39 protein-coding genes and 1 pseudogene (1 of these 40 only partly in view) are annotated in these 45,773 nt (G+C 71.0%); 20 read left to right on the plus strand and 20 right to left on the minus strand.

The window, feature by feature from the left end:
• The 4 genes from ACFQ4H_RS17090 to ACFQ4H_RS17105 form a co-directional block, all read left to right on the plus strand.
• A protein-coding gene (locus tag ACFQ4H_RS17090; RefSeq protein WP_377571957.1) for a cytochrome P450 crosses the window boundary here: on the plus strand, nucleotides 1-1,103 show its 3' portion. 64 nt of this gene lie to the left of the window's left edge; the window shows 1,103 of its 1,167 coding nt (coding positions 65-1,167); its start codon lies beyond the left edge, outside the window; the stop codon is at nucleotides 1,101-1,103.
• A gap of 112 nt (nucleotides 1,104-1,215) precedes the next feature.
• On the plus strand, nucleotides 1,216-2,157 hold the full coding sequence (locus ACFQ4H_RS17095) for an ATP-binding cassette domain-containing protein (protein WP_377571958.1): 942 nt from the start codon (nucleotides 1,216-1,218) through the stop codon (nucleotides 2,155-2,157).
• Nucleotides 2,158-2,173: 16 nt separating this feature from the next.
• On the plus strand, nucleotides 2,174-3,361 hold the full coding sequence (locus tag ACFQ4H_RS17100) for an alpha/beta hydrolase family protein (RefSeq protein ID WP_377571959.1): 1,188 nt from the start codon (nucleotides 2,174-2,176) through the stop codon (nucleotides 3,359-3,361).
• A complete protein-coding gene (locus ACFQ4H_RS17105) occupies nucleotides 3,358-4,164 on the plus strand; it encodes an ABC transporter permease (protein WP_377571960.1) in 807 nt (268 codons plus the stop codon). Before ACFQ4H_RS17100 ends, ACFQ4H_RS17105 begins: the two co-directional genes overlap by 4 nt.
• Before the next feature lie 135 nt (nucleotides 4,165-4,299).
• Here ACFQ4H_RS17105 and ACFQ4H_RS17110 read toward each other — a convergent pair whose 3' ends face one another.
• From ACFQ4H_RS17110 to ACFQ4H_RS17120, 3 genes are all read right to left on the minus strand, one after another.
• Nucleotides 4,300-4,923, minus strand: coding sequence for a response regulator (locus ACFQ4H_RS17110; RefSeq protein ID WP_449289024.1), 624 nt, complete (start codon nucleotides 4,921-4,923; stop codon nucleotides 4,300-4,302).
• Between the two features lie 122 nt (nucleotides 4,924-5,045).
• Nucleotides 5,046-6,626 carry a histidine kinase gene (locus tag ACFQ4H_RS17115; protein ID WP_377571962.1) on the minus strand — a complete coding sequence of 527 codons (1,581 nt, stop codon included), beginning with the start codon at nucleotides 6,624-6,626 and terminating at the stop codon, nucleotides 5,046-5,048.
• 46 nt (nucleotides 6,627-6,672) lie between these two features.
• Nucleotides 6,673-7,521: a DUF6597 domain-containing transcriptional factor gene (locus ACFQ4H_RS17120; protein WP_377571963.1), complete on the minus strand. Its 849-nt coding sequence runs from the start codon at nucleotides 7,519-7,521 to the stop codon at nucleotides 6,673-6,675.
• Between the two features lie 113 nt (nucleotides 7,522-7,634).
• Between ACFQ4H_RS17120 and ACFQ4H_RS17125 the strand changes: the two genes are divergently transcribed.
• Nucleotides 7,635-8,243, plus strand: a complete 609-nt coding sequence (locus ACFQ4H_RS17125; RefSeq protein WP_377571964.1) for a TIGR03086 family metal-binding protein — start codon at nucleotides 7,635-7,637, stop codon at nucleotides 8,241-8,243.
• Nucleotides 8,244-8,343: 100 nt separating this feature from the next.
• Here the strand turns inward: ACFQ4H_RS17125 and bioD are convergent, their stop codons facing one another.
• On the minus strand, nucleotides 8,344-9,072 hold the full coding sequence (gene bioD / locus ACFQ4H_RS17130) for a dethiobiotin synthase (protein WP_377571965.1): 729 nt from the start codon (nucleotides 9,070-9,072) through the stop codon (nucleotides 8,344-8,346).
• Complete coding sequence (locus ACFQ4H_RS17135; protein WP_377572000.1) at nucleotides 9,069-10,238, minus strand: 8-amino-7-oxononanoate synthase; 1,170 nt, start codon at nucleotides 10,236-10,238, stop codon at nucleotides 9,069-9,071. Before ACFQ4H_RS17135 ends, bioD begins: the two co-directional genes overlap by 4 nt.
• Before the next feature lie 198 nt (nucleotides 10,239-10,436).
• On the opposite strand from ACFQ4H_RS17135, the gene bioB reads away from it, so the two are divergent.
• Nucleotides 10,437-11,432 carry a biotin synthase BioB gene (gene bioB, locus ACFQ4H_RS17140; protein ID WP_377571966.1) on the plus strand — a complete coding sequence of 332 codons (996 nt, stop codon included), beginning with the start codon at nucleotides 10,437-10,439 and terminating at the stop codon, nucleotides 11,430-11,432.
• Nucleotides 11,429-11,620: a biotin synthase auxiliary protein BsaP gene (gene bsaP, locus ACFQ4H_RS17145; RefSeq protein WP_377571967.1), complete on the plus strand. Its 192-nt coding sequence runs from the start codon at nucleotides 11,429-11,431 to the stop codon at nucleotides 11,618-11,620. The genes bioB and bsaP overlap by 4 nt, the downstream gene beginning before the upstream one ends.
• A 68-nt stretch (nucleotides 11,621-11,688) precedes the next feature.
• On the opposite strand, the gene ACFQ4H_RS17150 is transcribed toward bsaP, so the two are convergent.
• Nucleotides 11,689-13,350: a DUF4132 domain-containing protein gene (locus ACFQ4H_RS17150; protein WP_377571968.1), complete on the minus strand. Its 1,662-nt coding sequence runs from the start codon at nucleotides 13,348-13,350 to the stop codon at nucleotides 11,689-11,691.
• A 344-nt stretch (nucleotides 13,351-13,694) separates the two neighbouring features.
• On the opposite strand from ACFQ4H_RS17150, the pseudogene ACFQ4H_RS17155 reads away from it, so the two are divergent.
• Together ACFQ4H_RS17155 and ACFQ4H_RS17160 are read left to right on the plus strand one after the other, a co-directional pair.
• Nucleotides 13,695-14,065, plus strand: a pseudogene (locus ACFQ4H_RS17155) (winged helix-turn-helix domain-containing protein); the annotation flags it as partial.
• Between the two features lie 41 nt (nucleotides 14,066-14,106).
• The gene (locus ACFQ4H_RS17160; RefSeq protein WP_377571969.1) at nucleotides 14,107-15,405 is read left to right on the plus strand and encodes a hypothetical protein; all 1,299 of its coding nucleotides are present in this window, start codon (nucleotides 14,107-14,109) and stop codon (nucleotides 15,403-15,405) included.
• Between the two features lie 187 nt (nucleotides 15,406-15,592).
• Here ACFQ4H_RS17160 and ACFQ4H_RS17165 read toward each other — a convergent pair whose 3' ends face one another.
• Nucleotides 15,593-19,225 carry a DUF7507 domain-containing protein gene (locus ACFQ4H_RS17165; RefSeq protein WP_377571970.1) on the minus strand — a complete coding sequence of 1,211 codons (3,633 nt, stop codon included), beginning with the start codon at nucleotides 19,223-19,225 and terminating at the stop codon, nucleotides 15,593-15,595.
• A gap of 231 nt (nucleotides 19,226-19,456) precedes the next feature.
• On the opposite strand from ACFQ4H_RS17165, the gene ACFQ4H_RS17170 reads away from it, so the two are divergent.
• Nucleotides 19,457-21,043: an aldehyde dehydrogenase family protein gene (locus tag ACFQ4H_RS17170; RefSeq protein WP_377571971.1), complete on the plus strand. Its 1,587-nt coding sequence runs from the start codon at nucleotides 19,457-19,459 to the stop codon at nucleotides 21,041-21,043.
• Nucleotides 21,044-21,242: 199 nt separating this feature from the next.
• Here the strand turns inward: ACFQ4H_RS17170 and ACFQ4H_RS17175 are convergent, their stop codons facing one another.
• Together ACFQ4H_RS17175 and ACFQ4H_RS17180 are read right to left on the minus strand one after the other, a co-directional pair.
• Nucleotides 21,243-21,737 (minus strand): ABA4-like family protein, encoded by a 495-nt coding sequence (locus tag ACFQ4H_RS17175; RefSeq protein ID WP_377571972.1) that lies wholly within the window; start codon nucleotides 21,735-21,737, stop codon nucleotides 21,243-21,245.
• A complete protein-coding gene (locus ACFQ4H_RS17180) occupies nucleotides 21,734-22,780 on the minus strand; it encodes a hypothetical protein (protein ID WP_377571973.1) in 1,047 nt (348 codons plus the stop codon). The genes ACFQ4H_RS17175 and ACFQ4H_RS17180 overlap by 4 nt, the downstream gene beginning before the upstream one ends.
• A 153-nt stretch (nucleotides 22,781-22,933) precedes the next feature.
• Here ACFQ4H_RS17180 and ACFQ4H_RS17185 point away from each other — a divergent pair, with 153 nt between their 5' ends.
• A complete protein-coding gene (locus ACFQ4H_RS17185; RefSeq protein ID WP_377571974.1) occupies nucleotides 22,934-23,602 on the plus strand; it encodes a MerR family transcriptional regulator in 669 nt (222 codons plus the stop codon).
• Between the two features lie 238 nt (nucleotides 23,603-23,840).
• Here ACFQ4H_RS17185 and ACFQ4H_RS17190 read toward each other — a convergent pair whose 3' ends face one another.
• From ACFQ4H_RS17190 to ACFQ4H_RS17200, 3 genes are all read right to left on the minus strand, one after another.
• The gene (locus tag ACFQ4H_RS17190) at nucleotides 23,841-24,938 is read right to left on the minus strand and encodes a GNAT family N-acetyltransferase (protein ID WP_377571975.1); all 1,098 of its coding nucleotides are present in this window, start codon (nucleotides 24,936-24,938) and stop codon (nucleotides 23,841-23,843) included.
• Nucleotides 24,935-25,723 (minus strand): ACT domain-containing protein, encoded by a 789-nt coding sequence (locus tag ACFQ4H_RS17195; protein WP_377571976.1) that lies wholly within the window; start codon nucleotides 25,721-25,723, stop codon nucleotides 24,935-24,937. Before ACFQ4H_RS17195 ends, ACFQ4H_RS17190 begins: the two co-directional genes overlap by 4 nt.
• A 346-nt stretch (nucleotides 25,724-26,069) precedes the next feature.
• A complete protein-coding gene (locus ACFQ4H_RS17200) occupies nucleotides 26,070-26,786 on the minus strand; it encodes a TetR/AcrR family transcriptional regulator (protein WP_377571977.1) in 717 nt (238 codons plus the stop codon).
• Nucleotides 26,787-26,897: 111 nt separating this feature from the next.
• On the opposite strand from ACFQ4H_RS17200, the gene ACFQ4H_RS17205 reads away from it, so the two are divergent.
• Nucleotides 26,898-27,881 carry an NAD(P)-dependent alcohol dehydrogenase gene (locus ACFQ4H_RS17205; protein ID WP_377571978.1) on the plus strand — a complete coding sequence of 328 codons (984 nt, stop codon included), beginning with the start codon at nucleotides 26,898-26,900 and terminating at the stop codon, nucleotides 27,879-27,881.
• Nucleotides 27,882-27,952: 71 nt separating this feature from the next.
• Here the strand turns inward: ACFQ4H_RS17205 and ACFQ4H_RS17210 are convergent, their stop codons facing one another.
• The 6 genes from ACFQ4H_RS17210 to ACFQ4H_RS17235 form a co-directional block, all read right to left on the minus strand.
• The gene (locus ACFQ4H_RS17210) at nucleotides 27,953-28,999 is read right to left on the minus strand and encodes a LacI family DNA-binding transcriptional regulator (protein WP_377571979.1); all 1,047 of its coding nucleotides are present in this window, start codon (nucleotides 28,997-28,999) and stop codon (nucleotides 27,953-27,955) included.
• A gap of 79 nt (nucleotides 29,000-29,078) precedes the next feature.
• Nucleotides 29,079-30,545, minus strand: coding sequence for a GH1 family beta-glucosidase (locus tag ACFQ4H_RS17215; RefSeq protein ID WP_377571980.1), 1,467 nt, complete (start codon nucleotides 30,543-30,545; stop codon nucleotides 29,079-29,081).
• Nucleotides 30,542-31,366, minus strand: coding sequence for a carbohydrate ABC transporter permease (locus tag ACFQ4H_RS17220; RefSeq protein ID WP_377572001.1), 825 nt, complete (start codon nucleotides 31,364-31,366; stop codon nucleotides 30,542-30,544). Before ACFQ4H_RS17220 ends, ACFQ4H_RS17215 begins: the two co-directional genes overlap by 4 nt.
• 104 nt (nucleotides 31,367-31,470) lie before the next feature.
• Entirely contained in the window at nucleotides 31,471-32,451 is a 981-nt protein-coding gene (locus ACFQ4H_RS17225; protein WP_377571981.1) for a carbohydrate ABC transporter permease, read from the minus strand.
• 216 nt (nucleotides 32,452-32,667) lie between these two features.
• Complete coding sequence (locus tag ACFQ4H_RS17230) at nucleotides 32,668-33,972, minus strand: ABC transporter substrate-binding protein (protein ID WP_377571982.1); 1,305 nt, start codon at nucleotides 33,970-33,972, stop codon at nucleotides 32,668-32,670.
• A gap of 274 nt (nucleotides 33,973-34,246) precedes the next feature.
• Nucleotides 34,247-34,795 carry a plasmid pRiA4b ORF-3 family protein gene (locus ACFQ4H_RS17235; RefSeq protein ID WP_377571983.1) on the minus strand — a complete coding sequence of 183 codons (549 nt, stop codon included), beginning with the start codon at nucleotides 34,793-34,795 and terminating at the stop codon, nucleotides 34,247-34,249.
• Between the two features lie 146 nt (nucleotides 34,796-34,941).
• Here ACFQ4H_RS17235 and ACFQ4H_RS17240 point away from each other — a divergent pair, with 146 nt between their 5' ends.
• The 3 genes from ACFQ4H_RS17240 to ACFQ4H_RS17250 all read left to right on the plus strand — a co-directional run bounded on the left by ACFQ4H_RS17240 (nucleotide 34,942) and on the right by ACFQ4H_RS17250 (nucleotide 37,651).
• Nucleotides 34,942-35,685 (plus strand): pyrimidine reductase family protein, encoded by a 744-nt coding sequence (locus ACFQ4H_RS17240; protein ID WP_377572002.1) that lies wholly within the window; start codon nucleotides 34,942-34,944, stop codon nucleotides 35,683-35,685.
• A 167-nt stretch (nucleotides 35,686-35,852) separates the two neighbouring features.
• On the plus strand, nucleotides 35,853-36,992 hold the full coding sequence (locus tag ACFQ4H_RS17245; protein ID WP_377571984.1) for a sensor histidine kinase: 1,140 nt from the start codon (nucleotides 35,853-35,855) through the stop codon (nucleotides 36,990-36,992).
• Nucleotides 36,989-37,651 carry a response regulator transcription factor gene (locus tag ACFQ4H_RS17250; protein WP_377571985.1) on the plus strand — a complete coding sequence of 221 codons (663 nt, stop codon included), beginning with the start codon at nucleotides 36,989-36,991 and terminating at the stop codon, nucleotides 37,649-37,651. Before ACFQ4H_RS17245 ends, ACFQ4H_RS17250 begins: the two co-directional genes overlap by 4 nt.
• A gap of 86 nt (nucleotides 37,652-37,737) precedes the next feature.
• Here ACFQ4H_RS17250 and ACFQ4H_RS17255 read toward each other — a convergent pair whose 3' ends face one another.
• Together ACFQ4H_RS17255 and ACFQ4H_RS17260 are read right to left on the minus strand one after the other, a co-directional pair.
• Nucleotides 37,738-38,151, minus strand: coding sequence for a DUF6223 family protein (locus ACFQ4H_RS17255; protein WP_377571986.1), 414 nt, complete (start codon nucleotides 38,149-38,151; stop codon nucleotides 37,738-37,740).
• Nucleotides 38,152-38,341: 190 nt separating this feature from the next.
• A complete protein-coding gene (locus tag ACFQ4H_RS17260; protein WP_377571987.1) occupies nucleotides 38,342-38,698 on the minus strand; it encodes a YciI family protein in 357 nt (118 codons plus the stop codon).
• Between the two features lie 191 nt (nucleotides 38,699-38,889).
• Here ACFQ4H_RS17260 and ACFQ4H_RS17265 point away from each other — a divergent pair, with 191 nt between their 5' ends.
• The 5 genes from ACFQ4H_RS17265 to ACFQ4H_RS17285 all read left to right on the plus strand — a co-directional run.
• Nucleotides 38,890-40,485, plus strand: a complete 1,596-nt coding sequence (locus tag ACFQ4H_RS17265; RefSeq protein WP_377571988.1) for an MFS transporter — start codon at nucleotides 38,890-38,892, stop codon at nucleotides 40,483-40,485.
• A gap of 42 nt (nucleotides 40,486-40,527) precedes the next feature.
• A complete protein-coding gene (locus ACFQ4H_RS17270; protein ID WP_377571989.1) occupies nucleotides 40,528-41,328 on the plus strand; it encodes an alpha/beta fold hydrolase in 801 nt (266 codons plus the stop codon).
• A 225-nt stretch (nucleotides 41,329-41,553) separates the two neighbouring features.
• Nucleotides 41,554-43,311 (plus strand): ATP-binding protein, encoded by a 1,758-nt coding sequence (locus tag ACFQ4H_RS17275; RefSeq protein WP_377571990.1) that lies wholly within the window; start codon nucleotides 41,554-41,556, stop codon nucleotides 43,309-43,311.
• 11 nt (nucleotides 43,312-43,322) lie between these two features.
• Nucleotides 43,323-44,471, plus strand: coding sequence for an exonuclease SbcCD subunit D (locus tag ACFQ4H_RS17280; RefSeq protein ID WP_377571991.1), 1,149 nt, complete (start codon nucleotides 43,323-43,325; stop codon nucleotides 44,469-44,471).
• Nucleotides 44,471-45,773 (plus strand): AAA family ATPase (locus ACFQ4H_RS17285; RefSeq protein WP_377571992.1); only part of this gene is annotated, 1,303 nt, incomplete at its 3' end. The genes ACFQ4H_RS17280 and ACFQ4H_RS17285, both read left to right, overlap by 1 nt.

Raw genomic sequence — 45,773 nt, forward strand, 5'->3', positions numbered from 1 at the left:
ACCACGTCGGCGTCGACCATCTGGTGGTGACCCGGTACGCCCTGGTCCGCCAGGTGCTGGCCGATCCGGACACGTTCCACCCTGACAACGCACTGGACGCGATGACCCCGATGCCGGTGGCCGCCCTCCGGATCCTCGCCAGCCACGGCTTCCGCCTGCCACCGACACTGGCCAACAACGGCGGACCGAGTCACCCGGCGATCCGGGCGATCGTCGCCGATGCCCTGCACCCGACCAGGGTCGAGGAGCAACGGGTCTGGCTCACCACCCTCGTCCGCCAGCGGGTCGACCAGTTGGCCGCCGCGCTGGACGCGGGTGAGACCGTCGACCTGTACGCCGACCTTGCCGCCGATCTGCCACTGCTGGTGCTCGCCCGGCTGGTGGATCTGCCGGATGCGCAGGTGGCAGCGGTGAAGGAGTTCGCCCGCTCCGCCCTGGAGTTGTTCTGGGCACCGGTCGACCCCGACCGGCAACTGGCACTTGCCGACACGGTCGGCCGGTTCCACGCGGAACTGCGCCGGTTCGCGCAGACCGGGGCCGGGCTGGTCGCGGATCTGCGGGCCGCCGGCCACTCCCCCGACGTACTGATCGGCGCACTGTTCTTCCTGCTGGTAGCCGGACAGGAGACCACCTCGCAGTTCCTGACCCTGCTGCTGCACCGCCTCACCAACGAGCCGACGGTGCTCGATGCGCTGCGTACCGGCACGGTCCGGGTCACGGACGTGGTCGAGGAGGGGCTACGGCTCGAACCCCCGATCGTGACCTGGCGTCGGGTCGCTGCCCGGGACACGGTGCTGGCCGACACGCCCGTTCCGGCGGGCAGCAGCCTGGTGCTGTGGCTGGCCCGGGCCGGTCGGGATCCGGCGATCGTCGGCGCTCCCACGCAGTTCCGGCCGGGGCAGCGGGGATCCCGGCGGCATCTGGCCTTCGGTGCCGGCGCGCATCGGTGCGTAGGTGCGCAACTGGCCAGAATGGAGGCCGGCGTGGTGGTGGGCGAGGTCGCGTCGCTGCTGTCCGACGTGACGGTGGTACGAGCTCCGTGGTGTCCGGACAACCTCTCCTTCCGGATGCCGGACGCCTTCATGATCCGCCGACGCGCCTGAGCCGACCTGACGAAAGTCAGGGGTGCTGGCTGCCGTTCGGGCACTGTGCCGTACCTGGCCGGATTTCTACCGTCTACGCACCACGACGGGGGAAATCCCCCAGGGAGGCTTCATGATCACGTTACGCGGGCTGACGAAGCGCTTCGGCGCGGCGACGGCCGTCGACAACCTGTCACTGGACATCGAGCCGGGTCGGGTCACCGGGTTCCTCGGCCCGAACGGTGCCGGCAAGTCCACCACCATGCGCATGGTCCTCGGACTGGACCGGCCCTGCGCCGGCCAGGCGCTCGTCAACGGACGGCCGTACGTGACGCTGCGCCATCCGTTGCGCGAGGTCGGGGCGCTGCTCGACGCGAAGGCCATCCACCCGGCCCGGTCCGGACGCAGCCACCTGCTGGCGATGGCCCGCAGCAACGGCATCCCGACGCGTCGGGTGGACGAGGTACTGGCCACCGTCGGGCTGGACCGGACCGCCGCGGGCAAGCGCGGAAGGACACTGTCGCTCGGCATGGGACAGCGGCTGGGCATCGCCGGCGCGCTGCTCGGCGACCCGCCGGTGCTGATGTTCGACGAGCCGGTCAACGGGCTCGATCCGGACGGAGTGCGCTGGATCCGACAGCTCATGCGGTCACTGGCCGCCGAGGGCCGTACGGTCTTCGTCTCCAGCCACCTGATGAGCGAGATGCAACTCACCGCCGACCAGCTCGTGGTAATCGGCCGGGGCAAGCTGATCGCCGACGCCCCGGTCGCCGAGGTGATCTCCGCCAGCTCGGTGACGGCGGTCCGGGTACGCAGCCCGCAACCGGCCGGTCTGGCCGCGCTGGCGCAACGGCTCACCGCCGCAACCGGGCAGGTCGAGACCACCGGCGAGGACGAGCTGACGGTGACCGGCGTCAGCCGCCAGCAGGTCGGCGACCTGGCCTACGAACTCGGCGTACGACTGCACGAGCTGAGCGTCCGTTCGGCGTCACTGGAGGAGGCGTACCTGGAGTTGACCGCCGACAGTGTCGAGTATTCCGGGACCTCCGCCCGGTCCGGTGGCCGCCATGCGTAACCGCAGGAACGCCGGCATGCATAACCGCACGGCCATCGCCGCACCTGGCCGCAGGAACCCGGTCGCGTCGCAGCGGCTGGCCGGCCGGGCGCTGGTCGTACTCCTGGCGCTGTTTGCGCTGGTCGGACCGGGCAGCGCGGGTGTGGCCGCACGCCCGACGCCGGCCACCGCCCCGGCGCTTGCTCTGCCCGCGCCGACCGGCCGCTACCCGGTCGGCACCACGTGGCTGCATCTGGTCGACCATGGACGGCCCGACCCGTGGCAGCCCGGGACGGATCGGGAGCTGATGGTGTCGCTGTGGTACCCGGCGCTTCCCGTACCGGGCGGGCGGGCACCGTACACCACCGCTGCCGTATCCGCCCGGATCGTCGCCGCCGAGGGGTTGCCCCTGCCACCGGAGGTGCTGACCACGGTACGTACCAACGCACGGTGGCACGCACCCGTCCGACCGGCCATGGGCGGGTGGCCGCTGGTGGTGCTCTCCCCCGGGTTCAGTCTGAGCCGCGAGTCGCTGACCGGGCTGGCCGAGGAGTTGGCCAGTCAGGGGTACGTGGTCGCCGGGGTCGACCATCCGTACGAGGCCCGGGGCGTCGAGTTCCCGGACGGCCGGGTGACCGGATGTCTCGCCTGTGACCTGTGGGGCCCCGGCACCGCCGAGCGGGTCGTCGAGGGACGGGCCGCCGACGTGTCGTTCCTGCTGGACCGGCTGACCGGACGGCACCCGGCCTGGCCGGACGCGTGGGCGGTGGACCGTACCCGGATCGGGATGGTCGGCCACTCCATCGGCGGTGCCTCGGCGGCCCAGGTGTTACGTACCGACCGGCGGGTGGCTGCCGGGGCCGACCTGGACGGCACCCTCTTCGTACCGGTTCCGGCGGGCACGGTCACCAGGCCGTTCCTGCTGGTCGGCGCGGACCGGCCGGCGGACGTCAGTTGGGTACGCGACTGGCCCGGGCTGGCCGGGTGGAAACGCTGGCTGACCGTCACCGGCACCGGGCACATGTCCTTCACCGACCGGCCGGTGCTCGGCGCGCAACTCGGTCTGGACCCGGGCCCGATTCCGGCGGACCGGCAGTTGCTGATCACCCGCGAGTACGTCACGGCGTTCCTGGACCGGCACCTGCGCGGTCAGCCCCGACCGTTGCTCGACGGTGTCTCCCCCGCCTATCCCGAGGTCCAGTTCCGAAACGAGGCCACCGTATGACCACGCTCTCCTCCACTGCCCGTCGGACCGACCGCACCGGCGGTGGGCTGCCCGGGGCGATCGCCAGCGAGTGGACCAAGCTCTGGTCGGTCCGTACGACGTGGTGGGCGCTGCTGGCCAGTGTGCTGCTGATGGCGGCCACCGCCGGACAGCTGGCCATCTACGCGGCGAACGCCAACACCAACGACGACCCGGCCGACGACGTGGGCGTGGTCGCCGCCGGCCGTATCGTGATCGACTCGATGGAGTTGACCCAGTACGCCGTCCTGGCGGTGGCACTGCTGGTGATCACCGCCGAGTACGCCACCGGCACGATCCGCGCGACGCTCCAGTGGACCCCGTCGCGTACCCGGATGCTGCTGGCCAAGGCCACCGTCGTCGGCGTCGTCACGTTCACGCTGGGCCTGCTGATCGGGGCGATCGGGGTCGCGGTGGCCCGCCCGGTGCTCGGCGAGTGGGGCAGCGTGCCGGTCGGGCAGACCGTCGGTGACGTCGCCGCGAGCGCCACCTACCTGGCCCTGCTCGGGGTGTTCACGCTCGGGCTCGGAGCGGCGCTGCGCAGTGCCGTACTGACGCTCACCGTGCTCTTCCTGAGCCTGATGATCATCCCGTTGTCGTTGCAGGAGCCGGACATCCCGGTCCTCAACCGGATCGCTGATCTCTTCCCCGGCGTGGCCGGTGCACACTTCATGCGCGGCGACACCGACCCCTATCCTCCCGCCGTCGGGCTGGCGCTGCTGGCCGGTTGGGCGGTGGTGGCGCTGCTGGCCGGCGGAATGGTGCTGCGGCGACGCGACGCCTGACAGCGTCACTGCCGACGTGTCGACCGGCGGCCGGTCATCCGGACCGCCGGTCGACACGTGACCGGTCGACCGTCGCACTGCCTGGTCGACCGTCGCGCCGCCTGGTCAGCCGTCGCGCGGTCGACACGTGGCCGATCAGCCTTCGCCGGTCACCAGGCCGGCCTCGTACGCGATGATCGCTGCCTGGACCCGGTTGCGTACGCCCAGCCGGGTGAAGATCGTGCTCAGGTAGCTCTTCACCGTGCCCTCGACCAGGAACAGTCGACGCGCGATCTCGATGTTGGACAGTCCCGCGCCGACCAACGCCAACACCTCACGTTCCCGGTCGGTGAGGGGACCGATCCGGTCCCGGGCAGCGGGCCCCCGGCGCATCCGTTCCCCGCCCAGGGTGAGTACCCGACGGGCCACCCGGGGCGACAGGTAGGCGGCGCCGTCGGCCACCGCCCGTACCCCGGCGATCAGCTCGCGCGGGTCACCGGACTTGAGCAGGAAACCACTGGCACCGTCACCGAGCGCCCGGGCGATGTAGTCGTCCTCACCGAACGTGGTGAGCATGACCACCGCCGTCTCCGGCAACAGTTGCCGGATCTGCGCGCCAGCGGCGAGACCGTCGAGTCGGGGCATCCGGATGTCCAGCAGCGCCACCCGTGGCCGGTGCGCCCGGGCAAGTTCGACCGCCGTACGGCCGTCGGCCGCCTCCGCGACCACCTCGATCTCCGGATCGGCGGCCAGGATCGCCTTCACCCCGGCCCGGATCATCGCTTCGTCGTCGGCCAGCAGGACCGAGATCACTTCCGCTCTCCTCAGGTATGGCAGGGCCCGTCGTCATCGCATCCCGTAGAGGAGGGGGCCTTCCTGACCTCTCAGCGGGGGGGTGACCGTCAGGTGGTCAGGCGGTCCTTGGCCACCAGCCGGCCACCGGCGAAACACAGCCGGTAGGTCGGCTGGACGAAGGGGAAGTTTCCGTCGCTGTAGTACTCACAGACCGAGCCGGCCGGCGGCCGGGGCAGGGCGGACACGTCCGATGCCGGCACCTGCCGGGTCGGCAACCTCAGGTCTGCCCGCTGCTGGCCGATCCGCAACCGGTCGAATTCGGGCTGCTCCAGGACCGCGTCGAACGCCGCCAACGGGTAGTAGACCAGCGACAGCACCCCGGCCATCGTCAGCGGTACGGTGACCGCCACCAGCAGGCTGCGGCGGACCCGCCGCCGAGCGTGACGCAGTTGGTGGGTCGCCTGGGAGGGCACCTCGGGACGGCCGGGTTCGGTTGTCGGTACTCCGTCGACCTCGGCCACCCGGTCGGCGCGACCGTGCGGCAGGCGGGCGACCACGGCAAAACCCCCGTCCCGTGGTCCGGTCCGGAGCGTGCCGCCGGCCAGCCGTACCCGCTCACCGAGGGCCAGCAGCCCAGAGCCGGTGGACGCCATCCCCGGCAGCGGTCCGGCCGGGGGCGGGTCGTTGCGTACGCCCACCTCGGTCCACTCCCCCGCCCGGACGACCCGTACGGCGACCGGGGCCCCCGGGGCGTAGCGGGCCGCATTGGTCAACGCCTCCTGCACCACCCGGTACGCCGCCCGGTCCGCGATCGGCGACAACTCGCCGTCGGACCCGTCCCGCACGAGGCGAACCGACATCCCGGCTTCGCGAGCCCCCTCGACCAGGTCGGCGATGCTCTCGTCGGCGGGCCGGGTGGCTGCGGGTTCAGCGTCTTCGCGCAGCACCCCGATGATGTCCCGCAACCGGTCGGTGGCGGCAGCGACACTGGCCCGCACCTCACCTGCGGCCACGCGATGCCGCTCGTCGAGCCCCGGGGTCACCTCCAGGGCTCCGGCCCGCAACGCGATCAGGCTCAGGTCGTGGCCCAACGAGTCGTGCATGTCCTGGGCGATACGGGCCCGTTCCCGCATCCGGACCCGCTCGGCAGCCCCCCGCTGCTCCCGTTCCATCAGCTCGGCCTGCTCCCAGCCGGCAAGGACCAGGGCCTGATGCTGTCGCCGGTAGCGGCCCAGCAACCAGGGAAAGACCCCGGCGAACAGCAGTGTCGTGGCGATCAGGAACCAGATGTCCAGATCGGTGCCGAGCACACCGAGGTTCAGCACCGTGCCGCCCACCGCGATCGTGGCGAAGATGAGTGCGGCCGGCCACGCCCGGGCGGTCCGCAGCCCGGACAGGTAGCTCATCAACGGGACCGCGAAGACGAAGTTGCCGTCGAAAGCGGTCGGCAGCACCATGAGCACCAGCGAGAGCACCGGCCATCGACGGCTCAGGGCCACCGCGACGCCGATCAGCAGCACCGAGCCGGCCAGCCGTAGCCAGGTGAGCGGATCGGGCCAGGGCAGGAGCAGCGCCCAGGTGATCGGTGCCGACAGCACCACCCAGAGCAGAGCGTCGACCATCAACTGCTGCCGACTGCGCGGCCCGGCCCACCCCGCTGCGACCGGCACGTTCCACCAACCCGGCATCCGGCCAGGCTACAAGCCCTCCGAGCTGCGGCGTTACTGACGAAAGTCAGGTGGTGGCGACCTGCTGCCCAGCGGCGACGCACTGGCGGGCGTAACGGGCCGGCGAAACCCCCACCAGCGCGGTGAAGTCCCGGACGAGGTGCGCCTGATCGCTGTAGCCAAGTTCGACGGCCAGCGCCGCCCAGCTGACCTTCTCACCGCTGGCGGCCCGCTGAGCCGCCTCGTGTAGCCGGTAGAGCCGGATCACCCACTTGGGGCTGGCTCCGACGTACTCGGCGAACAGCCGCTGTAGCCGCCGTGCGCCGATGCCGGTCCGGCGGGCCAGGTCGTCGACCCGTACGGTGCCCGGGTCGGCGGCGATCCGGTCAACCAGGGCATCCATCTGCGCCACCATCGGGTCGACCGCCGGCCGGGCGGCAAGCAGCAGGGCATCCATGCGCGCCGTCAACACGTCCCAGTCGACCCCGCTGCTGGCACCCGGACCGGCGGTGGGACCGGGAACAGCGTCCTGGCGGACCGCCGCGCCGGCCCCGAGGACCTCGGTCAGCGGCAGGAACCGGTTGGCGATGGTGACGACGGGTGCCCCGAGGAAGGGTCGGAAGCCGCCCGGCCGGAACCGTACGCCCAGCACCCAACCGGCGTCCCGCAGGATCTCGTCGAAGTGGCCCCGGATGACTCCGGCGATCCGGGCCCGTGGGCCGGCGACGGTGAGGTTCACCGAGGGGTGCGGCAGCACCCGCTGGCGGTACGGCGGTTCACCGCGCAGGTCGTACTCCACGAGCCAGTAGTGCGTCACGAACGGTGCCAGCTCCGGTGCCGGTGCCCGTCGGCCGTAGCGGAACTTCTCCCGGGCGGTTCGCGCCCAGAGGATCCCTCGATCGTCCGGCCAGTCCATCACCGGCCAGCCTAGTTTCCTCGATCGATCACCAACCGGCCAGGTAACGCCTGGTCGGATCCTGTCGCGTTTGTTCAAGAACCGCGTCCCCGGCCGACACTAGCCTCGGCACCATGCACGATTCGAAGACCGAGGCGATGACCGAGGCGATGACCGAGGCGATGACCGAGGCGATGACCCGTACGGCGGAGTTGGTCCGGGCGGTACGACCGGACCAACTCACCCGGCCCACCCCCTGCACCGAGTACGACGTGGCCGCGCTGGGCCGGCACCTCACCTACTGGGGTGTGGTCTTCTCCGGGCAGGCCGCCCGCAAGGCGCAACCGAAGCCCGACGAGGGGCCGGACGGTGTCGGTGACGACTGGGCCGGGGTCTTCGCCGAACAGGCCGACGACACCGCCGCGGCCTGGTCGTCCCCGGACGCCTGGGAGGGTACGACCCACCTCGCCGGCACTCCGATGCCCGCGTCGCTGGTCGGTTCACTGATGCTGGCCGAACTGGTGCTGCACGGCTGGGATCTGGCCGTGGCGACCGGGCAGCGGCCGGACTACTCCGAGGCGGTGACCCGGACGGCACTGGAGATCATCGAGCGGATGGCTGACCAGGGGCGGGCGGCCGGCATCTTCGGCCAGCCGGTACCGGTGCCGGACTCCGCACCGCTGCTGGACCGGGCCGTGGCACTCAGCGGCCGTGATCCGGCCTGGGCAGCCCGTCAGCCGTAGCAGGTGAGCAGTTGCCGGCCAGCCGCAGCAGGTGAGCGGGAGCCGGCCAGCCGTAAGCGGCGGCAGGCCAGCCGTAGCAGTGAGCGGGAGCCGGCTCAGCTCACTGGACGTCCTCGGCCCAGGTGCGCCAGTCGTCCAGGACGCCGTACAGCGCCGGGGTGAGCCAGCCGGGTGCGGACCGCTGGAACACGCCGGGCTCCATGGCGCCGGCCCCGTCCGGCAGCGCGCCGACCATGTTGGGGACCAGGTCGGTCAGGTTGGCCCAGTGGACCAGCTCCGGCTCGGCCGGCCAGGCACCGACCACCACCCCGGCCGGTACGGCCCGGCGGTCCAGCGCCTCCAGGGTGAGCGCGGTGTGGTTCAGGGTGCCCAGTCCGGCGCGGGCAACGACCACCGCCGGCGCACCGAGGGAGACCGCCAGGTCGGCGACGGTCCACGCCTCGCCGGAGGGACGCAGGCCCATCGGGACCAGCAGCCCACCGGCCCCCTCGATCAGCACCAGGTCGTGCTTCTCCGCCTCGGCGCGGACCGCGTCGACGACGGTGTACAGCTCCAACGGTTCGGCTGCCGCGACCCGGGCGGCGGCCAGCGGAGCCAGCGGGTCCGGGTAGTCGGCCATCGTGATCGCGGTCATCGGGGCGGCCAGCCGGTTGACCGTGTCCACGTCGGTCGGCGCGCCGGTGGCCGTACCGGTCTGGCCGGGTTTGACCACGGCGACCCGCAGGCCCGCCGCCTGCGCTGCCGCGGTGATCGCGGCGGTCACCACGGTCTTGCCGACATCGGTGTCCGTGCCGGTCACCACGATCGGGCCACGCCACGGAGCGCTCATGCCGTCACCTGCCGCCCGGTCCGCGCACCCTGCGGCGCGCACGCCACGATCACGTCGAGCGCCCGGTCGAAGTCGACGGAGGGCACCCCCGCGTTGATGGTCAGCCGCAGTCGGGACCGGCTGTCCGGGGTCGACGGGGGCCGGAAACAGCCGACGGCAACCCCCTGTTCGAGGCAGTCGGCCGCCCAGGAGACAGCCGACTCCGCGTCGGGTGCGGTGATCGACAGCACCGCGCCGGCCGGTGTCGACACCGTCAACCCGGCCGTCCGGAGCTGGTGCACTCCCCGGTCGGCCCGCCGCGCCAACTCGGCCCGCAGGTCGTCGCCGGACCGGGCGAGCTTCGTCGCGGTCAGCACCCCGGCTGCCACCGCCGGGGGCAACGCGGTGTCGAAGATGAAGGTACGGCCGGTGTCGATCAGATGCCGGATCAGCTCGGCCGGCCCGGCGACCAGGCCACCGGCCCCACCGAGCGCCTTGGACAACGTCGCCGTCACCACCACGTCCGGTTCACCGGCCAGGCCGGCGGCCACCACCGCACCAGCACCTCCGGGCCCGGTCACGCCCAGCGCATGCGCCTCGTCGACCAGCAGCAACGCACCGTGTTCCCGGACCACCCCGTGCAACCGTGCCAGCGCGGCAAGATCGCCGTCGACGGAGAAGACCGACTCGGTCAGCACCACCGCCGGGCGGCCGGGAGCCGCCGCCAGGGTGGCCCGGACGGCATCGACGTCGAGGTGCGGGGTGACCACCGTCTCCGCGCCGGAGAGCCGACCACCGTCGATCAGCGAGGCGTGGTTGTGCGCATCGGAGATCAGCAGGGTGCGGGGCCGGACCAGGGCCCGTACGGCGGCCAGGTTGGCCAGGTAACCGGAGGAGAAGACGAGCGTCTGCTGCGCCCCCAGCCAGCCGGTGAGCTCCGCCTCCAGGGTGTGGTGCAGGTCGGTGGAGCCCCGGACGAGTCGGGAGCCGGTCGCGCCCAGGCCGTATTCGGACAGTGCCGCCGCCGCCGCGCCGAGCACGGCGGGATGACGGGAGAGTCCGAGATAGTCGTTTCCGGCCAGGTCAACCGCCGGGTCGGCGGCGCTCCTCGGCCGCAGTTTCCGGGTCAGTCCCGCCCTGGCCCGTAGCTGAGCCCGACGGTCGAGCGTTTCCAACCAGTTCGCCACGGTCTCCCCCTCGGCTCGGTCGCTGGCCACCGGATGCCGACGCGGCTTCCAGAGCGGACGCTCCGACCGGCGAAAATACCACTTCGTGCCGGTGGCGGCGGGCGGCCATGCCGGCCGGGCGACCCACCAACCGTCAGTGGCCGAAACTCCAGCTGTCGGGGAGGGTCGGCCAACCAACCGGCCTAGTAGGGTACGGCCATGCCAGAAATCCTCGACCAGGCGCGTACGCAGGTACTTGAGAACGGTGTCGGCCTCGATCAGGCCGGTGTGCTCGCCGTACTGCGCCTGCCCGACGAGCACCTTCCCGCCGCCCTGCAACTCGCCCACGACGTACGGATGCGCTGGTGCGGGCCGGAGGTCGAGGTCGAAGGGATCGTCTCGCTGAAGACCGGCGGCTGTCCGGAGGACTGCCACTTCTGCTCACAGTCCGGCCTGTTCGCCTCGCCGGTACGTTCGGTCTGGCTGGACATCCCGTCGCTGGTGAAGGCGGCGAAGCAGACGGCCGACACCGGGGCCACCGAGTTCTGCATCGTCGCGGCGGTACGCGGTCCGGACGAGCGGCTGATGAAGCAGATGCGTGAGGGTGTCGCCGCGATCAAGGCGGAGGTGGACATCCAGGTCGCCGCCTCGCTGGGCATGCTCACCCAGGCCCAGGTCGACGAGCTGGTCGAGATGGGCGTGCACCGCTACAACCACAACCTGGAGACCTGCCGTTCGTACTTCCCGAACGTTGTCACCACGCACTCCTGGGAGGAGCGCTGGGAGACGCTGACGATGGTGCGGGCGTCCGGCATGGAGGTCTGCTGCGGCGGCATCCTCGGCCTGGGCGAGACGCTGGAGCAGCGCGCCGAGTTCGCCGCCCAGCTCGCCGAACTGGACCCGCACGAGGTGCCGCTCAACTTCCTCAACCCGCGTCCCGGCACCCCGCTGGGCGACCAGCCGGTGGTCGAGGCGCGCGACGCGCTGCGGGCCATCGCCGCGTTCCGGCTCGCGATGCCCCGGACCATCCTCCGGTACGCGGGCGGCCGGGAGATCACCCTCGGTGACCTCGGCACCCGGGACGGGCTGCTCGGCGGCATCAACGCGGTCATCGTCGGCAACTACCTGACCACGCTGGGTCGCCCGGCCACCGCCGACCTGGAGTTGCTGGACGACCTGAAGATGCCGGTCAAGGCCCTCTCCGCGACACTGTGATGGGGACCGCGGTGTGGTGCGACCGGTGCGGCCAGCCCGCCACCAAGGGGGCACACGACGGCTGCCAGGCGGCCCGGGAGTTGGAGCCGCCCCGCTTCTGCGCCCACTGCCGGCGGCGGATGAAGGTGCAGGTCCTGCCGGCCGGCTGGTCGGCGACCTGCGTCGAGCACGGCGTAATCCAGAGCTGACCCGCCGTCGTGCCCGGTGACGGCTGGGCTGCCACCGGGCACGACGGCGGTGCGTGCCGCACGTCGTCCTAGCTGGGGCGGACCACCGGCCGGTGCGCCTGCTCCACCGGTTGGCGGATGCCGTGCCGGTCCAGCCAGCTACGCCAGGCCGCCACCTCGTCCTCGGTGTGGCGCAACGGGTGCCAGAGGCTTACCGGGGCGTCCGGGGCCGGGGTCAGTGGCCGGTCGTCGAGCCCGCGTAGCGCCCCGTCGGCGTAGCCACAGGACTGTCCGTCGACCGTCCAGATCAGCTGCCGGGCCACCACCCCGACCAGTGGATGGTCGAGGTAGCGCTGGCTCCAGATGTCGTACGTCCAGACCCGCTCGGCGGTCATCTCCCGCTCCAACCGGTTGATCTGCGCGGCCAGTGCCTTGCCGATCCGTTTGGTCTCCGCCCGTAGGTCCCGGATGGCCACGGTGTGGTGCTTGCGTACCGCCGGGGGCGGGCTCTTGATCACCTTGCCGGTCCCGTCGCGCCAGGTCAGGTCGACCCCCGCCCCGGTCACCGTCAGCGTGGCGGTCACCCCGCCGATCTCCGACGTCCGATGCCCGACCCCGGTCAGGCCGTACGCCGGGATGCCCAGTTCCTCGACCTCGGCCCGGGTGATGCCAAGCGCGACGGTCTGCCGGGTGATGGCCGTGTCGACATCCTTGAGCACGCTCTTGACGGTCAGCCGGTGGGTCAGGCCGGCGAGTTCCTCGACCGCCAGCACATCGGCCAGCCGGGACAGCGCGTACACCCCCGCCCTGGCGGTCACCGGGCTGATCAGGTGCTCGGACCAGGGGCTCCGCCGGAGCGCGGTCGGCACCAGTTCGCCCAGCGTACGGGCACTGTCCGGGGTGGCCGGGGTGAAGCCGAGCAGCCAGACCAACCCACGCAGGACGACCTCGTTGTGCGGGTCGTAGCGCTGTTCACCGTGGTCTCGATGGAAAGACCAGGACAGTGGCATCGACCGCGGCTGGCCCACCAGGCGGAGCCAACTCGTGATCACCCGGGCCGTCCGGTCCGGGCCGACCAGGTCCAGCAGTTCCCGGCCCCGGTTCTCCCAACGGGCGGACGGCTTGTCCGAGGTGGCCGTGGCGGCATGGTCCACCAGGGCCTGCCAGTCGGCCCCGAGCTCGGGTAGCTCGGCGAGGACCCGGTCGGCCCACACCTCACCGGGATTGACCGGCGGCAGACCGGTCAGCTCGGCCAGCAGTTCAGGTAGTACGCACCCGGTGTCCGGCCAGTTGCGTTTCTCCTCGTCGATGGCGCTGCGGCGGATCACACCGATCATCGTCGGTGGCAGCGCCGCGCCGGTGGCCAGCCAGGCCCGGGCCAGCGCAGCCAACTGCGCGTACGGGTAGTAGTAGAACTCCTGACCGAGGTCGTCGAGGATCTCGTGGAGCACCTCGGCCGGGACGTCCGGCGGCACGCTCTCGCGGATGGCGTCCCACAGCGGCGGGTTCGGCACGGGGCGCAGCTGGCCGACCCGCGCGTCCGAGACCCGTCGGTACACCGCCAGCCAGCGGTCGACCGGTGCGCCCTTCAGCAGTTCCCGCAGATCCCAGCTCGTACCCTTCAGCCCGGCGATCTCGACCAGGCCGTCGGCGAACTCCCCGACCTCACCGTCGACGCTCAGCGCCTTGACCCGGTCGTAGAGCCCCTGGGGGATCCTCGGATGTACCTGGGGACTTTGCGGCTGCGTCACACGGCACCGACCAGGTGCCGGATCAGACGTGCGCCACTTCGCTTCAGGTCGGCAGAGGTCGGCTCGTTCATGATCCAGCACCCTAGTGATGCCGTACGACGCCGCCCGGCCGTCCGACTCGACGAGCCCGGGGGGCCGGTGATACCGCTCCCAGTCGGTCTGGACGTCCGTCCCGGCGTGCTGCCACTCGCCGGCCGATGCACCGCCGGCCAGACTGACGTTGTCGAAGACCGTGGTCGCCTGGGTGAACCGCACCTCGGAGGTGCTCGCCCCGAACCCCGTACGGCGTAGTGTCAGGTCTCCCCGGGGACGTGGCGAAGAGCCCGACCTGCACGGTACGGTGCCTCGCCAAACCGTTCCACTTTCCCGAACTGGTCCTACGGATCCGGGCCCTGGCCCGTCGGCAACCCGCCGTACGGGCCCGGACGCTGCGGACCGCCGGCATCGAACTCGACCCGGTACGTCGTACGGTCACCTGGACGGTCACCGGATCGACCTGTCGGTCAAGGAGTTCGCGCTCCTCGAAGCCCTCCTACGGGCCAGTCCGGCCTTCCTCAGCGCCGAAAAGCTGCTCGAACAGGTCTGGGACGAGAACGCCGACCCGTTCACCAACACCGTCACCGTGACCATCGGGCGGCTCCGCCGCAAACTGGGGCAGCCGCCGGTCATCACCACGACCCCGGGGGTGGGCTACCGCATCGCCGAGGCTCGATAGGACGCCGGGGCGGTTGGCGCAGGCGGGCTAGCGTACCGCGCGTGCCAACCGCCCACCCCGCCCGTCGCCCCGGCCGCATCGTCGGCCGGATCCTGCTGTTCACCGTCACGACGACGATCGCACTGATCGCCGCCCTGGTCGCCACCGTCGTGACCGTACGGCTAGCCGCCCGCACCCCGTTGGACCGGGACGATGCGGCGGTGGCCGCCGATGCCGTACCCCGGTTGGCGTTCCTGCGCCGGGCCATCGACGACGGTGCGGCAGACCGGATGCAGCAACTCTTCCCGGAGGGCTACTTCTTCCTGCACGTCCTCTATGGCCTGTCCTGGGTCGACGTCGGCAACCGGGATCCGGCCTACCGGGATCGGGCGCTCACCGAGGCCCGGGGCGCGCTGGCCGCGCTCGACTCCGAGGCCGGTCGGGCCGCCTTCTCCCCCCGACTCGACCCGCCGTACGGTGTCTTCCACGCCGGCTGGAGCAGTTGGCTACGCGGCGGGGTGGTACGCCTGGCCGGTGGCACGTCGGCCGCACCGACCGAGGCCAGCCGACTGGCCGGTGACGTCGCCGCGCTGGCCGCCGCCTTCGACCGGCAACTCGCCTCGACCGGCTCGCCGTTCCTGACCGCGTACCCGGATCAGGCATGGCCGGTGGACAGCACGGTCGGCATCGCCGCCGTACGTCTCGCCGACCATCTGACCGGCGGTACGGCGTACCAGGGGTTGCTCGGCCGGTGGCAGCGGGCCGCCGACGAGCGGCGTGACCCGGCCACCGGCCTGCTGCCCCACCGGGTCGATCCGGTCTCCGGCCAACCGGTGGAGGGGGCCCGGGCCACTTCGCAGACGATGGCCCTGCGCTTCCTGCGTGAGGTGTATCCGGTCGAGGCCACCCGGGACTGGGCCCGGTTCCGGGAGTTGTACGCCTCGACCGTGCCCGGTGCGCCCGGTGTCCGCGAGCATCCGCGCGGCGTCGACCGGGCCGGCGACGTCGACTCCGGTCCGCTGATCCTCGGGCTTTCCGCATCGGCGAGTGTGGTGGCGCTGGGCGACGCGGTGCTCTTCGGCGACCGGCGGAGCGCCAACGCGCTCACCGGGCTGGCCGAGGTGACCGGTCTGGCAGTCGAGTACGACGACCAGCGCCGCTACCTCGGCGGCGTACTTCCGGTGGGGGACGCCTTCCTCACCTGGTCGTTGACCGCCACCGGCTGGATCGTGCCGGTGGCCGACACGACCGCCACACCCGGCGGCCCGTCCCCGTGGTGGCGGCTGCCCTGGCTGCTGGCCGTCGCCTGGCTGCTCCCCCCGTGCTGGCTGCCGCTCTGGGCGGTCGTTCGAAGTCGGTGACATCCCTAGCGACGGCACCCCGGTCCCGACACCGGCCCGGCACGCTCTGTTGCGTGCCGGGCCGGATCGGTGTTGCGTCGGCCCCATCGTTCCCGGCCCTCCGGCACCACCGGTTCCGGTACTCCCCCGGAACTCCCGTCCTCGGTGGCCGCCGGCTCAGGTCCGATGCACCTGCCACACCCCGGTCTCAGCAGGTGCCGCGTCGGCTCCGGCGGGGTCGGACGAGTAGCAGTACGCCACCTGCGGTGATCATGAGACCGGCGGCGACGAGTTGCGGGATGTGGCCGGTGCCGGTGACCGGGAGCGACTTGATGTCGACCGATGCGCGGGCCGGTTCGGACGTGACCGGTGTGCCGTCACCGGTGACCCCGGTGGCGGTGGCAACGTTGACCACCCTGCCGGCGGCTACGTCGGCGGCGGTGATGGTGTGCGGGGGCACGGTGCAGTTCATCGCGGCTCCCGGGGCGAGTTCGCTGCCGGGGCAGGTGACCGCCCCTGACAACTCATCGGAGACCGTGATGTTCCGGATGGTGGTTGCGCCGAGGTTGGTCACGGTCAACGTCCAGTCGATGCGGTCGCCAGCGTCGATCCGGCCGTTGTCGTTGACGTCGACGGCATGGCCGGTCTTGGTGACGCCCAGTCCCCTGGTGCCGGTGGTCGGCACCGTGACGGTGGATGGTGGTGCCTGCGGTGGGGTGACGCCGGGTGGCGGCGTTCCGGTCGCCGAGGCGGTGTTGCTGATCGAGCCGGCGTCGACGTCCGCCTGGGTGACCGTGTAGGTGGCGGTGCAGGTGATGGAGTCGCCGGGTGCCAGTGATGCGGCACCGGGTGGACAGGTTGGCGGCGCCAGCGGCCCACTGCCCGTGAAGGTGATGTCAATGATGTCGACGTCCCGCAGTGTGACGTTGCCGGTGTTGGTCACCGCGAAGGAGAAGGTGACCTGTTGGCCGGCGGCGGTGACGCTGGTGGGTTCGGCGGACTTGACCACGGAGAGGGCGGCGGTTGCGGCGGCCTCGACGACAGCGGTCGAAGGTGGTGAGGTCCGCGGACTGCCGGTCGGGTCGTTGCCGGTTGCCTCGGCGGTGTCGGTGACCGAGCCGGCGTCGATGTCCGCCTGGGTGACGGTGTACGTACCACCGCAGGTCGTCTCCTGCGCCGGTGCCAGGGCCGTGACGGGGCAGGTGATGGTGGGCGGTGAACCGGTACCGGTGAAGGCCGTCTCGTTGATGGTCAGGTCGGTGATCGTGACGTTGCCGTTGTTGACGACCAGGAACGCGTAGCGGATCTGTTGGCCGGCGGCGGTGACCGTGGTGGGTTCGGCGGACTTGACCAGGGCGAGCGACGGGGCTGCGACGACGTCGACCACGACCGTGGAGGGATCCGAGGTGGTGGGGCCGCCCGGCGTGGTCCCGGTCGCGGTGGCGGTGTTGGTCACGCTGCCGGCGTCGATGTCCGCCTGGGTGACGGTGTACGTGCCGGTACAGGTGGTCTGCTCGTCCGGCGCGAGGGTGGTGACCGGGCAGGTGACGGTGGGCGGCGTGCCGGTGCCGGTGAAGGTCGTGTCGGTGACGGTCAGCGCCGTGACCGTCGCTGTTCCGGTGTTGGTCACCACGTACCGGTAGGTCACCTGCTGCCCGGCCGCCGACACACTCGACGGGTCGGCGACCTTGGTCAACAACAGCCCGGCGGCGACGTCGACGTCGACCGTCGCCGTCGAGGGCGGTGAGGTCACCGCGTCGCCACCCGGGTCGGTGCCGGTCGCGGTCGCGGTGTCCGTGATCGAGCCGGCGTCGACGTCCGCCTGGGTCACGGCATAGGTGGCGGTACAGGTGGTCGACGCGGCCGGCGCGAGTGTCGTGACCGGGCAGACGACCGGCGACAGTGTCCCCGTACCGGTGAACGAGGTCTCGTCGATGGCCAGTCCGGTGATGGTGGTGTCGCCGTTGTTGGTCACCAGGAACGAATAGGTGACCGTCTGGCCGGCGGCGGTCACGGTCGACGGATCCACCGACTTCACCAGCGCGAGGGATGACGTGGCGACGATGTCGACGTTCGCGCTGGACAGGGGTGAGTTGACCGTGGTGCCGTCGGGTGCGGACCCGCTGGCGATCGCGGTGTTGGTGATGTCGGTCCCGGCGTCGACGTCGGCCTGCGTCACGGTGTAGGCCCCGGTGCAGATGGTCTGGGCACCTGGGGCGAGGCTGGTGATCGGGCAGGTGACGGTGGGCGGTGTACCGGTGCCGGTGAACGTGGTGTCCACTGCGGTCAGACCGCTGATCGTCACGTCACCGGTGTTGGTCACCACGTACTCGTACGACACCTGCTGCCCGGCCGCCGACACGGTCGACGGCTCGGCGATCTTCGTCAGTGACAAGGCGCCGGTGCCGGCACCGAGGGGCAGCGATGCCTGTGACGGAGGTGAGGTGACCGGTCCGGCCGTGCTGTTACCGGACGCGACAGCCGTGTTCACCACTATGCCCGCGTCGACGTCGGCCTGCGTCACGGTGTAGGTGGCGGTACACACCGTGGTCTGCCCGGGTGCCAGGGTCGTCGTGGGACAGGTGATGGTGTCGAAGACCGGGTCGGACACCACGAGTTCGGTGATCGGTATGAGACCGGTGTTGGTGACCACGAACTCGTACGGCACGTTCGTGCCGACCCCGATCACCGGCGGCAGCGGCGGGTCGATGTCCACCTGCTTGACCAGGTTCAGCGTCGGCAGCGGCTCCAGGGAACTCACGCTGACGTTGCGGATCAGGTGTACGTCCGTGAACAGCCCGGTGGAGGCGGCGAACCCGAGTTTGTACGTCGCCGGCACCGGTTGCGGCGCGGCGAAAGCCAGCACCTGCTGCGAGCCGTTGCCGTCGTTGAAGTCGATGCTGACCGTGACCTGGGGGTTCGGGGCGGGACTGACCCGTACCGTGACCGTGCGCTTCGAGGGCTCCAGGAGAGCCTCGGCCTGCTGCGGGGTCACGCCCGGCGGCAGGCTGGTCAGCGGTCCCTGTAGTTGGCCGGGCAGTGTCGAGGGCCACGGTCCGGTCGTGGTGAAGTTGGACGTGGTCGCGGTCAGGAAGCAGTATCCCTCGGTGCCGTTCCCGGGGCCCCGCACGGTGACCATGTTCGGCCCCGGCGCCGGTATCCGGAAGATCGTGCCGGCCGGTGATCGCTGCGCGCAGCCGTTGCCGCGCTGCTCCCAGTCACCGAAGTAGTTGCCCAGCACGTCGAGCCCGATGCCCAGGTAGCCGTTGTTCACGCCGGGCAGGAACGTGTTGGCCGGGTTGTCGTCCGGGAGCTTCTGCGCGTAGCCCAGACTGCCGCCGAACGCACCGGGAGCCGTCAACCCTCCGGCACCGTCCACGAGGAAGAACGAAATGCCGTCGGCCGGGGTCGCCGGTGTGGTGCTGCCGTACTGCCACTGCTCGAAGGTGACCTCGAGGCCCTGGTTGGCCGGGATCGGTTGGTTGAAGAGCACCGCCCCGGCCTGGTCGTTGGAGGCGTCCGTCAGCTGCAGATACCCGTGCGGGGCCCCGCCCGCAGGTGGAACCGGTCCGACCCGGTTGTTGCTGCACGAACCCAACGGATGCTCACCCGGCCCGGGCGGCGCGCCAGCGGGAGCGCCGGTCAGGCAGGCCGATCCGTACGCCTCGAAACGCGGGTCTGCGGTGGCCCCGGTGAACGTCTCCTCGACCAGCGGGGTACCGGGCTGAGCATGGGCCGGTGCGGAGCCGACCAGCGGTAGCCCCCCGATGATCAATATCGAGGTGGTCGCCGCAACCAGGCGACTAACCCGTTTCGTGGACAGAACTCGCGTAAGTGGCATGACGGGATGCTATGGGCGAAATCCCGTCTTAGCGACCAAATGCCCCAATCTCACTGATCTCCGGATCAGCGTGGACGCCGACCGGGGACCGCAGGCAGCCAACCGGGGACGCGGGTGTCCTGGGATACGGGCGTACGGTTGCCGACCTGGACCTGGCTGCGAGACAGTACCGGCAGATCAGCGGTGCCATCGACGCCGCCGCTTCCACTGGTCAGTTCCAAGGAGGCAGCGATGGCCCTACGCATCGCCGACGGCACCACCTGGCAGGAAACCCTGGCCCGGGCGGTGGCCGCGACCCCCGAAGCATTCGACCCGCGACCGGCCGGTGACCCGGACCGGGTGACCGGGCTGCGCAACCTCGTCGAGGGCAGCTGGCAGTCGGTCGGTACCCCGACGCCGGTCCGTACCCCGGTCGACAACACCGTTCTGGTCAACCTGCCCCGGATCGACGCCGGCTCCGCGCAGGCCGCCGTACGGTTCGCCGCCGCCGAGCACCGCGACTGGGCGGACACCCCGCTGGCCGAACGCAAGGCCCGGGTCACCTCGGCGGTCGACGCGTTGACCGGGCACCGTGACCTGCTGGCCCTGCTGCTGGTCTGGGAGATCGGCAAGCCGTGGCGGCTGGCCTGCGCCGATGTCGACCGGGCGCTGGACGGGGTCCGCTGGTACGTCGAGGAGATCGACCGGATGCTGGCCGACGGCCGGGAACCGCTGCCCGGCCCGGTCAGCAACATCGCCAGCTGGAACTACCCGATGAGCGTGCTGGTGCACGCCGAGCTGGTACAACTGCTGGCCGGCAACGCGGTGATCGCCAAAACCCCCTCGCAGGGCGGGGCGGTCTGCCTCACCGTCGCCCACGCGCTGATGCGCCGCGCCGGGCTGCCCGCCACCCTGCTCTCCGGCAGCGGCGAGGAACTGTCCGAGGTGCTGGTACGGGCACCCGAGGTGGGTGCGGTCGCCTTCGTCGGCGGCCGGTCCAACGGCGGAAAGGTGGCCGCCGCGCTGCTCGACACCGACAAGCGGCACATGATCGAGCAGGAAGGGCTGAACGCCTGGGGCATCTGGGACTTCTCGCAGTGGGACCTGCTGGCCCGGCACCTGAAGAAGGGCTTCGAGTACGGCAAGCAGCGCTGCACCGCGTACCCGAGATTCGTCGTGCAGCGGGACCTGGTCGACCGGTTCCTCGACATGTACCTGCCGGTGGTCCGCTCGGTACGCTTCGGCCACCCGCTGGCCGTGGGTGACGACTGGACGGTGGGTGATCCGCTGCCGGAACTCGACTTCGGACCGCTGATCAGCGGCGCCAAGGCCGACGAACTGCGCCGCAAGGTCGACGAGGCGGTACGCGGCGGCGCGGTCCCGCTGTACCGGGGACGCCTCGACGACGCGCCGTTCCTGGACGGGCAGGACACCTCGGCCTACGTGGCACCGTCGGTGCTGCTGGCCCCGCCCGGCCGGTCCCGGCTGATGCACGCCGAACCGTTCGGCCCGGTGGACACCATCGTGGTGGTGGACACCAGGGACGAGCTGCTGGCCGCGATGAACGCCTCCAACGGCGCGCTGGTGGCCAGCCTCGCCTGCGACGACGAGGAGTTGGCGGCCAAGCTCGCCGTCGATCTCCAGGCGTTCAAGGTGGGTATCAACAAGCCACGTTCACGGGGTGACCGGGAGGAGCCGTTCGGCGGCCGGGGCGCGTCGTGGAAGGGCGCGTTCGTCGGCGGTGAGCTGCTGGTCCAGGCGGTGACCGTGGGCGGACCCGACGACCGCCTCTACGGCAACTTCCCCGACTGGACCGCGCTGCCCCCCACCGGCGGCTGAGCCGCGAGTTCGTCGCCGGGGTCACGGGCTGCTGCCCGACGGGCGGACCGGCACGGCCACCGCACTCGTCGTCCACTCCATGGCGGAGTCGACGACCGTGCGGTGGCCGTGCCGGTCGGAGGCATCTGTGGTTCGCGGACCACCCGGTGACGCCGGTCCGCGACCCACCCCGGTCACGGCTGGCTTGCGGCCTACCCGGTCACGGCTGGCTCGCGGCCCGCCCGGTCACGGCTGGCTCGCGGCCCGCCCCCTCATCGGTGCCGGGCCGCTCCTTCCGCCGGTTCGACCCGACCGCCCGTACGGCCAGGTAGGCCCCCAGGCCGATCGGTGCCAGCAGGATGGTCAGCACCAGGACCGGTGCCATGATCAGCGGATGCAGCTGTCGCTGACGACTGTCCAGGTAGATCCACCGACCGACGAAGAGGTCGAACGCGATCATGTGGGCCCAGGCCCCGGCGGTGCCGTGGTCCGTCCCCAGTAGATCGCGTAACCCGGCGAACTCGGGACGGGACACCTCGATGACCAACTCCGGCAGGACCGGTAGCACGGCAACCGGGTAGACCAGCAGCGCCGGCAGCACGATCAGCGGCGAACCGGCGATCCGGCGGGTCCACGACCAGGTCGGCGCGACGATCATCAACGCCCAGAACGGCGCGGCCAACGGAAAGGCGAGATCGAACAGACGCTGGCTCATCCAGCCACCCCTTCCACCCGACGGGTGTCGTCACCCGATCCGACGATCACCGGTGCTCCGCCGGCTGCGACAGGCGTCCCGGTCAGCGCCCAACCGACCCCGATCGCGCTGCCGAGGAGGAGCACCGCCGCGCCGGCCAGCGTCCAGGCGTCCGGATGGATCAACGGTTGACCGCGCAGCGCCTGCCAGGTCACCAGCGCGGTAAGGCCCGCGTACCCGGCACCGAGGACCGCGATCAGCCGTACCCGGACCCGTTCGTCGGCCAACCGGCGGACCCGCCGGCCGGCGATGGCCAGCCCGAGTGCCACCAGCGGCAGCGCCTGTAGTGCGTGCATTCCGATGAAGTGCCCGACCCGCAGGTCACCGCCGGTGGTGCTCCAGTTGAGCAGGGGCAGGCCCGGCCCGCCATCGGGCACGCCGACGCTGTGTGCCCCGATCAGGGTCTGTGCCGACGTACCCAGGCCGGCACGTTGCTCCTCGGTCGGCGTGGTCATCGGGTAGCCGATCGCCAGGCCGACCAGCGCGACCAGCAGGCCCAGCCGAATGGCCCAGCCGGCCGGGCGGTCGGCGATCCGCTGCCGCGCCAGCAGAAGACCGATCCCGGCGGTGGCGCACCAGATCACCACGACGGTGGCCCCCATCACGGCCATCAGCGCCGCGTCCAGGGCGGTCGCGACGTTGAAGTGGCTCTGTCGGCCACGTGCGGCCTGACCGACGATGATGACCATCTCCAGCAGCGCACCTGCGGCGATCACCGTGCCGAGCCACCAGCCGACGGTGCGCGACGACGCGCCGGCACGTGTCCCGCCGGTTCGGCGACGACCGTCCGACAGGGACAGCAGCCAGGCCAGCGTGGCCAGGTAGATGGCCAGGGAAACGGCGAACTTGAAGGGCTTGAGCCAGATGGGTACGCCGACCAGGACGCGGTCGTCCAGCATCAGGCCGCCGAGCGTGACCAGGGTGAGGACCCCCATCGTCGCGGCGGCGAACACGAGCGGTGGATGGAGTCGGGTGGGTGGATCCAGGAGGTGGGTACGGCGCACAAAAACCTCCGCACGGTGATCGGGACAGCCCGGCGCGAACGCGATCCGGGCGATTACGGATAGCAGCACTTTCCACTAGCGATAGTTGAACTATCCGTATAGTCAGGTCCCAGCGCAAGAGGGCGGCATAGATCAAGAGGGCGGCAGATTCGCATGCGCATCGCTGAACTGAGTCGTCAGAGCCGGGTCCCGGTGCCCACGATCAAGTACTACCTGCGGGAAGGCCTGCTACCGCCCGGCGACTTCAGCAGTCGCAACCAGGCACAGTACGGCGAGGAGCACGTACGCCGGCTCCGCCTCATCCGCGCGTTGTTGGAGATCGGTCGGCTGCCGATCGCGGCGATCCGGGACGTCGTAGCCGACCTGGATCGGGTCGACTCCGACCCGCACAAGACCCTCGGCAAGGCGCTACAGGCCACCGAGCCGACGCACGAGCAGATCGACGACGCGGCACTGGCCGCCGCGGAGGAGGAACTCGACGCACTCATCACCCGCCGGGGCTGGCTGGCATTCTCCGAGTCCTCGGTACGCCGTACCGTGGCGCGGACCATCGCCACCCTGCGGGAACTGGGCGGGGACGCGCTCCTCGATCGGATCGACGCGTACGCCGACGCAGCGGAGCGCGCCGCCACCGCCGACCTGGAGACGATCCGCGACCTCACCGACCGGGACACCCAGGTGTACGGCGCCGTGATCGGCACGATCCTGGGCGACGCCCTGATCGCCGGACTGCGCCGGCTGGCACAGGTCGACCGGTCGGTGCGGATGTTCCATGCCCAGCCCGAGGGGCCGACCGGTCAGCGGGACACCGACGCCTGCTGAAGGGAGCCAACTGCCGGTTGGAGCCCGATGCCGGTTGACGCCCGACACCGACCGAGGTCCGACGCCGACCGAGGTCCAATGCCGACGGGACGTACGGTTCCCGTTGGCCCGGCCCCGCACCAGGACCGGGCCAACGGAGCTCTTCCCGCTACCGGGACTCCCCCGGTCACCGGAGCTGCCTCTGTTACCGGCGCTCCCCCGGTCACCAGAGCTGCCTCTGTTACCGGCGCTCCCCCGGCTACGCCTCGGCGGCGGCCGGCCCCGGGACCGGTACGGCCGCATCCCCGGTAGCCCTCTGCACCTGGGCATCGACCCGGGACAGGGTCACGGTCAGCAGGCTCCCGTCCCGGTCGACCCGACGTGGCTGGCCCAGCCGGTACAGCGTCCGCAGCATGGCCGTGTTGTCGGCCTGGGTGTGCGCCACGAGTGCGGCGTACCCGACCTGGTCCGCGCGGGTGACCAACCGACGCAGCAACGCGCTGCCCACCCCCCGGCGCTGCCAGGCGTCCTCCACCAGCAGCGCCAACTCACCCATCGTCCCCTCGGCCACCAGGTTCGCCAGTGCCACCACCCGCGCCGGCCCACCCGGGTGGGCTTCCCGCACGGCCACCAGACTCAGGCCGGACGCCGGTTCGAGTAGTCGGCGCAGTTGCGCGTCACTGGGTCCGGACGTCCCGCTGAGGTAACGGCGGTGCCGGGTGCGGGCCGAGCAGCGTTCGTGGGTCTCCCGTACGGCTGGCAGGTCGTCGATGGTGGCCGGCCGTACGGTCAGCTCCGCACCATCGGCCAGCACCAGGGTGATCCGGTCGGCGGCCTGGCGTACCACCGTTGCCGCCAGGTCCACCAGTGCCTGGGCCCGGGCGAACTCGGCCGGGGTGAAGGCGGGCACGTCGCGTAGCACCTCGAAGTATCCGCCAACCGGATCGGTCAGCCACATCGTCTCCCCGCCCGGACCGGCACGCTCCGGACCGGGCGTGGCCCGCCACGTCACCGACCGTGCGGACAGCAGGCTGCCCAACAGTTCCCCGAGGACGTCCGGGTCGCGTACCAACCGGTTGGCCAGCCCGAGCATCCGGGTCGGCTGGTCGACCAACCCCCGTGCTCCACTGCGGGCCACCCAGCAGTCACGTCCCCGGCCCCGCTCGACGGCTGCGACGAGGTCCCGCTCGTCGAGCGTGTCCGGCGCGTCGACCAGGAAGTCGTCGACCGCGCCCCGCTCCGTGGTGTGTACCTGCACGGAGAGGATGTTGACCCCGCGCAGGGCGAGACTCGCGGTGAGCACGGACAGGTAACCGGGCCGGTCGTCCACCGTCGCCCTGATCCGCCACAGGGTCATCTCGACGCCCTCCCCGACTCCCGGCCGTACCCACCGGAGACCGCGACATCCGCCGGATCGAACGCCGTTACCGGTGCGGTCGCCACATCGACGGCCGCATCGACGAGGTCGAGCCGGTCACCGAGGATCACTGCGGCGGCGCGTACGAGCTGCGCCACCCGGTCCACCTCGGTCAGGTGGAAGGCCGCCGTCGACAGCTCCGCCGAGTCGACCCGGGCCACCAGCAGCACCAGCCCCGCCCGGCCGAACGGCGCAGCGGCGTAGTGGGTGCCGTCCCGGCCGGTCAGCGCCCGGGCCCGTAGCGGGGTCACCTCGGGTAGGTGGGGCGGGACCGGCATCCGCCAACTCGCGTACGCCACCGCGGGCTCCCCACCGCCGCAGGTGGCCCCGCTGCGGGCCGCCCAGTCGGTGGGAACCACCACCGCCGCCGCCCAGTCTGCCGCCAGCAACCCGGGTACGGCGTCCACCAGGGTCGAGAGCCCGTGCGTGGGATTGCCCGCCACCTGGGCCAGCAGTTCGGCATCCTGGCCGCCGGTCGACGGGGCGCCGATCGCCCGCCAGACGCCGTCGACCCGTACCCCGGGAATCGCCGCGAGGCCGGCCAGCAGCCGCTCCACCCGGGACATCCCCGGCCAGACCACGGTGAAGTCGTCGACCGCCCGACCGCCCAGCCGCTCCAGCACCACGACCTGGACGATGTCCGCTCCGGCAACCCCGAGCGTCCGGGCCACCTGCCCAAGCGCTCCGGGGCGATCCGGCATGGTCACCCGCACCCTCAGCAACATGTCTGACCTCCGGTCGGCGGACCGGCGCCCCCGCGCCGGTGCTGACCATCAGCCTGCCGGCCGACCATTTCGTCCCGGTTGCCGCGCCATGTCCGCCGGGGCAAATCCCGGTCGCCCGCCTCGGTGGGGGGGGTGGGTCGAGTGCCTGGGTCCGTCTCGCGGATCCTGGTCCCCGCACAGGCCGCCATACCCGCATACCCGCCGGGCCGCCGTACCGCATACCCGCACAGGCCGCCGTACCCGCATACCCGCCGGGCCGCCGTACCGCATACCCGCACAGGCCGCCGTACCCGCATACCCGCCGGGCCGCCGTACCGCGCCGGGGCTGTACCTCGTCCCGGCCGTCTCACCGGGGTCGGCGCGACGTCCAGCCCTGCTGTTGCAGCCGTTCGATGCCGTCCAGCAGCAGGTCCAGCGCGAACTCGAACTCGAACTGGTCGTCGCAGCCCTGCCCCACGACCGACGCGTCGTCGTGAAGCGCCGCCGTGGCGATCTCGGCGAGATGCGGAAACCGGGCTGCGGCTGCCGGCGGCAGTCCCTCCGATGGTGGTTCCGGCGCGGTCGTGCCGGACCGGCCGGCGCGCCGGGAGTCGTCGAACAGTTCCTGGCTGAAGCCCAGGATCCGGCTGCCCATCGCGTGCATCACGTGGTGGGCCAGATCGGCGGAGAACCCGCCGGCTCGGAGCGTCCCGACCATCGAGTCGAGGTAGGCCAGGACGGCCGGCGTCGCCATGTTCCGCGACTCGATCGCCAGCGGCGCCCAGGGGTGGCGGCGCAGCACCTGCCGCGCAGAGAGGATGCGCTCGCGGACCATGTGCTTCCAGTCGGCGTGGGGCACCAGCGGATCGATCTCGCTGACGACCACGTCGATCATGCCGTCAAGCAGTTCGTCCTTGTTGGCCACATGCTTGTAGAGGGCCATCGGCACGACACCCAACTCCTGGGCGAGGTTGCGCATGCTGAGGGACTCGATCCCGGCCTCGTCGGCGAGCGCGACGGCGGCGTGCAGGATCCGACCCCTGTTCAGCGGCGTCCGACGCAGCACTTCAGCCTGCTCAGCCATCTCGGTCCTCGTCTTCCGGCAACGGTTGACACCATAACCGCGTTGACAGGTGTACGGCGTACACCTAGATTGTCCCTATGAGGTGTACGCCGTACACCCGGGGAGGGAAGAATGAAGGCGATCGTGCAAGACCACTACGGTCCGCCGGAGACGCTCCGGCTCGCGGACATCGACGCGCCTGAGCCTTCGGTCGACGAGGTGCTCGTACGAGTCGAGGCCGCCGCACTCAACGCGTACGACTGGCATGCCATGCGTGGCGATCCACGGATAGCGCGACTGGCCATGGGGCGATCACGGCCCCGCGCGCGCATCCGTGGCCGCGACTTCGCCGGCCGGGTCGAGGCAGTTGGCGCCAACGTGCGGCAGGTACGCCCAGGCGACGCCGTCTTCGGCGACCTGGGCGACGCCAACGGCGCATTCGCCGAGTACGTGTGCGTGCCCGAGACCCTGATCGCGCCGACACCGGCGAACCTGACACCCCAGCAGGCAGCGGCCCTGCCCCTGGCCGGTGTCACCGCACTCATGGGGCTGCGCGACGTCGGGCAGGTCGAACCCGGCCACCGCGTCCTCATCAACGGCGCCTCCGGCGGCGTCGGCACCCTGGCCGTCCAACTGGCCAAGGTCCTCGGTGCGGCCGTGAGCGCGGTGTGCAGCACGCGAAACGTCGACCTGGTCCGCTCCCTCGGTGCCGACCACGTCGTCGACTACACCCGCGACGACTTCAGCCACGACGCCCGCCGCTACGACCTGCTGTTCGACCTGGTCGGCAACCGTTCACTCAGCGCACTCCGGCGGGTGCTGACGCCGGCCGGGACGGTGGTGCTCTCCGGTGGCGGCGTCTACCACGGCGGCAGCCTCATCGGGCCGGTCGGGCTCATCACGCGCGGGCGGCTGCTGGCCCCCTTCGTTCGACACCGCATCGTCACCCTCAACGCAACGCCCAGCCGGCAACACCTCGACACGCTCCGCACCCACGCCGAGGCCGGCCGCCTCACCCCGGTCATCGACCGGACCTATCCGCTGCACGAGGTACCCCGAGCCATCCGGTACCTCGAAGGTGAGCACGCGCGGGCAAAGGTGGTCATCACCATCTGAGGTGCCGACCACGACCGTGGGTAGCCCTCACCTGACCAGATGGCATCCGCCAAGATCCGCGAGACGGGAACCTAGGCCGAGTCGCGGGTGACCAGGTGGGTGTCGAGCAGGACGTGCGGGGGATGGCCCTCCTCACCCCGGATCCGGGCCACCAGCAGCCGGGCCATCTCCCGGCCCATCTCCTCCACCGGCTGGAACACGGTGGTCAGCGGTGGCTCGGCCTGCCGGGCGATCGGAGCGTCGTCGAACCCGATCACCGCCACCTCCTCGGGCACCCGCCGGCCAGCCTCGCGCAGCGCCCGCAGCGCGCCGAAGGCCATCAGGTCACTGGCGGCGAAGACCGCGTCGAGATCCGGGCAGGTCTCCAGCAGTTTCCGCATTCCCGCCGTACCGCTGCCCTCGCTGAAGTCGCCGTACGCGATCAGCTCTTCGTCGACCTCACGCCCGCTGGCCCGGACAGCCTCCTGGTAGCCGGTCAGCCGGGCCAACCCGGCACCCATGTCCTGGGAACCGGTGATGGTGGCGACCCGGGTGCGGCCCCGGCTGAACAGGTATTCCACCGCCCGCCGGGCACCCCCGGTGTTGTCCACGTCCACGTACAGGGCCGGCTGCGCGCCCGGTTTGAGCATCCGGGCCGGTCGCCCACCCAGTACGAAGGGCAGGCCCCGCTCCTCGAGCAGGGACGGCAGCGGGTCGGAGTCGTGCAGCGACAGCAGCAGTACGCCGTCGATGTGCTGGTTGGTCAGGTGGTGCTCCACCCGCTCGCGCTCGGCCGGCGACTGGGCCATGGCCAGCCACAGCTGCATCGGCGTCTCGAGCAGCTCGGAGCTGATACCGCGCACGATGCCGGCGAAGAACGGCTCGGTGAAGACCCGGTCCCCCGACTCGGAGACCACCAGCGCCACCGAATCCGTACGTTGGGTGACCAGCGCCCGGGCGGCCCGGTTCGGCACGTAGCCGAGTTCCGCGATGGCCTGCTGCACCGCCGCCCGAGCCTCGGGACTCACCTGTGGCGAGCCGTTGACGACGCGGGACACCGTGCCCCGGCCGACCCCGGCCCGGGCAGCGACCGCGTCGAGGGTCGGCCGCCCGAGTGAGCGGGTGCGTTGGGTTGTCATCGGTTGCTCCTCCGACGTCCGGTATCCGGTGCCGGCCAGGGGCCGGCACCGGATGCCCTGATTGCTGGACTGGCTCCGCCTATTGTGCGGCCAGGCCGTTACGTCGGATCACCTCGGCGTACCACTTGCCGCTCGATTTCAGCGTACGCACCTGGCTGTCGAAATCGACATGGGTCATGCCGAAGCGCTTGGTGTAGCCCCACGCCCATTCGAGGTTGTCCAGCAGCGACCAGGCGAAGTAGCCGCGCAGCGGCACCCCTGCGGCGATGGCCTCGTGACAGGCCCGCAGGTGGGCGTCGAAGTAGGCCAGCCGGTCGGGGTCGTGGACCGCTCCGTCGGCCGAGACCTCGTCGACGAACGCCGACCCGTTCTCGGTGATGTGCATCGGCAGTTCGGGATACTCCCGGTGTAGCCGCTGGAGAATCTCCGACAGTCCCGCCGCGTCGATCTCCCACCCCATGTCGGTCACCGGCCGGCCGCTGGTGACGAACCGTACCTGCTCGCTGCCCGGCCAGCAGGACGGTTGACGCCAGTACGGCTCGACCGGCTCGGTGGCAGGCGCCGGGGCGGCCACCACGTACCGGCTGTAGTAGTTGACGCCGAGCATGGACAGCGGGGTGGAGATGATTGCGAGGTCGCCGTCGCGCACGTGCTCGAAGTCGGTCACGTTGCACAGGTCCTGCACCACGTCGGCCGGGTACTCGCCGCGCAGGACCGGGTCCAGGAAGATCCGGTTGGCCAGACCGTCGATGCGGCGTACGGCGTCGGCGTCACCGGCGACGTCGGCACTGGCGGCCGGGTCCTGCGGCGACACGGCGTAGAGGTTGAGCGTCACCCCGAAGTCGTGGTCGGGGCGGGCTGCCCGCATGGCCTGCACCGCCAGCCCGTGGCCGAGCATGAGGTGGTGGGCCGCGCGTACCGAGTCAGCGGCGTCGGACCGGCCGGGGGCGTGGCCACCGGAGCCGTAGCCGAGGAAGGCCGAGCACCAGGGCTCGTTGAGGGTGGTCCAGTAGCGCACCCGGTCGCCCAGCGCGGCATGGGTCAGTTCGGCGTACTCGGCGAACCGGGCAGCGGTGTCCCGGGCCGGCCAGCCGCCGGCGTCCTCCAGCGCCTGGGGCAGGTCCCAGTGGTAGAGGGTGACCCACGGTTCGATCCCGTGGTCGAGCAGTTCGTCGACCAGCCGCCGGTAGAAGTCCAGCCCCGCCTGGTTGGCCGGGCCGCTGCCGGTCGGCTGCACCCGTGGCCAGGCCACCGAGAACCGGTACGACCGCAGGCCGAGGTCGGCCATCAGCTTCACGTCGTCGCGGTACCGGTGGTAGTGGTCGCAGGCCACGTCGCCGGTGTGGCCCTCCTTCACCCTGCCCGGGGTGTGGCAGAACGTGTCCCAGATCGACGGGAGTCGGCCGTCCGCCTCCACCGCGCCCTCGATCTGGTAGGCGGCGGTGGCGGCGCCCCAGAGAAAGCCGGGCGGGAAGATCAGCTGGCCGGCGTCGACCGAACCGGCCGGATCGGGGCGTTGCGCCTGCGGGTTCGCTAGTTCGGTCACGATTTGATGGAACCTTCCATGATGCCGCCGATGATCTGACGACCAAAGGCGATGAACACGAGGAGCAGCGGCACGATCGCCAGCGCGGTGCCGGTGAAGACCTGTGCGTAGTCGGTGGTGTAGTTACCGGTCGACAGGATCTTGAGCGACACCTGGACGGTCGGGGTGTTGCTGTCCAGGACGATGTACGGCCACAGGAACTCGTTCCAGGTCTCCATGAACGTCAGCAGACCCAGCACGCCGGCGGCCGGGCGCAGCACCGGCAGCACGATGTTCCAGTAGATCCGCCAGGTGGAGCAGCCGTCGACCCGCGCTGCCTCGATCAACTCGTCGCTGATCCCCGACAGGGCGTACTGCCGGATCATGAACACCCCGAATCCCTTGACCAGGAACGGCACGATCACCGCCTGGAGGGTGCCGATCCAGCCAAGCTCGATCATGACCATGTAGAGCGGGATCAGGCCGAGTTGGGTGGGCACCATCATCGTCACGATGATGATCAGCAGCAGCGCGTTGGCGCCCCGGAACCGCAGCTTGGCGAAGGCGAAGCCGGCCAGCGTGGAGAAGAAGACGACCGAGATGGTCACGACCGTCGAGACGAACAACGAGTTGGCGAGTCCGATGAGGAACGACGCCTGTTCGTTGGCCAGCAGCCGCTCGGTGTTCTCGAGGAAGTTGCCCCCGGGGGTGAGCGGCGGCGGAACGTCGTAGATCGCGCTGTTGTCCCGCGAGGCGATGATGAACGACCAGACGATCGGGAAGATCGACAGCAGGCAGGCGATGACGAGCGCCAGGTAGGTCAGCGGGCTGGCCTCCCACAGCCGTACCGAGCCACGCCGGAGCCGTCCCGAGCCACGTCGTGACCGGCCGGACGCCGAGGGCTTGGGCGGGGTCGGGGCCGCAGCGGGTTGGGTGGTCAGGGTGCTCACTTCGACGACCCCCGAAGCGTTCGGCGTACCAGCAGGAAGTTGACGAGCGCGAAGAGTGTGATCAGCATGAACAGCGTCCACGACATCGCCGAGCCGTAGCCGTAGTCGTAGTTGCTGTCGAAGGTGCGCTCGTAGATGTACATGGCGATGGTCTGGAACTCGTTCAGCGAACCGCCCTGGATCCGGCCGTACCCGAACATCAGTGGCTCGGTGAAGAGCTGCATGCCGCCGATGGTGGAGATGATGGCGGTGAAGACGATCGTGGGTTGGATCAGCGGTACGGTGAGCCGCCAGAACTGCCGGCTGGGTGAGGCTCCGTCGAGCGAGGCGGATTCGTAGAGGTCCTTCGGGATCGCCTGCATCGCCGCCAGGTAGATCAGCGAGTTGTACCCGATCCACCGCCAGTCGACCATGAACGAGATCGCGGTCCAGGCCGCCGGCCGGCTGTTGCGCCACTCGATCGGATTGATCCCGACGAGGTCCAACAGCCAGGTGAGGAGACCGAACCGGTCGGCGAAGATGAAGCCGAAGACGATTCCGACCGCCGCCACCGAGGTGATGTTGGGCAGCAGCACCCCCATCCGGAACGCGGTGCGGAACCGCAGCTTCTTGTTCAGCCAGTTGGCCAGCATCAGGGCCAGGAGCAACTGCGGCACGGTCGACACGATGAAGATGCCGAAGGTGTTGAACAGCGCGTTCCAGAACCGGTCGTCGCCGAACATCTCGGTGTAGTTCGCCAGCCCGACGAAGCCCTTGTCGCCACCGGTCAGCGACCACTCCCGCAGGGAGACGTACGCGGTGTAGACGAGCGGGAACAGCCCGAATATGCCGAAGAGAACGAAGAACGGCGCGACGTAGAAGTACGGCGACACCTTCATGTCGAATTGGCCGAACGCACCACGACGGCGTGGGCGGACCGGCGGTGCCGGGGGTGACGCGGCGCGCGGCGGGGCTTCCGCGGTACCAAGATCGGGCATGGGGAACGTTCCTTCCGTGAACGCTCGCGGGGCAATCACGACGGACGGTGTGGGGTGGCAACGCCCGCACCGGTCAGGGGACGGACGGTGGGGTGGCGGCGCCCGCACCGGTCAGGGGACGGACAGTGGTCGGCGACGCCCGCACCGGTCAGGGGACAGACGGTGGGGTGGCGGCGCCCGCACCGGTCAGGGTCCGAGCACCGCCACCCGTTACCGCTAGCCCTCGGCTAGCTTCTTGCCGTCCTGGACCGCCTTGTCCCACGCCGCGTCCGAGGTCGACTTGCCCTGCTCGGCAGCCTGCATCTGGGGCTCGAAGATGTTCTCCCACAGCTGCTGGTGCTTCGGGCCGAGGTAGATCGGCTTGAGCTGCTTGACGCTGGTACCGAAGATCACGCCGGTGGGCGCGTTGCTGAAGTACGCGTTGGTCGAGTCCTTGAACTGCGGGTCGTCCAGGGCCTGGACGTTGGAGGGCATGTTGCCCTTCTCCTTGAAGTTCGCCAGGCTGCCCTCCTTGCCGGTCAGGTACTTCAGCAGTTCGAAGGCCTGCTTCTTCTTGGTGCTCTGCTCCGGGATGGCCAGGTAGGAGCCGCCCCAGTTGCCGCTGCCGCCGGGGATATCGGCAATGTCCCACTTGCCCTTGTTCTCGTCGCCAGCACGCTCGGCGATGGCACCGGTCATCCAGGCCGGGCAGGGCACGGTGGCGAAGGCGCTCTTCTTGAAGGAGGCGTCCCAGTCCGGCGCCCACCGGGTGAGCTTGCTGGTCAGGCCGTCCGCACCCAGCTTGAGGCCGAAGTTCCAGGCCGTCTTCACCACCGGGTTGGTGTCACCGATGAACTTGTTGCTGGTGTCGTAGAACCAGGTGTCGGAGTTCTGCATGATGTACGGCTGCATGATGCTGGTCGCGCTGTCGATCCAGGTCGCGCCGGTGTTCTTCGCCTTGAACTCGGCGCCCTTGGCGGCGTACGCCTCCCAGGTCGGCCAGAGCTTGCTGACCTCGTCCCGGGCGGTCGGGAAGCCCGCCTTGGCGAACAGGTCGCTGCGGTAGCACATGGCCAGGCCGCCAACGTCGGTGCCGAGGCCGACCAGCTTCTTCTTGTCGGCGGTGAACCCGTTCGCCCACTTGTACGGCAGGAAGCTGCTCTCCAGCTCGGCCGCGCCGAGGTCCAGCAGGTTGGCGAAGTTCTTGTGGTCCTGCAGGTAGCCCTGGAGCGGGCCTTCCTCCAGCATCACCACGTCGCCAGCGCCCTTGCCGGTGGCCAGCCACTGGACGAGCTTCGGCTGGTAGTCCTTCAGCTGGCCCATGTTCTGGGCGTCGACCTTGATGTTCGGGTTCTTGGCCTGGAAGTCGGCGACCGCCTGGTCGAATCCGGGCGAGCCGAAGTACTGCAGGGTGATGGTCACCTTGCCATCAGCACTGCCGTCGCCTCCGCTGTCCTTGCTACACGCCGTGGCGCTGAAGACCATGCCCGCGGCGAGAGCGACCACGGCCATGTCGCGTACGCCGCGCCTGGTAACGCTCATCCCGACCCCTCTCAGGTGTCGTCGTAGGTGGTGTCGTGGTGCAACCAGTTGGCTCCGCACCGCTTCGCTGGGCATTCGTACTCACACCACAGACCCGGCCGGGAGCGCTCCCATGAGCGTGCCGGCAGGCCGAGTGAGTGTCAACACATCGTTGGGAGCGTTCCCATTTTGTTACCGGCGCAGCCCCTGCCGGTAACACGGGTGTGGGTCGTCGAGGTGCACGGAAGGCCCCTTCTCATGCAGAAAGCGATGAGAAGGGGCCTCCCTACAGCGGTCAGGCCAGGCGGCGGACCAACGTCGTGGCGCGGCCGGCGTCGAAGCGCGCCTGGTCGAACGCCCGGTCCCCGTTCCAGCTCCGCATCAACTCATGGTCCGGATGCCCCGGATCGGCGAGGGCGGCCAGGAAGACCCGGTAGCCGAAGGGGCCACCCACGTCCTCCGGTGGGCAGGCCCACTCGCCGTCGACACAGACCGGGTAACGCTCGTCGGGATCGGCACTGAAGGCGTCCTCGACGATCACGTCGTGTTCCCACCAGTCGCCGAAGTCGTAGGTGTAACGGAACCGGCTGCCCTTGCCCACCACCGCGTCCAACCGCGCATCCAGTTCGTCACGCAGGACAAGTTCGCCGTCTGGATCCGGCGCGCCGTACTGCACCCCGTCGACGTCGAACGAGTGCAGATGGCAGTCCCGCCAACCCATGACGTACTGGAAAACCCGGTGCAACCGGTCCAGGGTGTAACCGCCGGGCACCAGGACCCGCCGCCACACGGTCGGCGTGACGTCGGAAAGGGACACCTTCAGTTGGAAGATCTGACGGGTCATGGTCTCCCATCCTTGGCATAAGCTTCCGGCATGATCTGCCGCGCGTGCCGAGACAGACGGCACGACGACTGCCGGGGCCACAACTGGTGCGACTGCCAGCACCGTACCCCCGTACCGACGCCTCCGGTCACTGGTCCGGCCAGCGAATGACCGGAAATATCCCGATCAGTCAGCTGTTGCCCGATCCTGCTGACTCGCTGGACGAGGCCGCGCTCACCGCGCTGTACGGCCGTACCGAAGACCCGCACCTGCGTATCAACTTCGTGTCCAGCATCGACGGGGCGGTGGCCGTGGACGGCTACTCGGCCGGGCTCTCCAGCGAGCCGGACAAGCGGGTCTTCGGCGTGTTGCGGATGGTCTGCGACGCCCTGCTGGTGGGGGCCGGCACGCTACGGATCGAGGGCTACCGGGCACTTCGACTCGACCCCCGGCGCCGGGCCTGGCGGCAGGCCAACGGGCTGCCCGAGTACCCCACGCTCGTGGTGGTCTCCGGATCACTGGCCCTGGAACCGACCCTCGCCGCCTTCGTCGACGCCCCGGTCCGGCCGATCGTGATCACCTCGGAACAGGCCACCGCACCCGCCGGACTGGCCGAGGTCGCGGACCTCGTCCGGTGCGGCACGGACCAGGTCGACCTGGCCGCCGCGCTGGCCGAACTGCACCGCCGCGGGTTACGTCAGGTGCTGTGCGAGGGCGGGCCACTGCTGTTCGGCGCGCTCACCGCCGCCGACCTGGTCGACGAGGTCTGTCTCACCGTGGCTCCGCTGCTGGCCGGGCCCGGAGCGGGACGGATCACCGCCGGACCGGCCAGCCCACCCCGGGGGATGTTCCTGCGTCACGCGCTGGCCACGCCCGGCGGCATCCTGCTGCTGCGGTACGCCCGCGACTGACCCGCCGAGACAGGACGGACCTCGCAACCGTCCGTCACGTGTCTCCGTTGGGGAAGCCGAGCAAGCGTCGCCCCCGCCCGACACCCGGACGGCCGGGCCCTCTCCCACGTGGTTGCGAGCATGCTGGCCCCCGCCGGCCCACCCGGCGGCAGGTTAGGCTCCGGCGCATGTTGGCGTGGCGATGGCACGGCCGGGCAGCGAACGCGGCAATGGTGCTCGTGGTCGGTCTGGTCGCCCTCGTCGGCCTGGTGGTGCAGTCGCGTGGCATCGACACCGCCGCTGACTGGGCGGCGCTGCTGGCCGTACTGGCCTCCTCCGGCGCGCTGTATCTGCGCCGCCGCCATCCGGTGGCGGTGGGCGTGGTGGCACTGGCCGCCGTCGGCGCCTACGGAGCGTTGCTGCACCGGCCCGGGCCGATCATGTTGGTGTTCGTCGTGGCGCTCTACACCGTCGTCGACGAGGGACACCTCGCGATCGCCATCGGCCTCGGTCTCGCCTCGGTGGTCGCCTTCGCCGCCGCGGACAGCTACGACAGGACGGCGAACAGCGCCAACGGGGCCACGCTGCTGCATGCCGGTTGGCTCGTCGCGGTCATCGTCGGCGTGACCCGCAACCGCCGGGCCTATGTTGCCGAGGCGCAGGCCCGGGTGCTCGCCGCCGAGCAGGGCAGGGAGGAGGTGGCCCGGCGCCGGGCCACCGAGGAACGGCTGCGCATCGCCCGCGAGCTGCACGACGCGCTCGGCCACCACCTCTCGCTGATCAACGTGCAGGCCAGCGCCGCGCTGCACCGCCCGGACGCCACCCGGTCCATACAGGCGCTGACCGCGATCAAACAGACGAGCAAGGAGACGCTGCGTGAGTTGCGGATGACGCTGGAGATACTGCGGCGGGAGGGCCCGGCACCGGCCGCACCCGGCCTGGACGGCCTTGACGAGCTGGTCACGACGGCCGGGCGGTCCGGGTTGGCGATCCGTACCGAGCTGGCCGAAACCCGACCGCTGCCACCGGAGGTCGACCTGGCGGCGTACCGGATCATCCAGGAGGCGCTCACCAACGTGACCCGCCACGCGGGTGCGACCACCGCGACCGTCCGCGTGCGGCCCGACCGCGACGACGTGCTGGTGGAGGTCGAGGACAACGGCACCGGCGTACCGGGCCCGTCCGGCAACGGGATCCTCGGCATGGGCGAGCGGGCCCGGGCGTTGGGTGGTTCGCTGGCCACGGGCCCCGGGCCGGACGGCGGTTTCCAGGTGCATGCCCGCCTCCCGCTACGGTCCGGTCCGGTGACGGCGGGAGGATCAGCGTGATCCGGGTCCTGCTGGCCGACGACCAGACCCTGGTCCGCGCCGGGTTCCGCTCCATCCTGGACGGCGAGAAGGACATCGAGGTGGTCGGCGAGGCCGCGGACGGTGCGGAGGCGGTGCGGCTGGTCCGGCAACTGCGGCCGGACGTCGTCCTCATGGACATCCGGATGCCCGGGCTGGACGGCCTGACCGCCACTCGGGAGATCACCAGCAGCTCCGACGTCCGCGTGATCATCCTGACCACCTTCGACCTGGACGACTACGTCTACGGCGCGCTGCGGGCCGGCGCGAGCGGCTTCCTGGTCAAGGACACCGAGCCGGCGGAGTTCATCCACGGGGTGCGGGTGGTGGCACGCGGCGACGCGCTCATCGCCCCGTCGATCACCCGCCGACTGATCACCGAATTCACCGCCCGGGTCGCACGACCGGACCCGGGGCCGCGGCTGAACGCGCTCACCGAGCGGGAGCGTGAGGTGCTGGCGCTGGTCGCCGCCGGCCTGTCCAACGACGAGATCGCGGCGCGGCTGGTACTGAGCCCGGCGACCGCGAAGACGCACGTCAGCCGGATCATGACCAAGGCCCAGGTCCGGGACCGGGCCCAGTTGGTGATCCTCGCGTACGAGTCCGGCCTGGCCATCCCCGGCTGGCTCGGCAGTTCCTGAACACCGTCGTGGTTCCTGCGCCCGCCGGAAGACGCCCGGCGAGCGCAGCCCCCACGACACCGGCACCGACCGACCGGGGCAGGCGGTCAGCTGGTGCGGCGGGAGCGGGCCAGCCCCAGGCCACCGACGACGATGCCGATCAGCCCCACCACCAGGGCCACGTAGGCCCCGCCTCGCCCGTTGCCGGTGCCGATACCACTGTCGGAGGTGGCCACGACCAGTCCACCGAGGACCATGCCGATCAGGCCCGCCACCAGGGCCACGGTGGCTCCGCCCCGCCCGTTGGCGATGCCGATACGACTGGCGGGGCGGGCCAGGGCCAGCCCGCCGATGGCCACGCCGGTCAGCCCCAGTACGGCGGCGACGATGGCCCCGAGTCGCCCGGCGCTCATGGTGTAGACGCTGGCGGCGACCGAGACGTCCACAGCCGGAGGTGCGGCAGGCTCGCCCCCACCGAGCAGGGTGGCTGCGGTGGAGGCGAGCAGGTGACGGATGGACATTGCGGATCCCTTCGGTCACATGACGGGTACAGGCGGCAGCGTATGTACCGGCCCGGTCGGGAGTCGTCATGCCGGAGTTGCCGATGGGCCTACCACCCCGGTCGTACGCGCTCGGGACGTCGTACCACCCCGGTCGTCCCCCGGGTTCCGTCGCGCCGCAGGCCCTCGACCTGCCCGCCCGGTCGCCCGGCTACCCGCCGGATCCGGTCATGAGCGGCCGCAGTTCCACCCCGGCGTACCGGGCGTCCGGCCAGCGCTGGGCGATCTCGGCCGCCCGTTCGGGGGTCGCGCACTCGAACATGCAGAAGCCGGCCAACTGCTCCTTGGCCTCGATGAACGGCCCGTCGGTCAGCACCGGCACACCGTCACGGGGGCGGACCGCCCTGGCCAGCGCCGGAGGGGCCAGTGCCTCGCCGGTGACCCACTCGCCGGTCTCGGCGAGTTCCTTCATGATCACCTCAGCATCGTGCATCAGCCCGGCCCGTTCCTCGTCCGAAAGAGCCGCCCAGGTCGCCGGGTTCTGGTAGATCAACAACAGGTACTTCACGTATCGCTCCTCGTGGTGCCGACGCCCCTCTGGGGCGTGCTCTCGGGGATGGTCGACCCCGGCGGCCCGGCCCGGACATCCGAACAAAAAATCCCGGCTGCCCTGTCGAAGCCGCCCGGTCCGTTCCGACCTATCCGCGTGTGGTGCCGCACCGGCACCCGCAACATGCAGGTGAAACCGGAAGGATCTCAATGTACGACCCGACCGTGACAGAGTCCGGCATCCGCGCCGGGCGGCGGGAGTGGATCGGGCTGGCGGTGCTGGCCCTACCCACCCTGCTGGTGTCACTCGACATGAGCGTGCTGTTCATGGCCCTACCGCAGCTGAGCGCGGATCTCGGCGCCGACGCCACCGGACAGTTGTGGATCCTGGACAGCTACGGCTTCCTGGTCGCCGGCTTCCTGGTCACGATGGGCACGCTGGGTGACCGGATCGGCCGGCGTCGGCTCCTGCTGATCGGGGCCAGCGCGTTCGGCGCAGCGTCCCTGCTGGCCGCGTACGCCGACAGCACGGAGATGCTGATCGCGGCCCGGGCGGTGCTGGGCATCGCCGGGGCCACGTTGATGCCCTCGACCCTGGCCCTGATCAGGAGCATGTTCCACGACACCCGGCAGCGCTCCGTGGCCATCGCGGTGTGGATGAGCTGCTTCATGGCCGGCAACACGATCGGCCCGCTGGTGGGCGGCGTACTGCTGGAGTGGTTCTGGTGGGGCTCGGTGTTCCTGGCCGGCGTACCCGTCATGGCCGTGCTGGTGCTGACCGGCCCCGCGCTGCTGCCCGAGCACCGCGACCCCGACCCCGGTCGGCTGGACCTGACCAGTGTGGTGCTGTCCCTGGCCGCGATCCTGCCGGCGGTCCACGGACTGAAGGAGCTGACGAAGAACGGCTGGCAGATCATGCCGGTTGCGGCCATCGCGCTCGGCGCGGCGGTCGGGGCGGTGTTCGTACGCCGGCAACGTCGGCTGTCCCACCCGCTGCTGGACGTACGGCTGTTCGCCGGCCGGACGTTCCGCGCCGCACTGGGGCTGAACTTCCTCGGCGCGGTCATGATGTCGGGGACGTTCCTCTTCGTTCCGCTCTATCTGCAACTGGTCGCGGGCATGTCCCCGCTACAGGCGGGGCTGTGGTTGATACCGCAGTCGGTCGCGATGATCGTCAGCACCCAACTGACCCCGCACATCGCCGCCCGGGTGCGCCCGGCTTACGTGATGGCGGGCGCGCTGGTGATCTCCGCGCTCGGCTGTCTGCTGCTCACCCGGGTCGACCCGGCCGGCGGTCTGGCGTTGCTGGTGGTCGGCTTCCTGCTGGCCTGCGTCGGCGTCGCGCCGCCGTCGGCGCTGACCACCGGGCTGCTCCTCGGCTCCGCGCCGGCGGGCCGGGCCGGCGCGACGGCTTCGGTGTCGGAGACCAGCGGTGAACTCGGTGTGGCGCTCGGCCTGGCCGTCATGGGCAGCCTCGGCACCGCCGTCTACCGCGACCGGCTCGTCGTACCCGAGGGGGTCCCGAGTGGGCTGGCCGGGACCGCCCGGGAGAGTCTCGCGGGCATCACCGCCGCCGCGGGTCGGACGCCCACCGGTCCCGTCGCCGAACTCGTCGAGAACGCCCGGGCCGCCTTCACCACCGGGCTCAACGTCGTGGGCGGGGTCGGTGCCGTTCTCTTCCTCGCCCTGGCCATCCTGGCGATCGCTACGCTACGTCAGGTAGACCCAAATGATCAACCGGGTCCGGCCGACCCCGGCACCGCCACCGGGCCCGACCCGGGTGAGCCCGCCACGGCATCGGTCTGACACCCACCATCACCGCACCGGCAGTAACCGAACAGGAGAAAGATGCCCACCGTACGTTCCGCCGACGGCACCACCATCGCCTTCGACCAGCACGGGGAGGGGCCGGCAGTCGTCCTGGTGGGTGGCGCCACCCAGCACCGCCGCATCGACCCGAGCACCGGGCAACTGACGACGCTACTGGCCACCGACTTCACCGTCGTGCACTACGACCGGCGCGGTCGTGGCGACAGCGGCGACACCGGACCGTACGCGGTCGAGCGCGAGATCGACGACCTGGCGGCGCTCATCAAGCAGGTGGGTGGCACGGCCCACGTGTACGGCATGTCCTCCGGCGCGGTCCTCGCCCTACGGGCCACCGCTGCCGGGCTGCCCGTCACCCGGCTGGCGTTGTACGAGCCGCCGTTCATCATCGACGACAGCCGTCCCGCGCTGCCGGCCGACTACCTGGACCGGCTCACCGAACTACTCTCGGCGGGGCGCCGGGCCGACGCGGTCGGACACTTCATGACCTACGCGGTGGGCCTGCCGCCCGAGGTCGTCGCCGAGATGCGGGGGTCGCAGATGTGGGCCGCGGCCGAGGCGGTGGCGCACACCCTGGCCTACGACGGTGCCGTGATGGGCGACACCATGTCCGGCCGGCCGCTACCGCGATCGTGGGCGACCTCCGTCACGGTTCCGACGCTGGCCATCGACGGCGGGGAGAGCCCCACCTGGGCCCGGGACGCCGTACGGGCACTGGCGGACCTCCTCCCCCGGGCCCGGCACCGCACGTTGCCGGGGCAGACTCACGGGGCGGACCCCACGGTCCTCGCCCCCGTGCTGCGGGAGTTCTTCGCGGCGTGAGGAAGGGGCCCCTTCCATCGCTTCCCGCCTTGGCAGGGGCCCCTCCTGACCGGAGGGCCGGATCGGTGCAGTCACCCTCGGCGTCGACACGGCAGCCGTCGGGCCGCGACCCGGGTACGGGTCGCCGGGCGGTCACCGCGAGTCACTTGGCATGCTGTCGTACCCGTGGGGCAGGATGCAGGACGTGTTCCGTGACCTGACGCCGACCGTAAGCAGAGTGACCCGATGACCGCCGAAGAACCGGACGGGCCGGGCGAGGAGGTCGGCCGGGTACTCGGCACCGCCGACGCGACCCCCCTGCAGTTCTGGACCGCGGTCACGCCCGGTAACTACCTCCAACTCGACGACGTGGTGGTCACCCGACGTGACCTGCCCGACCGGGAACCGGTCACCATCGCCGGGGTGGTGACCCAGGTCCGGGCCCGGCACGAGGGTGCCCAGTTCGACTCGGACGTCTTCGCCATCGCCGAGGGGACGCTGCCCGCCCAGGTGCAGGAGGCCGCCGAGATCACCACCACCCGGGTCGACCCGGAGTTCTACGTACCGCCCGCGCCGGGCGCGGTGGTGCACCGGGCGGAGGGCGACACCCGGGCCCGGGCACTGCACTTCGACCGGATGGAGCGGCGCATCCCGATGGGCATCGGCCGGGACGGGGTGCCGGTCTTCCTCAACGCCGACTTCCTCGACGGCACCCGGGGCGCGCACGTCTCGATCTCGGGCATCTCCGGGGTGGCCACCAAGACCAGCTTCGCCACCTTCCTGCTCTACTCGGTCTTCCGCTCCGGACAACTCGGCGGCGACGCGGTCAACGCCAAGGCGCTGATCTTCAACGTCAAGGGCGAGGACCTGCTCTTCCTCGACCACCCCAACACCCGGCTGGACGCGGCGACCACGGCGACGTACGCGAAACTGGGGTTGCCGACCGGGCCCTTCCCGGATGTCCGGGTCTACGCCCCGCCCCGGGCCGGCGACTCCTCGGGCACCCCGGACGTGCAGAGCCGTCTGGCCGGGGTGGACAGCTTCTACTGGACGTTGAGCGAGTTCTGCGCCGACCGGCTGCTGCCGTACGTCTTCGCCGACGCCGACGACGAGCGCCAGCAGTACACGATGGTGGTGCACTCGGTGGCCGCGTACCTGGCCCGCTACGCCCAACCGGCCGACGGTGGGGTGAGCGTCGACGGGGTACGGATCGGTTCCTACCCCGACCTGGTCGACCACATCGTCGAGCAGCTCACCGACGACGAGACCCGCTCGACCTGGGCCGGCAGCGCGGTCAACACCGGCACGGTGAACGCCTTCGCCCGCCGCCTGATCAGCAGCAAGCGGGACCTGGGCCGGCTGATCCGGGGGGACCTGGCCAGCCGCCGGCCGCACCGGATCAACACCGACGAGAGTGCCCAGGTCACCGTGGTCGACCTGCACAACCTGCCGGACCGGGCCCAGCGCTTCGTGGTCGGTGTCACGCTCAAGACCGAGTTCGAGAACAAGGAGAAGAAGGGCGCGAAACCGCTGCTCTTCGTCGTACTCGACGAGCTCAACAAGTACGCCCCGCGCGACGGCTCCTCCCCGATCAAGGAGGTGCTGCTGGACATCGCCGAGCGGGGCCGCTCGCTCGGCGTCATCCTGATCGGGGCACAGCAGACCGCCAGCGAGGTCGAACGTCGGATCGTCACCAACTCGGCGATCCGGGTGGTCGGCCGGCTCGACCCGGCCGAGGCGTCCCGACCGGAGTACGGCTTCCTGCCGCCCGCCCAGCGTCAGCGTGCCCTGCTGGCCAAACCCGGCACGATGTTCGTCAACCAGCCGGACATTCCGGTGCCGCTGTGCCTGGAGTTCCCGTTCCCGGCCTGGGCGACCCGGGTGTCCGAGGCCGGGCAGGCACCCTCGGAGACGCTACGCTCGATCACCCAGGCGGTGACCGACCCGTTCGTGGTGGTCGGTTCCCGCGCCGGAGCACTCGCCGACGACGACATCCCGTTCTGATCGGGGCCGCCATGAAGATCCTGCACACCTCAGACTGGCACGTCGGCAAGGTCCTCAAGGGACAGTCCCGGGTCCGGGAGCACGTCGACGTGCTGGCCCAGGTGGTCGAGATCGCCCGGGCCGAACGACCGGACCTGGTCATCGTCGCCGGCGACCTCTACGACACGGCAGCGCCGACGCCGGACGCCACGAAGCTGGTGACCCGGGCGCTGTCCGCCCTGCGGGGCACCGGCGCCCAGGTCGTCGCAATCGGCGGCAACCATGACAACGGGGCGGCGCTGGACGCGTTGCGTCCGTGGGCGGACGCGGCCGGGGTCGCGCTGCGGGGCAGCGTCCGGGACACCGCCGCCGACCACATCATCGACGGCGAGACCGCCGGGGGCGAACGGTGGCGGGTGGTGGCCCTGCCGTTCCTGTCCCAGCGCTACGCGGTCCGGGCGGTCGAGATGTACGACCTGACCGCCGCCGAGGCGGTGCAGACCTACGCCGACCACCTGGGACGGCTGATGGGCCGGTTGGCCGAGGACTTCGACGCCCCCGACCGGGTGCACCTGATCACCGCCCATCTGACCGTGGTCGGTGCCCGTACCGGGGGTGGTGAACGGGAGGCGCACACCGTGATGGGTTACGCCGTACCCGCCACGATCTTCCCCACCAGCACGCACTACGTCGCGCTCGGTCACCTGCACCGGGCCCAGCAGGTGCCCGGTCCCTGCCCGGTCCACTACAGCGGCAGCCCGCTGGCGGTCGACTTCGGCGAAGAGGAGAACGTCCCCTCGGTCAGCATCGTCGAGGTCACCGCGCAGACCGCGGCCAGGGTACGGCACGTGCCGGTCACCGCCGGAACGCCGCTGCGCACCGTACGCGGCACGCTGGAGGAGCTGGGCCGGATCGACGACCCGGACGCCTGGCTGCGGGTGTACGTCCGCGAGACGCCCCGGGCCGGGCTGCGCGAGGAGGTGCAGGAACTGCTGCCCCGGGCCCTGGAGGTACGCGTCGACCCGGAGATGCTGGCCGCCGCGACCACCGCACCGCGTACCGCCCAGCGGGCCGGCCGTTCGCCACGGGACCTGTTCGGCGACTACCTGGACAGCCGGGGGCACGCCGACGACGACGTACGCAACCTGTTCAACCAGCTCCTCGAGGAGGTGGACGGCTAGTGCGTCCGCTGCGGCTGGACATGGCGGGCTTCACCGTCTTCCGGGACGAGACGACCGTCGACTTCACCGACGCCGACTTCTTCGCCCTGGTCGGCCCGACCGGGTCCGGCAAGTCGACCGTGCTCGACGCGATCTGTTTCGCGCTCTACGGCACGGTGCCCCGCTGGGGTGGCAGTCGGGGCATCGCCAACGCCCTGGCCCCGTCCGCGACCGAGGCCCGGGTCCGGCTGGTGTTCGAGTCGGCCGGTGCACGCTACGTCGCCACCCGGGTGGTCCGCCGCGACGGCCGGGGCAACGTCAAGACCGGTGGTGCCGGCCTGCAACTGATGCCACCCGGCTTCGACGTGACCAAACTGGACACCGGCATGAGTCCCGACGACCTGGGTGAGGTGATCGCCGGTACCCCGGCCGAGATGGAGCAGGCGGTGCTCGACGCGGTCGGGCTGCCGTACGAGCAGTTCACCAGTTGCGTGGTGCTGCCGCAGGGGCAGTTCGCCGACTTCCTGCACGCCAAGCCGGCGGCCCGGCAGGAGATCCTGGTCAACCTGCTCGGGCTGGGCGTCTACGAGGAGGTCCAGAAGAAGGCCACCACCCGGGCGGCGGAGGCCGAGGCCCAACTCGCCGCCGTCGACCGCATCCTCGCCGGACTGACCGGGGTCGACGACGAGGCCTTGGCCGAGGCCGCCGAACGGGTCACCGCGATGCGGGAGCTGGCCACCTCGGTGGCGGCGACGATGCCCGAGCTACGGGAAGCCGAGCGGGTGGCGGCGGCGGCGGCGGACCGGTTGGCCGTACTCGACGCGGAGATCGCCGAGTTGGACTCGGTACGTCCACCGGCCGACGTCACCGCCATCGCCCGGTCCGTGTCGGTCGCCCGGGGAGAGGTGGCCGACACCTCCGCCGCCGTCACGGTGGCCGAGGAACGGGAGGAGAAGCTTCGGGGCGAGCTGGCCGGAGCCGGCGACGCCACCGTGCTGCGGATGCTGCAACAGGCACACACCGAACGGGACCGGCTGGCCGCCGAGGCGGAGACGCTGCTGGTCGGGCTGACCTCCGCCGCCACCGAGCACGCCGAGGCCGTCGCCGCCCTCGAACAGGCGCGGGCCGCCGCCACCGCCGAGCGGGACGCGTTGGAGGCGGCACGTCAGGCGTACCAGGAGGCGCAGGCCACCGACCGGGCCGCCGCGCTGCGGACCCAGCTCACCGCGGGTGCCCCCTGCCCGGTGTGCCAGCAGCAGGTGCACACCGTCCCCGCCGTACCGGCCGGGTCGGCCGTGGTCGCCGCCGAAGCCGCCGGCAAGG

It is taken from the genome of Micromonospora sonneratiae (genome assembly GCF_042679305.1).
GTDB lineage: Bacteria > Actinomycetota > Actinomycetes > Mycobacteriales > Micromonosporaceae > Micromonospora_H > Micromonospora_H sonneratiae.

What these genes read in the sequence shown, in the direction of transcription:
- ACFQ4H_RS17095 (WP_377571958.1), top strand. Translation starts at nt 1,216, where the DNA reads ATGATCACGTTACGCGGGCTGACGAAGCGCTTCGGCGCGGCGACGGCC.
- ACFQ4H_RS17100 (WP_377571959.1), top strand. Translation starts at nt 2,174, where the DNA reads ATGCATAACCGCACGGCCATCGCCGCACCTGGCCGCAGGAACCCGGTC.
- ACFQ4H_RS17105 (WP_377571960.1), top strand. Translation starts at nt 3,358, where the DNA reads ATGACCACGCTCTCCTCCACTGCCCGTCGGACCGACCGCACCGGCGGT.
- ACFQ4H_RS17110 (WP_449289024.1), bottom strand. Translation starts at nt 4,923, where the DNA reads ATGATCCGGGCCGGGGTGAAGGCGATCCTGGCCGCCGATCCGGAGATC.
- ACFQ4H_RS17115 (WP_377571962.1), bottom strand. Translation starts at nt 6,626, where the DNA reads ATGCCGGGTTGGTGGAACGTGCCGGTCGCAGCGGGGTGGGCCGGGCCG.
- ACFQ4H_RS17120 (WP_377571963.1), bottom strand. Translation starts at nt 7,521, where the DNA reads ATGGACTGGCCGGACGATCGAGGGATCCTCTGGGCGCGAACCGCCCGG.
- ACFQ4H_RS17125 (WP_377571964.1), top strand. Translation starts at nt 7,635, where the DNA reads ATGCACGATTCGAAGACCGAGGCGATGACCGAGGCGATGACCGAGGCG.
- bioD (WP_377571965.1), bottom strand. Translation starts at nt 9,072, where the DNA reads ATGAGCGCTCCGTGGCGTGGCCCGATCGTGGTGACCGGCACGGACACC.
- bioB (WP_377571966.1), top strand. Translation starts at nt 10,437, where the DNA reads ATGCCAGAAATCCTCGACCAGGCGCGTACGCAGGTACTTGAGAACGGT.
- ACFQ4H_RS17165 (WP_377571970.1), bottom strand. Translation starts at nt 19,225, where the DNA reads ATGCCACTTACGCGAGTTCTGTCCACGAAACGGGTTAGTCGCCTGGTT.
- ACFQ4H_RS17170 (WP_377571971.1), top strand. Translation starts at nt 19,457, where the DNA reads ATGGCCCTACGCATCGCCGACGGCACCACCTGGCAGGAAACCCTGGCC.
- ACFQ4H_RS17175 (WP_377571972.1), bottom strand. Translation starts at nt 21,737, where the DNA reads ATGAGCCAGCGTCTGTTCGATCTCGCCTTTCCGTTGGCCGCGCCGTTC.
- ACFQ4H_RS17185 (WP_377571974.1), top strand. Translation starts at nt 22,934, where the DNA reads ATGCGCATCGCTGAACTGAGTCGTCAGAGCCGGGTCCCGGTGCCCACG.
- ACFQ4H_RS17190 (WP_377571975.1), bottom strand. Translation starts at nt 24,938, where the DNA reads ATGACCCTGTGGCGGATCAGGGCGACGGTGGACGACCGGCCCGGTTAC.
- ACFQ4H_RS17195 (WP_377571976.1), bottom strand. Translation starts at nt 25,723, where the DNA reads ATGTTGCTGAGGGTGCGGGTGACCATGCCGGATCGCCCCGGAGCGCTT.
- ACFQ4H_RS17200 (WP_377571977.1), bottom strand. Translation starts at nt 26,786, where the DNA reads ATGGCTGAGCAGGCTGAAGTGCTGCGTCGGACGCCGCTGAACAGGGGT.
- ACFQ4H_RS17205 (WP_377571978.1), top strand. Translation starts at nt 26,898, where the DNA reads ATGAAGGCGATCGTGCAAGACCACTACGGTCCGCCGGAGACGCTCCGG.
- ACFQ4H_RS17210 (WP_377571979.1), bottom strand. Translation starts at nt 28,999, where the DNA reads ATGACAACCCAACGCACCCGCTCACTCGGGCGGCCGACCCTCGACGCG.
- ACFQ4H_RS17225 (WP_377571981.1), bottom strand. Translation starts at nt 32,451, where the DNA reads ATGCCCGATCTTGGTACCGCGGAAGCCCCGCCGCGCGCCGCGTCACCC.
- ACFQ4H_RS17230 (WP_377571982.1), bottom strand. Translation starts at nt 33,972, where the DNA reads ATGAGCGTTACCAGGCGCGGCGTACGCGACATGGCCGTGGTCGCTCTC.
- ACFQ4H_RS17235 (WP_377571983.1), bottom strand. Translation starts at nt 34,795, where the DNA reads ATGACCCGTCAGATCTTCCAACTGAAGGTGTCCCTTTCCGACGTCACG.
- ACFQ4H_RS17240 (WP_377572002.1), top strand. Translation starts at nt 34,942, where the DNA reads ATGACCGGAAATATCCCGATCAGTCAGCTGTTGCCCGATCCTGCTGAC.
- ACFQ4H_RS17245 (WP_377571984.1), top strand. Translation starts at nt 35,853, where the DNA reads ATGTTGGCGTGGCGATGGCACGGCCGGGCAGCGAACGCGGCAATGGTG.
- ACFQ4H_RS17255 (WP_377571986.1), bottom strand. Translation starts at nt 38,151, where the DNA reads ATGTCCATCCGTCACCTGCTCGCCTCCACCGCAGCCACCCTGCTCGGT.
- ACFQ4H_RS17265 (WP_377571988.1), top strand. Translation starts at nt 38,890, where the DNA reads ATGTACGACCCGACCGTGACAGAGTCCGGCATCCGCGCCGGGCGGCGG.
- ACFQ4H_RS17270 (WP_377571989.1), top strand. Translation starts at nt 40,528, where the DNA reads ATGCCCACCGTACGTTCCGCCGACGGCACCACCATCGCCTTCGACCAG.
- ACFQ4H_RS17275 (WP_377571990.1), top strand. Translation starts at nt 41,554, where the DNA reads ATGACCGCCGAAGAACCGGACGGGCCGGGCGAGGAGGTCGGCCGGGTA.
- ACFQ4H_RS17280 (WP_377571991.1), top strand. Translation starts at nt 43,323, where the DNA reads ATGAAGATCCTGCACACCTCAGACTGGCACGTCGGCAAGGTCCTCAAG.